Below are 49,754 nucleotides of genomic sequence, written 5' to 3'. Positions count from 1 at the left end.
CCTCTGGTGCAGGCTCAAGGACTGGCGGCGCATCGCAACCCGGTACGACAAGCTCGCCGCTAACTACATGGCTGGCGTCTTCCTCGCTGCCGTCATCACCTTCTGGTGCGATTGAGTCCTAACCCTAGGCGCCACACGGGGCCGGCTTCCCGGCCAGTCCGTTAAACCAGTTAGCGATCGGCCCGACGAGGATCATTCCGGCCGCGAGGGCGTTGGCCTCATCGAGGATCGCGATAGCATATCGCTGTCCGACCTTCTGTCCCAGCCAGCGAAGGAGAAGGCGATGCCGGACAGGAAGACGATCGAGAAAGCCCGCGAGGACGAACGCGAAGGCAAGTCGCCCGGGACGCAGGCCGGCGAATTCGTCAGCGCGGAAATCGACAAGATCCGCCACGGCGAACATGGCGCGCGCTCGACCAAACAGGCGATCGCCATCGGGCTGTCGGAAGCGCGCCGCGCCGGAGTCGATCTGCCGCCGCCCCGGAAGGGCACGGTCAAGGAAAGCACCCGCAAGAGCGCCGAATATGCCTATGAGGTCGGCCAGGGCGAACGCACCCCGAAGCGTCGCCCGAAAGTGTCGAAGGCGGTGACCGAGGTACTCGAGCACGAGCCGACATCAACCGCATCGCACGAGGCGCTGTCGCGGCAGGCCAAACAGGCGGCAGCGCGCCGGACCCCGGCGGAGCGATCGGCCGCCGCGAAGAAAGCCGCCGAGACCAAGGGCGCGGCGGGGCGGAAAGCGGCGGCGCAGAAAGCGGCGAGAACGCGCGCGCATCGCGCCGGCCGCGACGGATCGGCGCGCTGATCCCGCGACCTTTTCGGCCCGCCGGACGTTGTGTTGCGCACCGCAGACACAAAAGGAGGTCCGGTGAGCCAGCCACCCGAGCCCCGCAAAGGCATGCCCTCGCCGCGCCTCGGGGAGGCCGAGTTCAAACAGCGCTTCCGCGGCCAGTTCGTCGATCCGGCCTTCGACGCGCTGCAACCCGAGCTCGATCGCATCGCGGGCGCCGCCTGGGATGCCTATGCGCACCAGCGCAAGTCGCCGCGCACGCGCAAGGCGGGGCCGGGCTATGCCGATCCGGACTATGATCTCGCGATCGACTGGATCGAGGCCCGGGCGCGGATCGACGAGGCGCAGCGGGTTCATGACGATCCCGACGCGGTGCCGCGCATCCTGCTGATCAACGGCTCGTCACGCAGCGAACATAGCTGCCCCGGCGAGATGTCGAAGAGCTGGCGCCTCGTGGAGATCGCGCGCGCGATCTTCGAAGCGGATGGCCATGCGGTCGACCTCCTCGATCTTTCGCGGCTCGCCTCCGAATACGGGCGCCATATCCACCCGTGCAAGGCATGTTTCTCGACCGCCGCCGCGCTCTGCCATTGGCCCTGCTCCTGCTATCCGAACTATTCGCTCGGCGAGACGCAGGACTGGATGAACGACATCTACCCTTTATGGGTCGCCGCGCAGGGGGTGATGATCGTCACGCCGGTCAATTGGTACATGTGCTCCTCGCCGCTGAAGCTGATGATCGACCGCCTCGTCTGCGCCGACGGCGGCAATCCCGATCCGACCAGCACCCACGGCAAGGACGCCAAAAAGGCCAAGGCGCTCGAGCTCGATGGCTGGCCCTATCCGCGCCATCTCGCTGGCCGGCTGTTCGGGGTGGTGGTGCACGGCGATGTCGAGGGCGCCGAGAATGTTCGCCGCTCGCTGTCCGACTGGATGCGCTTCATGCAGATGCAGCCGGCCGGGGTGAAGGCCGAGCTCGATCGCTATATCGGCTATTATGAGCCCTATGCCACCAGCCACGCCGCACTCGACAGCGACGAGGCGATCCAGGAAGAGGTGCGCAACGCCGCGCGCACATTAAGCGAGGCGTGCAAGGCGAAGGGCAAGGGACGATTCCTGCAAGCCGGCGCGACGCTCGATCAGCCGCGCGCGAAGTGACGCCACCGGTTCCCGGCACGCACGGCTCACCCGCGAAAGCGCGCCTCGGCGAGATCGAGTTCGCGGGTCAGCTTCTGGACGGTCGCGCTTCCCACCTCGCGCCGCCGCGCCAGTTCCGCCAGCGTCCGGCGCTCGGCGGCCACCCCCGCCAGAAGAAAGTCCCCGAACAACCGTTCCTGCATCCGAAGATCGTCCGAACGTCCGTCGCTCAGCCCTTCGATGCGCTCGCGATAGAAGTCCATCACCCGCGCCGCGGTCGAGGTGTAGAGATCGGCGTCACCGCTTTCTTCGGCCAGCATATGCTGCCGCTGCTCGATCGCGGCGATCGCCGCCTTCGCGGTCGCGATGCGCGTCACGTCCTCCTCCGCCTGCCGCGAGGGTTCGGGCGGCATGCGCAGGTCCCTGAGGAGGATCGGCAGCGCGACGCTCGCGAGGACGAGCGAGACGATGATCACCCCGGCGGCGAGAAAGATCGCGAGGTCGCGCGCCGGAAACGGCGAGCCGTCGTCGAGCGCCAGCGGCAACGTGAGCACACCCGCCAATGTGATCGCCCCGCGTACCCCCGCGAACGACATCGCCGCGATCAGCCGCCAGTCCGGGCTTTGCAGGCTCTCGCCGCGATTGCGCTTGCGCAGGATCGTCAGCCTCAGCGACATCCATACCCATAGCGAGCGCAACAGCGCCAGCCCGGCGACGATGGCGAGGACGTAGACCGCGAGCCACCACGGCGCGCTGTGCCCGGTGACCGCCACGGTCTGCCTCGCGCCGGCGAGAATGCCGGGGAGCTGCTCGCCGAGCAGCACGAAGATAATGCCGTTGAGCGAGAATTGGATCGTGTCCCACACCGAGTTGCGCCGCATCCGCGTGACGGCGAGCGCCTGGCGCGAAATTTCCGCGAAGGTCATCGTCACCCCCGCGCCCACCGCCGCGAGGATGCCCGAGGCGTGGACCTGCTCGGCGAGCAGATAGGCGCCGAACGGGATCAGCAGGCTGACGAGGATCTGCGACCCGGTATCTTCGCCCCAGCGCCGCGTCACCCACGCCTTCGCCCGCGTGGCGGCGAGCGTCACCACCACCCCGATCGCGAGGCCGGCCCCGGCGACCCACAGGAAGTTGAGCGCCGCCGCCCCGACCGAAAAGGCGCCCGTCAGCGCCGCGGCGATCGCGAAACGCAGGCAGACGAGGCCCGACGCGTCGTTGAGCAGCGATTCGCCCTCGAGGATGTGCATCATCCGCTTCGGGATCGGCACCCGCGCGGCGATCGCCGACACCGCGATCGGATCGGTCGGCGAGACGACCGCCGCCAGCGCGAACGCCACCGCCAGCGGCATCGCCGGGATCATCCAGTGGATGAACAGCCCCATACCGATCACCGTCAGCAGCACGAGGCCCAGCGCAAGCTCCACGACGGTCGACACGTCCTTGAGTAATTCGTCCTTGGGGATGCGCCAGCCATCGAGGAACAGCAGCGGCGGCAGGAACAGCAGCAGGAACAGCTCGGGATCGAGCTCGACGCGATAGGAGGTGGAAAGCCCGATGACCGCACCGAGCATGATCTGGACCAGCGGGGTCGGCAGCGAGATCGGCAGCATCCTCGATATGGCACCGCTGACGACGACGGCGAGGAGAAGGAAGAGGACGACCGATACTGCTGCCAAAATCAATGCTCCGCGTGCTGGATGCGGGGTTACCTAGAACCTCACGATAGCAGGACAACCCCGCGACGCGTGCGGCAACATTTTGTTAAACGCGCCGGTCGGTGGCGGAAATGCCGCCGCTGCCGGGGCCGCGCGCGATCCCGGCGGCAGCGGCGGTTTCACCTGTTATCGGCCTGACCATTGAGCCAGCGCAGGCCCTGATAGGTGATCCGATAGGCCGCGCCCGATTTGCTCGCGATCAGGCGTTTGCGGCGGAGTGAATGGAAAATCGCCAGCGTACAATTGGAAAGCCGCCAGCCTTCCCTCGTGAAACAATCGACGTTCGTAATATCCCGCGTAATTTCATCGCGGCGATGAACAATCCGACCACCTTGCGCAAGCGCGTGAAGCACGCGCTGCTCGGCCTTCGATATATTCATTGAAAACAAGTCCCGCCTTCGCCTGCCGCGCCAGTGCAACGATTGGGCGTTGCGCGCCGCAGGCAAATCAACCGCGCGACGGAAGCGCATTCCATCGCGTGCTCGGGCGGCAATAGGGATCAGTCTATCCCGGGCCGCCTATTGGCGAGAGACAAGTTCAAACGAACACATAGAGGGTAGCGATAATATCGATCCGCCGCGATCGCAAGGACGCCGTTCGCGGGCTTGGGCGCTCAGCCGCTCGTCTCGCTGGCGGCGAACACCGCCAGTTGCGCGTCGAATGCGCGCCGATAGGCCGGCCGCGCCTCGCCGCGCGCGACATAAGCCGCGAGGTTCGGATAATGCGCCAACAGCCCCGATCGTTCGATCCGCCGCAGCACCGTGACCATCAGCAGGTCCCCCGCGCTGAACGCGCCCTCGAGCCAGTCGGCATCGCCGAGCGCGGCGGAAAGTTCGTCCAGCCGCGCGCGGACACGCGCCTCGAGCATCTGTTGGCGTTCCTCGTACCAGGATTTGTCCTGCTCGAAGAGCGTAGCCATGCCATATTCGACGATCGGCGGCTCGACCGTGTTGAGCGCGGCGAACATCCACGCGACCGCGCGGGCGCGCGCATCCGTATCGTCGGGCAACAGCCCCCCGTGCCGCTCGGCGATATGGAGCACGATCGCGCCCGATTCGAACAGCACGAGATCGCCGTTCCGATAGGTCGGGATCTGCCCGAACGGATGGTCCGCGAGATGCGCCGGATCCTTCATCGCCGCAAACGACAGCAGGCGGACGTCATAGGGCTGCCCGACTTCCTCGAACGCCCAGCGCACCCGCATATCGCGCGCAAGCCCCCGGCCGCGATCGGGCGAAGCGGCAAAGGCGGTGATCGTCGGCTTCATGCGGCGCTCCAGGCGTGAGGGGATGCGTAGCTCGTTGTTCGGGCACGGGTTTGCCACGGCTACGCTTCGCGATCCACCCTCGCGCGCGACGGGTCCCGCGATGCCGACGACGCCGCTATTCCGTCGCTTGCGCCAGCGGAATCGCCTCGATGACCTCGCTCGCCGCGCCGAAAGCCTTGAGCAACGGCATCAGCCGGTCGCGCTTCTCCACCAGCACCCGCGCGATGCCCGGCGCCAGGCTTTCGCCGGTGCCGACATGGCCGAGCAGCCGCTCGATCTCGACATAAAGCGCCGCTTCCTTGGTCGGGTAGAGGTGGCCCTTGCTGTCGACCCACGCCTGCACCGCCTTGATCGGCAGCAGATCGGCCTCGTCATTGTTACGCATGAACACGCCCTTTCTTTCACCCCGCAATGCGTAACGAACGTAATCCTATCGCTTTCCCATTCGGTTACCGGGGCGTATTTTTGGCGAGAGAGAGCGACAAAATAGGCACAGCGGGCAATCGGAGCGCCGCCGCTCGACGCGTCAGAGCCGATGCGGCCCGAAGAAGATTACCGCAGCGCCGGCGAGGCACAATGAAGCCCCGCCCAGATCCCAGCGGTCGGGCCGAACCCCCTCCGCCAGCCACAGCCAGAGCAGCGCCGCGGTGATGTAGATGCCGCCATAGGCCGCATAGGCCCGCCCCGCATCTGCGGTATCGACGCGGGTCAGCAGATAGGCGAAGGCGACGAGCAACGCGCAGCCCGGAATGAGCCACAAGGGGGACCTCGCCATGCGCAGCCACGCCCAAAAGGCGAAGCACCCGGCGATCTCCGCCAGCGCCGCGCCGATATAGATGATCACCGATGGCATGCGCCGCCGGTAGCATCCCGGCGCGCTCGACGCATCCAAATTACCGGGCGGGCGTTGACACGGTGGCGCAACGAAGCGGGCTATTGATCTGGATGTACGACGAAGACCTGTGCGAAGTCTTTCCCGGCAATTCCGAAATGGCGCATATCATGCGCCGCCACGACTGGACGGCAACCTCGCTCGGCGATCCGCGCGGCTGGCCCGACGCGCTGAAAATCCCGCTGCGGATGCTGCTCACCTCGCGGTTCGAGATGTGGCTCGGCTGGGGCGACGACCTGCATTTCTTCTACAACGACGCCTATATCCCGACGCTCGGGATCAAGCATCCCGGGATGCTCGGCCGGCCGTTTCGCGAGGTCTGGTCCGAGGTCTATGACGAGGTCGCCGATCAGGTCGATCGCGTCCGCGCCGGCGAAGCGACCTGGAACAAGGCGCTGTTGCTGCTGCTCGAACGCAGCGGTTATCCCGAGGAAACCTATCACAGTTTTTCCTACAGCCCGCTCCACACCGCCGACGGCGACGTCGGAGGGCTGTTGTGCATCGTCAGCGAAGAGACCGAACGCGTCATCGGCGAACGGCGCCTCGAAACGATACGCCAGCTCGGCGCGGCGCTGGTCGGCGCGACCGACAGATCGGCGATCCACGATGCGGTGCGCTCGACCTTCGCGACCAATCGCCGCGATTTCCCGTTCGCCAGCCTACAGCTGACGGGCGACGCCGCGCATCCCGCGCCATCGTCGTTCGAAGCGGCGATCACGCGCCTCTCGCGAGGGGACGGCGAAAACGGCCGGATCGTCGCGCTTCCCGCCGACATCGACTGGCCCACGGGCGATTGGGACCGACCCCCGCGCGAGGCGATCTCAATCGCGATCCCCGGGCCGGGCGAGAGTGCCGGCCGGCTCGTCCTCGGGCTGAGCCCCTATCGCAGCAAGGATGCCGGCATCCTCGACATCGCGCGGCTGATCGCCGCGCAGATCGGCGGCGCGCTCGCCAATGTCGCCGCGCTCCAGAGCGAGCGGCTCCGCGCCGACCGCATGTGGACCTTTTCGCGCGATCTGATGGTCGTCATCGACGGCGAGGGCGTGCTGCGCTCGGTCAGCCCGTCCTGGGCGCAGATGCTCGGGCATCCGCTCGATCAGGTGGTGGGGCATCATTTCAGCGCGTTCGTTCATCCCGACGATGCCGGTGCCAACGACGATGCGCTCGCCCGCGCCCGCGACGACGAACAGCTCACCAATTACGAAAGCCGCCTGCTGACCGCCGACGGCGGTTTCCGCTGGATCGAGTGGCATAGCTCGACCGAAAACGGCATGATCTTCGCCTATGGCCGCGATATCACCCAACGCCGCCGCGCCGAAGAGGCGCTCAACGAAAGCCAGGCGCAGTTCCGCCATCTCGTTCAGGGCGTGACCGATTACGCGATCTACATGCTCGACCTCGACGGGCATGTTTCGAGCTGGAACGAGGGTGCGCGGCGGATCAAGGGGTACGAGCCCGACGAGATCATTGGCGAGCATTTCTCACGCTTCTATACCGAGGAGGATCGCGCCAACGGCGAACCGCAACGCGCGCTCGAAACCGCGCGTACCGAGGGACGCTTCCTCGCCGAAAGCTGGCGGGTCCGCAAGGACGGCGAGCGTTTCCGCGCCAGCGTGGTGATCGACGCCATTCGCGACGATGCGGGGGTGCCGATCGGCTTCGCCAAGATCACCCGCGACATCACCGAGCGCGAAAAGGCGCAACGCGAGCTGGAACAGGCACGGGAAGTGTTGTTCCAATCGCAGAAAATGGAGGCGATCGGGCAGCTCACCGGTGGTATTGCCCATGATTTCAATAATCTGCTGATGGCGGTCCTCAGCAGCCTCGATCTGTTGCGCAAGCGCGTTCCCGATGATCCGCTGAGCAAAAGGCTGCTCGACAATGCGATCGAGGGCGCGCAGCGCGGTGCGACGCTGACCCAGCGGATGCTCGCCTTTGCGCGCCGCCAGGATCTCAAGGTCGATCGGGTCAATCTGCCGCAGCTGCTCGCGGGGATGAGCGACCTCGTCCAGCGGTCGATCGGCCCGGAATGGCCGATTTCGACCAATTTCCCGCTTCGCCTGCCGTTCATTCGCGCCGACGCCAACCAGCTCGAAATGGCGCTGCTCAACCTGATCGTCAACGCGCGCGACGCGACCCCGGGCGGCGGGCCGATCCTGATTTCGGCGTCGAAGGAGGTGCTGGCCGACGATCCCGCGACCAAGCTGCCAGCGGGACATTATGTCCGGCTGGTCATCACCGATCGGGGGACCGGGATGGACGAGGAAACCGTGCGCCGCGCGGCCGAACCCTTTTTCACGACCAAGGGTGTCGGCAAGGGCACCGGGCTCGGGCTCGCGATGGTCCACGGCATGGCGCAACAGATCGGCGGGATGTTCGAGCTGTTGAGCCGCCCTGGCGAGGGGACGAGCGCGGTCATCTGGCTGCCGGTCGCGCAGGATGACACGGTGTCGGCCGCCGCCGAGCCGGTCGCGGAGCCCGAACCGCAAATCCCGCGGCTGAAGATCCTTGCGGTCGACGACGACGCGCTCGTCCTGATCAACACCGCCGCCCTGCTCGAGGATCTCGGGCATGACGTGATCGAGGCCGATTCCGCCGCCGAGGCGCTGGAAACGTTCCGCGCGCGCGACGATATCGACCTTATCGTGACCGATCAGGCGATGCCCAATATGACCGGCAGCGAATTGATCGCGGCGGTCGACGAAATCCGGCCCGGCACGCCGATCATCCTTGCCAGCGGCTATGGCGAGGATGTCGCGGCACGCAGCAGCGCGATCCGCCTCGGCAAGCCGTTCAACCAGTCGCAACTCGCGATCGCCATCGCCAAGGCGGTCGAGCGCGACGTCGCGACCAGCGCGTAACCACGGCAATGCACGAAGGTTGCGCGCGCCGGGCAGTCGCGCAATGTCCCCGCAATCTCCGTCGGGGACAATCGCGCGAAAGGAAGATCGGCTATTGCGTATCCTGCTGCTGGAAGACGAGGCTGAGCTGGCGTCGGCGCTGCGCACGGTGCTGCGGCGATATGACGCGGTGGTCGATATCGTGGCGTGCCTCGCCGAGGCCGAAGAAGCGGCGGCGGGTGCTTCCTATGATGCGATCCTGCTCGATCGCCAATTGCCCGACGGCGACGGGCTTTCGCTCATTCCCTGGCTCCGCACCCGCGGGCTGGCCGCGCCGGTCATCGTGCTGACCGCGCGGCGCGAAATCGACGATCGCGTCGACGGGCTGGATGCCGGCGCGGACGATTATCTCTCCAAGCCATTTGCGATCGAGGAACTGCTCGCACGGCTCAGGGCGGTGATGCGCCGGCCGTCGGACATGCGCGCCGACGTCGAGACCTTCGGCGAGCTTTCGTTCGATTTCAACGGCCCGGAGGCGCGCGTCGGCGGCGAAAGGCTGGAACTGACCCGCCGCGAATTGCTCGTGCTGCAGGTGCTGCTGCGGCGGATCGGACGGACGGTGTCGCGCCAGGCACTCGAAGATGCGGTCTATGGCTTCGACGACGAGATCCAGTCCAACACGCTCGATGCGCATATCTCGCGGCTGCGCCGGAAGCTCGCCGCCGCCGGCGCCGGGCTGGAGGTGCATCCGGTCAGGGGAATCGGCTATCTGCTGAAGCAGGCATCGTGAGCGACACCCCCGCGTCGCTGCGCTGGAGCCTGACGTGGCGGCTGTCGGCGCTGCAGGCGGTATTGCTCACCGTGCTGGCGGTGCTCATCGTCGCGGCGCTGGCGGCGACCGGCAATTTCATGACGCTCGAGCCCGAGGACGAAACGATCGACGCGATCGCGAGCGCGGTCGTGCGCGGCGACAGCGGCTCGTTGAAGCTGCGCGAGACGCCGGCGTTCGCGGCACGCAGCGCCGAGACACCCGGCCTGTGGTTCGTGGTGCGCCGGCATGACGGCGCCACGCTCGCCTACGGCAAGGTGCCCGCTGCTTATGCCGAGATGGGCGCGGCGCTCGATCGCATCGGGCAGGCGCGGTTCGGCAGCATGCTCAACGGCGATTTCGTCCCCGCCGCGCGGCTCAAGACGGTGCATGCCGCTGCCGGCGATCTCCAGATCCTCACCGGCGCCAATGGCACGGTGTCGCCCGGACGACTGCTGGCGGCGGTCGGCCTGCTGTTCGCCTCGGTCGTCCTGCCGCTGATTGCGATCACCGCAATCGCGACGATCATCGCCGCGCCGCTGGTGGTTCGCCGCGCGCTCGCCTCGGCCGATGCGATCGCAGCGCGCGCGAAGCAGATCGACGTCGACCGGCGCGGGACGCGGCTGCCGTCGCACAATGTCCCGCAGGAAATCGTGCCGCTGGTCGAAGCCGTCAACGGCGCGCTCGCGCGGCTCGACGACGGCTATGAGCATCAGCGCAAATTCTTCGCCTATCTCGCGCACGAATGGCGCACCCCGATCGCGATCCTCCAGACCCGGCTCGACGCGCTGCCGGCGGGGCCGGAGAAGGTGCTGCTGCTGCAGGATCTCGCCCGGCTGGCCAATCTGACCGAGCAATTCCTCGATCTCCAGCGTTTCGGCCATCGTTTCGAGCCGGCGCGGATCAACCTCGTCGCGGTGACGCGGCAGGTCGTCTTCGATCTCGCACCGCTCGCGATCGCTGCCGGCTACGAACCCGTCTTCGAGGCTGACGAGGAAATGATCGACGTGCTCGGCGATGCCGCGGCGATCGAGCGGGCCATCACCAACCTGCTGCAGAATGCGATCCAGCACGGCGGCGGGCGCGGCCAGATCACGACGCAGATCAGCCGATCGAGCGGGATCACGATCAGCGACGAGGGCGAAGGCGTCCCCGCCGACGATCGCGAGCGCATCTTCGACCCCTTCTTCCGCGTCAACGGCCACGGCTTCGGGCTGGGGCTCAATCTCGTGCGGGAGATCGTCGGGCGGCACGGCGGCCGGATCTGGGTCACGGAGGCGCCATCGGGCGGCGCGTCATTCCGGTTGATCCTTCCGCTCCTGCCGGCGGGCTGACAGCGTTCTTCCGGCAGGATCGGGCCGATCCAAAAATAACCTGTCAACCGCGCAATGTTCTTGTAATCGCGGTCGAATATTTCGATCGATAAAGACCGATGAGGTATCGGTCGACGGACAAATGCGTGATGACGAAACGGTTTCTATTCCTTCGATCGTTCCTCAAAAATCCCGGCGTCATTGGCGCGGTGACGCCATCGGGGTCATCGCTGGCGGAATTGATCACGAGCGACCTTGGCCCGGCGACCGGCACGGTGCTCGAACTCGGCCCCGGCACCGGGATTTTCACGGAGGCGGCGTTGAAGCGCGGCGTGCCGGAAAAGGACCTGATCCTGATCGAATATGTCGTGGATTTCGCTCGCATCCTGCAGATGCGCTATCCCCAGGCACGCGTCCTGTGCATGGATGCCGAGCAGCTCGGCACCGCATTGCCGCCCGAAAAGCGCCTCGGCGCCGCGGTCAGCGGGTTGCCGTTGCTCAACATGCGCGGATCGAAGATCGAGACCATGTTGCGCAGCATCTTCTCGCATCTGCGCGAGGGCGGCGCGCTCTACCAATTCACCTACGGCATCACCTGCCCGATCCCGCGCCACATCCTCAAGCGCCTCGATCTGAAGGCCAGCCTCCATGGGCGCGTGCTGCGCAACATCCCGCCGGCGCGCGTGTACAAGATCACGCGCAGCAATCATCGCCCGTTGCGCGACCTCGCGCGGTGAGCAGCCTGCTCTCGACGGTCATCGCGCTGTTCGCGACGATGGGGCCGCTCGGGCTGGCGTTTTGCGCGCTGATCGAGAAGCTGATCCCGATCGTCCCGTCGAGCGGGCTGCTCATCATGCTGGGCCGTTTCGCGGTTGCCGATGCCGCCGCCTTGCCCGGCGCGGTCGTCGCCACGACGGTGGGATCGACGCTCGGATCGCTCGCCTGGTACGGCCTGGGCCGGTGGGTCGGCGCCGAGCGCGGCGCGCGGCTGCTGACGTTCGGATCGCTGCCCTCGCTCGGCCATGAGCGCCGCGAGCGGCTGCATCGCGCCTATCTGCGGCGGCGTTTCTGGATCACCTTTCTCAGCCAGACGATGCCGGTCGTCCGGGTCTATATCGCGGTGCCGGCCGGCGCGCTCGCCGTGCCGCTCACCGGCTTCGTCGTGGCGACCTTCGCCGGAGCGGTGGTGTGGAACACCGTGTTCCTCGCGACCGGCGTTATCCTGCGCAACAATCCGGTGGCCGGCGGCCACGGCGACATCGTCACCACGATCGTCGTCGCGCTTCTCGCCGCCGAAGCGATCATTGCGGGCGGCATCCGCCTGCTGCGCCGGCGCCGCGAGCCCGTTTAAAGCTGGGCGGCGCTGGTCGGCCCCTGAACCCTGACGCGCGGGAAAACCGCCTCGAGCGGCTTGGTATCGGGCAGCACGTAGACATAGCCGCCCTTCCTTTGGAAAAGCGGCCGCAGGCTTTTGCTGTAGAAAACCGAGGGCACGTTGATGCAGCCGAAGGTGATGCGATTGTCGTCGGGGGTCGGCGACAGCATCCGCTGGCGTCGCCGCTCCTTCTTGCTCGCGGTCGGCGGGATCGGGTGGAGCGCCACCGAATTGGCGTAATCGACCCACAGCACCTTCTGCTTGCCCGCGGCGAAGCCGTATCTGGCGAGGAAGCGTCCGGCTGGAGTGGTCTTTTCCGCCGGGCCGATCTCGGCGAGATTCTTGGTGCCGACCCCCGGGGTGGCCTCATCCCCCTCGGCGATGCCGATCAGCACCGGCACCCGCGCGAGCGGCTTGCCCTTGGCGTCAAACAGGAAGAGCGAGGCATCCTTCTTGTCGATGATCGCATAGGGCAGCGCGCCATTATCACGCGACGCCGTGATCCAATCGGCGACGCGCACCGCCGCCGCGGACGGCGGCGTCTCGACCTTGGCCTCAACCTTGGCTTCGGCCTTCTTCGCCGGCGCGACGCTGGCCGGCGCGCGCTTGGGCGCGGAAGCCGCCAGCGCAGGTCCGGCAAGCGCCAGAAGCATCATGATCATCGCTTGAGGCACTCGACATACGACCGCTGCCGCCCCGAAGGACGGCAGCGGAGAAATCACGATAATATCAGCAATTGCGCAATTGCGGCATCAGTTCCGCGGGCGCTTCCGGCGATTTTCATTCTCGCGCATGCGCTGCTCGATCCCGTCGACGCGCGCGTTGAGCTGATCGAGCCGCTGGCCATTGTTCTGCGCGGCCTGCCCTGCGGCCTGCGCTTCGGACAATGCCTGCTTCGCGGTGGCATCGGTATCGTGCAGTTTCGCCTCGAGCGCATCCATACGCTGGTTCAACGGCGCGATCTGATCGCGCACATATCCTTTGGTGGCGCAGCCGCCGAGGCCGAGCGCACCAACCATGATCACGACCGCAGGGGCGAGTTTTGTTACAGACGGCGACATGGCTTTTTCCATTCCTTTTTGAACCCGGATCAATCCAAACCGAGCGTTAAACGCGCAACAAACCGATTCTGTCCGACTGTGCATTTGCTCAGGTGAATCGATGATTTACCGGTCAGTTCGCGGCGGCGATCGCCACCAGTGCACGGTCGATCGCCCCGGTTGCGGCAGTGTCCTGCGGCATATCGTTGGCGAAGGCCGAGAAGGTGAAGGTCCGCCCGCTCGCCGCGACGAAGAAGCCCGACAGCGCATTGGCGGCGTTGAGCGTCCCCGTCTTGGCGAACAATTTGCCGGCCAGCGCCGTCCCGACAAAACGATGCTTGAGCGTGCCGTCCTCGCCCGCCACGGGAAGCGTCGTGCGCCACGCCGCGCCCCATGGCTGCGCCTGGGTCCAGCGCAGGAAGGTGACCGCGGCGCGCGGCGAGAGGCGATTGTAGCTCGACATGCCCGACCCGTCGGCGAAGTCATAAGCGGCGCGCGACACCCCCGCCCGCGCCAGCATCGCGCTCACCGCCGCACGCCCGTCCGCCACCGACCCGCTGCCCGAGACGCTGCCGACGCGCCGCAGCAACAGCTCGGCATGCAGGTTCTGGCTGACCTTGTTGGTGTGACGCAGATCGTCCGCCAGCGGCGACGGGTTGAGCCGGGCAAGCTCGGGCGGCGCGGGCGGGCGCGAGACGGGGGCGTCGCCGCGCGCCGCAGGATCGTCGCCCGGCGAAAGCAGCCGGTGGCGGGTGGCGATGTCGCCCGTCACCCGCACGCCCGCCGCGCGCAGCAATCCCGCGAAGCGCCACGCCGCACGATGCGCCGGATCATCGACCCCGACGCGCAGATTGGCCGCCGCGCCCCCGGCGGGGATCGTGCCCGCGATCCGCAGCATATCGCTCCCCGGCGTGCGGGTTACCTCCAGCGCGGTCTTGCCGCCGGCGATGGTGATCGCGCGATTGTCGATGCGGTAATAGCCTTCTCCGGCGATCGCCGGCGGCGCGCCCGGCCTGCCCGGCGTCACCGTCAGCACGACGACATTGTCGTCGAGTGTCAGCGCGGAGATCGCGGTGCCATATTGGCCGGCCATGTTGTTCCAGCTCATCCCCGCCGGCCAGCGCTCGTCGGGAAAGGCGCTGTCGTCGCCGATCACGTCGCGGACGACGCGGGTGCGCGCAGCCACCGCCTGCGCGAGATCGACGAGGCAATCGCTCTGGCAATCCGCCGCGCTCGACAGCCGCGCGTCGCCGTGCCCGGCGAGGATCACGTCGCGCCCCTCCAGCCGCACGCTCGCGCCGCCCGCGGTATCGGGCGACGCGGTATCGAGCAGCGCGAACGCCGCGGCGGTGGTGAACATCTTGGTATTGGAGGCCGGCACGAAGCGATCGTCGGGGCGGACCGCCACGATCTCGCGTCCCTGATCGTCGACCACCACCAGCCCGATACGGGTGCCCGCCCCCACGCTGGCGAGCGCCTCCTCCACCGCCGGCGCGGCTGGCGGCGCCGCGGCGAGCAGCAACGGCACCAGCGCGAGCATGCCGCGCATCACCGCCCCTCGATCACATCGGCGAGCAAGGCGAGGAATTGCGTCGCCAGCACGCTCGGCGGGCGATCGAGCAGATGGATCGCGTGGACGTCGAAGGCGAGCGACGGCTTGAGCGGCCGCATCTGCAGCCCCGGCGCCATACACGCCTCTGCGGTGAACGAATCGACCACCGTCACCCCCACTCCGCTGCGCACCAGCGCCGCGGCGATGTAGAAGGTGCGCGCCGAGACCACGACGTTGAGTTCGACCCCCAGCCGCTCGAGCTCGTCGGTGAAGATCCGGCCGAGCGGGCCGCTCGTCGCGACGGTAATGAACGGATGCCCGGCGAGTTGCGCCAGCTCCAGCCGCGGCGGCGCATCGGGCAGATCTTCTTCGCGATAGAGCACCACCAGCTCGCCCTCGCCGAGCCAGCTCTGCCCGAGCGGGACGCCGCGCGGCACCTTGTTGGCGATCGCGATATCGGTCTCGCGCTCGTAGAGTTTCCCCAGCAGATCATCGTGATGCACGGTCTGCAGATCGAAGCGGACGTCGGGGCGCTCCTTCATGAAGCGCGACACCGCGGTCGGCAGCGCGGCGAGCGCGAGGCTGGGCAGTGCGGAGATCCGCAAGGTCATCCCCGCGCCGGCGCGCAGATTGCGCCCCGCCTCGCGCAGGATCCGCACGCGATCCTGGATCTCGGCGACATCGGAGAATAACGCATGCGCATCCTCGGTCGGGACGAGCCGGCCGTTGGTGCGCTGGAACAATTCGAAGCCGAGCAGGCTTTCCGCGTGGCGCAGCGTCTTCGAGACCGACGGCTGCGAGATATTGAGTGCGCGCGCCGCCCCGCTGACCGTGCCGTTGACGTAGACCGCGTGGAAGATCTCGATATGCCGCAGGTTCATGAGGCCGATCCTAACGACGGTATCGCTTATTCGACAACGGCTTGACGAAAGCGCCCCTCGTCGAGCGCATTTTCGGCACGCGCGACGAGCGTGGTGACGGCGAGGTTGGCCGAGGCCGAGGGCACGGTGCGGGTCATGTCGAGCAGCCGGTCGAACGGCAATACCAGCCCGACCACCAGCGCAGTCTGCTCGGGATGCACCCCCACCGCCGCGAGCATCGCCGCGAGCATGAACAAGGACGCCGACGGGATCGGCGCGGTGCCGAATGCGGCGAGCGCGCCGGTCAGCAGCATCACCGCGAGCATCCACGGATCGGGTGCTATCCCCAGCGCCTGCAACGCGAATTGCCCAAGCAAGCCGACATACATTGCGGTGCCGTCCTTGCCGATGCTCGCCCCCAGCGGCAGCACCGTCGAGGCGATCGGGCGCGCGATGCCGAGATTGTCCTGCGCGACGCGCAGCGCCACCGGCAGTGTCGCCGACGAGGAAGCGGTCGAAAAGGCGATCGCCAGCGCATCGATGATCCCGCGGAAGAACCGCCCGACCGGGAGCCGCGCGACCAATGCGATCAGCCCGGCGTGGACGATCAGCATCTGCACCAGCGCGGCGAACAGCACGCACAAGGCGAGCCAGCCGATATTGACGAACACCGCCGCGCCGCTCGTCGCCACCGCATTGGCGATCAGCGCGCAGACCCCGAACGGCGTCACTTCCATCACGATCCGGACGATCTGGAGCAGCACCGCGGTGAGCCCCTGGAGCAATGCGACCACCGGCTTGCCCGCCTCGCCCGCGATGACGCTGCCGACGCCGAGCAGGATCGCGGTGAAGATGATCGCGAGCATGTCGCCGCGTGCCAGCGCATCGACGATATTCGCCGGGACGATGTTGAGCAGCTGATCGGCGGGCGAGACGGGGGTGCCCAATGCATGTGGCGCGGCTCCCGCCAGCGTGATCCCCGCGCCGGGGCGGACCACCAGCCCCACCGCCATGCCGATGACGACCGAGACCAACGTGGTCAGCGCGAACAGCCCGAGGGTACGTCCGCCGATCGGCCCGAGCCGGCGTGGATCGCCGAGCGCGGCGATCCCCGCCGCGATCGTCACCAGCACGACCGGCACGACGAGCATCTTGATCAGCCGGACGAACAGATCGCCAACCAATTTGATCGCCGCCGCGCCGTCCGGCGACAAGGCGCCGAGCAACGCACCGAGCACCAGCCCGGCCACGACCCGTTTCCATAACGGCACCGCGAACCAGCCGCGGAGCAGCCTCACGCGCGGGCGCCCCAGAAGCCCGGATGCGGCGGCAACAGCACCCCGCCTTCGTCACGCACCCCGCCGGGACGATCGTCGGCGAGCCACAACGGCCCGTCGAGGTCGGCAAAATCCGCCTCCCCCGCGAGCAGCATCGCCGGCGCGATGCCGAGCGACGAACAGAGCATGCATCCAATCATCAGGCCAAAGCCCCTTCCCCGCGCTGCATCGGCGAGCGCAAGGGCCTCGGTCAAGCCGCCGGCCTTGTCGAGCTTGATATTAACATGCGTGTAAAGACCGACGAGCGCATCGAGGTCGGCACGGGTATGCAGCGATTCATCGGCGCAGATCGGGATGCGCGATGCGATCCCGGCCAGCCCCGCATCTGCCGCCGCCGGCACCGGCTGCTCGAGCAGATCGACACGTTGCTCGACCAGGAAACCCTGCCATGCAACGACATCGGCGACCGTCCAGCTTTCATTGGGATCGACAATCAGCCGGGGCTTCGGGGCGACGCGGCGCACTGCGGCGATCTGCGCCTGCGCTTCCTCGCGCGCGACCTTCACCTTGAGTAACGGCACGTCGGCGATGCGCGCCGCGACGAGCGCCATCGCCTCGGGCGTGTCGATACCGATCGTGATCGCCGAGGCGAGCGGCGCCGGTTCGGGGCGGCCGGCAAGCGCTGCGACACTGGTGCCGGCAAGCCGCGCTTCGAGATCCCACAAGGCGTCGTCGACCGCATTGCGCGCCGCGCCCGCGGGCATCAGCGTCGCGAGATCGACGCGTGTCGCCCCCGCCTCGATCGCCGGCGCGATCCCGGCGATCGCCGCCAGCGATCCTTCGACCGTTTCGCCATAGCGCGGATAGGGCACGCCCTCGCCGCGTCCGACGAATCCGTCCTGCGCGACGGTGACGGTGATGACCTCCGCAACGGTCCGCACCCCGCGCGAGATACGGAACGGCGTCTTCAGTGCGAAACGGTCATGGGTGGCTTGGAGGGTTCGAAGCATTGCAGCATCCAGTCAGCGATCGGATCGGCGCCGAAGCGATAAGGGTCGGTGCACGGCAGGCCCAGCGCGTCCGCGGTCGCCGCGCACAGCCGCCGCGCCTCGGCATCGTCGAGCTTGGCAGTGTTGAGTGCGACGCCCACCGCGCGCACATCGGGGCTGGTCAGCCGCGCGACGCGGAGGTTTTCCTCCAGACAGGTGGCGAGATCGGGCAATTGGTAATGCGGCAGCCCGCGCATATGCGCCCGCGACGGATCGTGGCACAACAGCAGCGCACGCGGCTGCGCGCCGTGGAGCAGCCCGGTCGAGACCCCGGCGAACGAGGGGTGGAACAACGATCCCTGCCCTTCGATCAGATCCCAGCCGTCGTCGTCGCGCGCGGGGCTCAGCGTTTCGATCGCACCGGAGATGAAATCCGCCACCACCGCATCGAGCGGGACGCCCTCGCCGGCGATCAGGATACCGGTCTGCCCGGTTGCGCGGAAATCAGCGGTGACGCCGCGCGCGCGGAGCGCCTGTTGCAGCAGCAGGGTGGCGTACATCTTGCCGACCGAACAATCGGTGCCGACGGTGAGCAGGCGATTGCCCGCGCGCCGCTTGCCGGTGCCGACCGGCAGATGCGCCGGCGGATCGCGCACGTCGAACAGGGTCACCCCCGTCTCGGCCGCGGCGCGCACCAGCCGCGGCTCGTCGCGCAGCCGCTGGTGGAGCCCCGAGACGACGTTCATCCCCGTCGCGATCGCCGCCAGCGCATCCTCGATCAGCGCCTCGCAGAGCCGGCCGCCGGCATTGGCGATGCCGAGCACCAACGTCTGCGCCCCCGCGGCACGCGCCTCGGCCGCATTCATCCGCGGCAGGCCGAGCGTCAACGGGCTGCCGTCGTGGCGCCATTCGCCGACGCAATCCCGCGGGCGGAAGATCGCAAGACCGCGCGAGGTCTTGATGCCGACCTCGTCATCCGAATGGCCGAGATAGAGAAGAAAGGGTGCCGGAATCATCGCTCACCTAGCGGAAAAGACTGATGCTTTCCTTGGGCCGCGGCGCGCGGCTGCGCCAATCGCGCTTGCGCCGCGACCTATAACGCCCGGCTATGCGCACGGCGTCGGGCGCGGGCGCAGCAGGGCGCGGCCGGGCGCGGCGCCGGTCGTCGCGCCATTTTCCAGCACGACCTGGCCGTTGACCAGCAGCGCGACGACCCCGACGCTCGGCACCCGCGGGTTCACATAGGTCGCGCGCGGCGCGTAACCGACCGGATCGAACACCACGACATCGGCGAAATAGGACGGGCGTAGATAGCCGCGCCGGTCGAGCCGGTAGAGATCGGCGGTCAGCCCGGTCGAACGGCGGATGAAATCGCCGAGCGAGATCACCTTACGCTCGCGGACATAGACCTGATATTTCTGCGGGAAGGTGGCATATTGCCGCGGATGCCCGTCGGACCCGTCGGAGCTCGTCACCACCCATTTCTGCTGCATGATCAGATCGACGTCGCGATCGGCCATGTTGAAGCTCGCCACCCCGGCGCCGGCCGGCTCGGTGCCCTTGGCATCGGCGACGCGCAGGATGCGGATCGCGGCATCGATCGGATCGACCTGCCATTCGGCCGCGACCGCGCCGAGCGTCTTGCCGGTCCACGGCTGATCCGCGCTGGTCAACAGGATCGAGTCCTTGCCCCCGCGCCGGCGCAGATTGTCACGCATCTCGGCCTTGATCCGCGCCAAGGTCGCGGCATCGTCGAACCGCGCGATCATCTTGGCATAGCCGCCGTCGACCGCCCAGCGCGGGACGAGCGAGGCGTCGAGGCTCGTCCCCGAGGCGAGCCAGGGATATTGATCCGCGGTCACCTGCTGGCCTGCGGCGCGCGCGGCCTCGATCGTCGCGATCAGCTGCGGCGCCTGGCCCTGGAGGTCCACGCCCAGCGCCTTGAGGTGCGCGAAATGCACCGGCATCCCGGCGGCACGGCCGATCTCGATCGCCTCGCGGGTCGAGGCGAGGAGGCCGATCGTATAGCTCGATTCATCGCGCTGGTGGGTGTCGTACATCCCGCCGCGACGCCCCGCCTCGCGCGCGACCGCGATCACCTCTTCGGTCTTGGCATAGCTTTGCGGCGCGTAGAACAAGCCGGTCGAAAGGCCATAAGCCCCTTCGCACATCGCCTTTGCGGCGAGCGCTTTCTCCTGCCCCAGCTCGGCCGCGGTCGGCGCGCGATCGTCCGCGCCGAGCACGCGCGCGCGGATCGCGCCGAAGCCGACGAACGGCACGACATTGGTGCCGATCCGGCTCGCCTCCAGCTTGCGCGCGTCCGCCGCGACATCGGGGGTGCCCCCGCCGTCGACCCCAGTAACGATCGTCGACACGCCCTGCGCGAGCCACGGCAGGTTGAGACGCGCGGTCGCATCGGGCGAACGGATGTAGGTGTCGGGGTGGGTATGCGCGTCGATGAAGCCGGGGGCGACGATCTTGCCCGTGGCGTCGATCACCCGCGCCGCAGCGGTGCCCCTCGCCGGCCCGACATAGACGATGCGATCGCCCGCGATCTCGACATCGCCGGTGATCGGCGGCGCATCCGCACCCGAATAGATCGTCCCGCCGCGGATCACCACGTCCGCGCGCTGCGCCCACGCCGGCGCGGCGAGCGCGACCAGCGCGGTGAACACAGCGATCGACCGGACCTTCATGCGGATTTCCCCTTCGGATTGAGCATCGTACGGCTGACGGCATGTTTGTCGACCGCGGCGCGGCTGAACAGCATCGGCTGCATCGCGCCGGCGATCCACGGCCGGTAGAAGTCTCGATAATGCGGCGAGCGCGGGTCGTTCGACTGGCCGGGAAGGTTGAGCATCACCGAATTGTCCCACGCGCCGACGTCGATCACCTGCAGATAGCTCGCCCCGCCGCTGACCTGCCAGCCCGCGTTGCCGTGGAGCCAGCGCGCCATCACGGTATAGGAATCGCCACCCGACCCTTCGCCCTCGATCGGCGGGAAGGCCTTGGCGATCGCGGGGATGCGCGACAGCGGATGCGCGAGCCGAACCTGGTGCAAGGTTGCCCAGCGCCACGCCGCCGGATCGGGGCCGAGCTTCTCGCGCGCCCCATTCCAGGCGGCGGCGAGCGCGGCGTCGAACAATGCGTCGCGCGCCGCCTTGGGATCGGGACCGAGCCGCGCGTCGGGGTCGGCGAGCAGCCCGAGCAGCACCGAGGGCGCGATCTCGGTGACCAGCGCGCGCGCCCTTTCCGGGACGATCAGCGCGAGCATCCGGTTGCCGAGCTCGCGCCACAACAGCTCGAACAGCGCCGCCGCGCCGCTTTCGGCATCGACGCGCGCATCCCAGCCGCGCAACATCGCCAGCGCGGGCGCCGCCCCGGCCGAGCCGCGCGCCGGGAGCAGCGCGAGCAATTGCCGCGCCGGGGTCGACAGGGTGTCGTGCTGGAGCGCGATGCTGTCGGCGAGGCTGTGCTTGCGCTGCCCCGACAGAACGTCGGCGATCCGCTCGTAGCGATAGGGATCCTTGAACGAAAAGGCCGGGATGCGATCGCGCGGCCAATCGCGGGGCAGATTATTCTGGTTGGCCGAGGCGAACCAGCCCTTGGCCGGGTTATATTCGCTCGGCAGCGCGCGGAAATCGCGCCGGCCGGTCCAGTCGTAACGCCCATCGCCCGGCACCGGCAGCAACCCGTCGCCCTTGCGCCGCACGGGGACGAAGCCGATCACCTGCCAGCCGTGGTTGCCCTCGATATCGGCATAATGGAAATTGGTCGGCGAGGGGTGGAGCGGGAAAGCGTTGCGCAGATCCGCCCAGTCGCGCGCGAGGTTGATCGCGATCATCGCGAACGCGTCACTTCCCCCCGGCTGCAGGTCGATCACCGCGAGCGCGGTGGCGCGGCGCCGCGCCGGATCATGCGCGATCACCGGCCCCTGCGCGGCGAAGCGCAAGGTGAACGGCGCCGGCGCCCCGCCCTTCACCGGGATATGGATATCGACGCGGTCGAACTTCTTCCATTTCCCCTCGTGGCGATAGAGCTCGGGGTCGTCGGGGTTGAGCTCCAGCACGAACAGATCCTGCTGGTCGATGTGGAAATTGGTGCGGCCGAAGGCGAAGCGATCGGTGTGCCCCTGCATGATCCCCGGCTGCCCCGGCGACCCGCCGCCGATCACATCGAGCCCCGGCGCCGAAAGATGCGCGACATGCCGCGGATCGAACCCGCCGATCCCGAGATGCGGATCGTTGGCGAGGATCGCGCGGCCGGTCGTCGTCCGCGACGGCGCGACCGTCCAGGCGTTGCTGCCGCCGTTGGCGCGCTCGCCGACCGGATCGGGATCGTTCGGCTCCTGCGGAAGCACCATTGCCCCGAACGGCAGCGCGCCGAGCCGGAACACCCCGAGATCGGCGTCGGACACCGCCGCGACGTCGAGCCCCTCGGGAACGGTCATCTTCCACGCCGGGCGCAGCGGCGCGATCACCGCGTCGAGATCGAGCAACCCCAGTGCCGCGAGCCGCGCGCGGCGCACCTCCTCATCGGCGCTGTTGATCCGCTCGCCGCGCGCCAGCACGAGATCGCGGATATCCCATTTGAGTGGGCGGACCCCGAGAATGGCATATTCCAGCGGCAGCAGCGAGCGATCGGCCAGCACTTCGTCGATCCGCGCGTTGATCCCGGCGACATAGGCGCGCGCGCAGGCGAGCACCTTCTCCGGCACCGCGGCGAGCTCGGCATCGAGATCGCCGCGATAGTGGAACAGCCGCGCGCGTGCGTCATGCGCGGCGAAGTCGCGCCCGAACGCCTCGGCCATCAGCCCCATTTCGCGGCGGTGCGAGAAATCGATCTGGAACAGCCGGTCGCGCGCGACGACATAGCCCTGCCCGAAATAGGCATCGGGGATCGAGGCGGCGCGAATATGCGGCACGCCATAAGGATCGTCGATGATCTCGATCGGTGCAGTCAGCCCGGACACATCCACCCTCCCCGTCCGCGCGGCCGCGACAGGCACCAGCGCCAGCATCGCGGTCGAGCCGAGCAGAAACGAACGGCGATTCAACATCGGCATATCCCCCGGGCGTACCTGTCGGCACAGGCTAATGCCGTGTTGTTCGAAGGACATATGGCAAGCGCTTGGCGAGCCATAGGCGCAATCTATAGCCAGGCCATAGACGCAGATTATGGGCGCGCGAACAAAAGGAACCGCGCGCGCTCTTGACGCTGCTCGGCGGTGCCCGGCACCCTCACGCTTGATTATAGGGGTAATCCGCCACCGAAGATGGCGCCCCCCGATAACGACGAACATTTCGCGGAAGGCCGGCAGGGAAGCGGCCTTCGATCCGGGAAACCGGCAGGGACATAAGGGGGGATATATGACATTCGGACGGACGCTGGGCCAATTCAGGGCCGGATTCGCCGCCTTTTCGAGCCTCACCGCGCTGGCCATCGCCGGCACGGCGGCGGCGCAGACCGCACCCCCCGATGAAGCCGCCTCGGATGTCGTCGTCACCGGCTCGCGCATCATCCGCGACGGTTTCCAGGCGCCGACCCCGCTGACGGTGATGACGCTGGAGGATATCCAGAATTCCTCGCCGTCGAACAATGTCGCCGATTTCGTCAACCAATTGCCGTCGCTCGCCGGATCGACCCGCCCGGCCAATTCGCGGCTCAACCTGAGCAGCGGCCAGGCCGGGATCAACGCGCTCAACCTGCGCAATCTGGGCGAGATGCGCACGCTGGTGCTGCTCGACGGGCGCCGCTCGGTCGCGTCGACGATCAACGGGCTGGTCGACGTCAACACGATCCCGCAATCCCTGATCGAGCGGGTCGATGTCGTCACCGGCGGCGCCTCCGCGGCCTATGGCTCGGACGCGGTCGCGGGCGTGGTCAATTTCGTCCTCAACAAGAAGTTCCAGGGGCTCAAGGTCGCGGCGGATTCGGGCATCACCGGGCACGGCGACGGCGGCAATTATTCGATCAATGTCACCGGCGGCACCTCCTTCGCCGGCGGGCGCGGGCATATCATCCTCAACGGAGAGGTCGCGCATGCCGACGGCATCTTCAACGTCGATCGCGACTGGAACGCGACCGGCTATGTCCGCATCCAGGACCCCAATTGGACCACGAACAGCACCACCCCGCGCTATCTGATCCGCACCCAGGTCGGCGCGGCCAATTCGACCCCCGGGGGGCTGATCACCGGATCGAGCGGCGGCGTCGCCAACCGCCTGCGCGGGATCTATTTCGGCCAAGGCGGGTCGGTGAACCATTATCAATATGGCGCGCTGACCTTCCCCTCGCCGGGCGGATCGTCACCGCCGACGCTGACGCAGGGCGGCGACTGGCAGGTCAACGATTCGGGCCGCCGCATCGGCCTTGCCCCGCGTGACAATCGCTGGGGCGTGTTCGGGCGGCTGAGCTATGAGATCGCGCCGCGCGTCGAATTGTTCTTCGAAGGATCGTACAACCGGCAGGAAGTCTATTTCAACGCCGGCCCCAACCTGTCGACCGGGATCACGCTGCAGGCGAACAACGCCTTTCTGATCAACGCGCTCGGCGCCAGCCAATTGGCCGGCATCAACACCGTGACGCTGGCGACCACCGCCGCCGACCTGCCGTTCCGCGCGGTCGACAACAAGCGCGAGGTGCAGCGCTACGTGATCGGGGCGGAGGGCGAGTTCGAGGCGTTCGGGCGCAAGGCGCATTGGGACGTCTACGGCCAGTACGGCCGCGCCGATCTGCGCGAGCAATTGCGCAACATCATGAACATCGGCCGGATGAACAATGCCACCAACGCGGTCTTCGCGCAGGCGGGCAACCCCGGCGGCTATGCTCCCGGCACGATCGTCTGCTCGGTCAACGTCGACACCAATCCGGCCAATGACGATCGCGCCTGCGTGCCGCTCAACCGGCTCGGCATCGGGGTCGCCAATCCGGCGGCGATCTCCTACGTCCTCGGCAATCCCTATCGCGACGAGGTGATCGAGGAGAAGGTGGCGGGCGCCAACCTCGCGCTGGCGCCGTTCGCGACCTGGGCCGGCGACGTCAGCGTGTCGATCGGCGGCGAATATCGCGAGGAAAGCATCCGCGGCTCCGTCCCGACACAATATCAGCCGATCGTCAGCACCACCGGGACGACCAATCTGTGGTCGGTGGGCAATTATCTGCCCACCACCGGCAAATATAACGTCAAGGAAGCCTATCTCGAGACGGTCGTGCCGCTCGGGCTGGGGCTCGAATTCAACGGCGCGGTGCGCGCGACCGATTATTCGACCTCGGGCTATGTAACCACCTGGAAGGCGGGCGCGACCTGGCAACCGATCCCCGACATCCGGCTGCGCGTGACGCGATCGCGCGATATCCGCGCGCCCAACCTCTCCGAGCTCTATTCGGCCGGCACCGCGAACACCGATGCGGTCAACAATCCCTTCTACGACAAGAACGATTCATCGAAGGGGCCGGCGCGCTATTCCTATTCGGCGACCGTCGTCGGCAACCTCAACCTCAAGCCCGAAAAGGCCGATACGTTGAATATCGGCGCGGTCTTCTCGCCGCGCTTCGTGCCGGGCTTCAGCATCTCGGTCGATTATTTCCGCATCAAGATGAAGGATGCGATCGGGACGCTCAGCGCGCAGGAGATCATCAATCGCTGCTTCGACGGGCGGCAGGAATATTGCGCCGCTTATTCGGTCGCGCCACCGCCGCTGTCGCAGCCGGGCACGCCCTATCTGCTGTTCCGCGCGCAGCCGTTCAATTTCACCAGCCAGCTGGTGCGCGGGATCGATATAGACGCTTCTTATCGCGTGCCGATCGGCAAGGGCGACAGCTTCACGCTGCGCGGGATCGCGACGCGCTATATCGACAATATCATCGATCAGGGGATCCCCGGCACCGTGCCGCTCAACAGCGTCGGGGTGAACGGCACCCAGACCGGCACGCCGAAATGGATCTACCGCGTCAACGCGACCTATGACGCCTCGCTGTTCTCGATCACCGCGGTCGGGCGTGGGGTAAGCGCGGGACGCTACGATATCGGCGGGATCGAGTGCCAGGCCAATTGCCCGCTCTCGACCACGCAATTCCCCACCTATGACAACAATCGCGTCAAGGGGACGTTCTACGTCGATCTCAACCTGACCGCGAAGATCGCGATCCGGGAACCGGGCGACGGCGAAGTGTTCTTCAACATCACCAACCTGTTCGATGCCGGGCCGATGCTCCTCCCCGAAACCGGGCTGGCCGCCAATTCAACCTATAGCGACCTGCTCGGGCGCACCTTCCGCGTCGGCTTCCGCGTGCGGACCCGGTGAAGCGCGGTTCGACCGGGATCCTTCCCGGTCGGCGGTGACCAAAAGTTCGCCCTGCGCGCCGGACCATGTGGCGCGCAGGGCGACGAAGAAACAGGGTTTCCGCTTAGAATTTGAACCCGGCGCTGACCCGGAAGTACCGCCCCATGATCGCGTCGTAATAGCGGGACTGCCCGTAGTCCCCCAGAGAATAGGGGAATGGCACCGACCGATTCATGACGTTATTGACCATGAACCGGATATTGAACTGCTTATTGATGTCATAGCCGATCGAGGTGTTGAACAAGAAATAGCTCTTCAGCACAGGATATTGGTAGTTCGTATCCGGCAGGTTCACGTTGATGTGGGCGGGGCCATAATAAATGGTCTGCCACATGAAATTGAAGCCGCCATTGTCGTAATTCAAATTGGCGGTGAAGTTATCCCGAGGCTCCTGGATGCTCCCGACGGTATATTGGATATCACCGCTGCCGATCCGATAATAATGCTGAAGCGTATGAAGATAATTGACGGCGAGCGAGACGGTGCCTGCAGACTCCGACGCCCCCAGACGTGAAAGCGGCAGGTTGTAGTTGAACGCCACCTGGACGCCCTCGAACCGCTCGATACCGATATTATAGTATCCGGTGAAGAAGTTGGTGACCTGTCCGGCCGAATTACGGGTAAAGCTCGCGCAATAGGGATTGTTGGGATAATTTGACGAATCGTAGCAAGCGTTCATCACGTCGGTGAGCGAGAGCTGGGCGATCTCGTTCTTGACGTCGATATGCACATAGTCGGCCGACAATTGCAGGCCGGGGATGAACGTCGGCTGGAAGATACCGCCCGCCGTCCAGCTATTGGCGATTTCGTTCTGCAGGTTCTTGTTGCCGCCGCTCGCGCCGGGCGCCGTATAGTCGACGACGTTGGAAACGAAATTGGCGGGCAGGCCAGCGGCCGAGCAATTGGCCGCACGACGCGACGGGTCCGGGCCGCCGGTGATGTAGCGGGAATCGCACGGATCGTTGGCGGTATTGTAAACCTGGCCGACCGGCGCGAACAATTCGGTGATCGCCGGCGCCCGGAACGAACGGGTATAATTGCCGCGCAAAGTCAGGCCACGGACCGGCGCATATTTGCCGCCCCCGGTATAAGCCCAGAAACCGCCGGTCATGCTGTTCTTGACGTAGCGCCCGGCCCCCTGGAATTCGAGGCTGTGGACGAACGGCACATCCATGTCGGCCGACACGACCGGGATGTTCAACTCCCCGAAGACTTCGTTGGTGTGATACGAGCCGGCAACCGGGGTGATCGGGATCGAATTGCCGTATTGCGTGTAGGTACCGTCGCCATTCGCCTCGCCACGATAGAAAGCGCCCGGCCGGAAATTGGTCGATTCGTAGCGATGCTCATAACCGAGCACGAACTTCACCTCGCCCGCCGGCAACTTGGCGATCGAGCCCTTGATATCTGCCACTGCATCGAACTGGATGTTGCGCTGCTTCGGATTGGCGATCGCGGTGATATAGTCGAGCGCCGCGCGGCTCGCCTGCCCGTTGCCGAAGACGTTGAGCGGCGCGCAGGTCGAACTGACGGTCTGGATCGTGGCGTTGGTATAGCCGGGCGCGCAGACGATATTCCCGCTGCCGTCGGTCACCGCATTGAGCGCGTTGAAGAAGTTCTGGGTAACGACCTCACGCGTGGTGGTCGACGTGTCCGAGCGGCCGTAAATCGCTTTGGCTTCCCAGGTGAACTTGCGATCGCCGACGTTGAAATCGCCGTCGAACCCGCCCACGACCCGATAAAGATCGGTCTTGGTCCGGAAGCTGCCCGTCGACAGATCGGTATTGGCGCGCGCGAGCAGGAAGCTGCTCGTATCCATCCCGTTTGCGGCGAGGTTGTTGATGATCGTCTGACGATCCGCCGCGCTGAGGAACGGGTTGGCCGTGCTCATTATGAGATTGCCGTTGGTTTCGCCCGCCGCGCCGAACAAGGCGGTGTTGTAGAACGGCTGGGCGCGAAGGTTGGTCGCGATCACGCGGCCATACCAGGCCTCGCCCGAGAAGCGGATGCGATCGCTGAAATCGTAGTGGAACAGCGCCGTCGCCGAGAAGCGGCTGCTGTCGGTCAGGAAATTATCGTAATCGCGGATGCGGAAACCGTCTCCGCCTGCCTGGAGAAGCGCGTTCGCGGTCTGCTGGCCCGGGTTGAACGGCGTCAGGCGGCCGCTCGGGCTGAAGATCAGCGGGCGGCCCTGCGCGTCGGTAATCGCCGCAGCGGCGGCACCGCCGTAGATCGGCACGTCATCGGCGAACATCGGCATGCCGGTGTTGGTGAACACCTCATAGCGCTGCCCGCCGTAATAGAGCTGCTGGCGATAGGCCGAGCCCTTTGGCGCGGTGGTGAAGAAGGGGCCGTCGGCGCTGGTGTAGAAGCGATTGGAGGTCGGAATGCCGTTCTGCTTGTCGTATTGGACGCTCAGCGTGATGTTGCCGCGCCCTTCCGAGAAATTCTTACCCGCCAGCAGCGAAAGGTTATAGTTTCCGCCGTCGCCCTTCTGCGAGATGCCATTCTGCGCGTTGAACGCCAGCCCCTCGAAATTCTTCTTGAGGATGACGTTGACGGTGCCGGCGATCGCGTCCGAGCCGTAGATCGGCGCACCGCCGACGGAAACCGTTTCGATGCGGTCGACGAGATTGACCGGCAGCGCGGCGAAGTCGACCGGGCTGCCCGCGACGACGCCGAAAATCGACGACGTCGCCGAGGTGACGAAGCGGTTGCCGTTGACCAGCGTGAGGGTCCGCTGGGACCCGAGATTGTACATATTGACGAAGGTCTGCCCCGCGCCGAACGATCCCTGACTGCCGACCGGGCTGTTGCTGGGCGTGCTGAAAACGGGGAGTTCCTGCAGCGCGGTGCCGAGATTGGTGTAGCCGCGCTTGGAAATTTCCGATGCGGTGATCGCCTCGGTCGGCTGCGCGGCGATCGGCGAGCGCGAAATACGCGATGCGGTGACGATAACGTCGTCCGGCGACGGCGCGTTGTCGGCGAGCTGCGATGCGTCCGACTGAGCATTTTGCGTGGTCTGCGCAACGGCGGTGCTTGCCGCAACCATGCTTCCCGCCGCAATTCCCGCCAGCAGGAGGTGGCGCGCGGCGACGCTGCGCTCGAAAGATACGAACCCCATAACACGGTCCCCTTTTTTCTGCTGCGCGATGCTATGAGAGTCGAAGAAGCGCATGGTCAATCAAGTGCCGCAGGGGACGGATGATTTCGTCGCGCGACTGTGGTGTTTTCGCAACTAATTCAGGAGAATAGCGGCGTAGGCCGCCGCTACACCGCCCTCATCCACAGTTCACGCCACGCGCGCTTGCTTGAAGCCGAGCGCGACTTCGCCCGTATCCATCGGGCGGACCAGCATGATGAACGCGCTCCATTGATGATGCTCGAACCGCGCCTTGCGATCTTGCTCGGCGATGCGGTGAATGTCGCGGCGGAGATCTTCGAACAGGGCGTGGACCCGCGCGCGCGCCGCCTCGGTCAGCTTGACGACATCGGAAACATAACGCGCGTCGGGAGCGCTGAAGTCCATCGACAGGTAAAGCTGCTTGATATTGTTCTCGAACGCCGCCGCGAGCGGCCCGCCGCGGCGCCAGCGCACCGCGCGCGCGGTCAAGGCGCGCGCCCGGCCGCTCGCGCTGACGTCGACCAGCCCGAGCCGGACGAGCCGCGCCAGATGCGCCTCAACGCGCGCCGCGGGCAGGCCGAATTCGCGCATGAAATCCTCCTTCTGCCACCCGTTGAGGATCGAGAAGAACAGAAAGGCGAGCGCGCGATCGGCGGCGAGGATCCGTTCCTGCCGCAGCGTGAACTGCGCGGCGAGTTCCGCCTCGGCCGCCCCGATCAGATCGCGAATGTCGATCCCGGCAATGCCGCATAGCTGATCGAGCCGATCGAGCGTCAGCCCCTGCCCGTTGAGCCAGCGCCGCGCAGTCGCCTCCCCGACCCCGGCGCGTTTGGCCAACGCCGCGGCGCCGATCCGCTGGCGGCGCAACGCGATCCGCAATTGTTCGAGCAGCGCGACCGCGCCGGGGCGGCGCCGAGCAGATGCAGATTGGTTATCGATCATCTGGTGAGCGCTTTCCTATCATTTGACGATCGATCTCCGAATATCATCATTGCCGTTGCCGATGAAGCGGCCCAGTTACGCCTCAGCCAGAACGACGGAGAGGATGACCGTGGCAACGACCAAAGACTATCGGCTCGGCGAATTCACCTTCCCGCGCGGCTGGTTCATGGCCGCCACCACCGCGGAAATATCGCGCGCGCCGCGCGCGTTGCGCCTGCTCGGGCGGGATCTGGTCGCCTATCGCGGCGAATCCGGGCGCGCGATCGTGCTCGACGCTTATTGCCCGCACATGGGCGCGCATCTCGCCGCCGAGCAGAGTTCGGGCGAGGGCGCGCGGCGCGTCGAGGGCGATTCGATCCGCTGCCCCTATCATGCGTGGCGCTTCGGCCCCGACGGCCGCTGCAATCACGTGCCTTATTTCGACGGCCCGATCCCCGCCGCGGCCAAATTGCGCGCCTTTCCGGTCGAGGAACGCTATGGCTGCGTCTTCATCTGGCACGACCCGGAGGAAGGCGCGCCCGATTATGCGCTGCCCGATCTTCCCGAATGGGACGATCCGCATTGGGTGCAATGCGATTATGACGATCTCGGCACGATCGACGTCCATCCGCAGGAGGTGGTCGACAATATCGCCGACACCCGCCATTTCGGCCCGATCCACGGGATGAAGCTCGCTTATTTCGACGATACGTTCGACGGCGTCGTCGCGCGCCAGCGCTCGGGCGGCGGGCATGAGACGATGACCAGCGCCGACGGGCTGCTCGAAAGCGATGCGGTCTATACCGGCCCCGGCATCCTCGTCGCGCGCTTCGGCGGCGAGACCGATGCGGTGCAGATCATCCTCCACACCCCGATCGAGGACGGGCGCACGCACATCTGGCACGGGATCATCACCCGCGGCCAGGCCACCCCGCCGTCCGAGGCGGATCGCGCGATGCACGCGGCCTATCACGCGACCGGGCTGGCCGCCTTCTCGCAGGATTTCGCGATCTGGCGCACCAAGGCGCCCGCGATTGACATCCTGCGGCTGCCGACCGACGGGCCGTTCCACCGCGCACGCGCCTGGTATCGGCAATTCTACAATCCGCGCGCCGAGGCCGCGGTGTATCAGCAACGCGCCAACGGCTTTTATCCGACCAAGGGGATGCCGGCGCATATCACCGACGAAGCGGCGGAATGAGCGGACGCCGCCAGCGCCACGGCCCTATCGGGTCGCGGACGGCCGCTCCTGCGTCATCCTGTAATAGAAGCGGCTGAAATAGGAGGGGTCAGCGAAGCCGAGTTGCTCCGCGACCCCGGCGACCGTGTGGTTGCCGTAGATCAGCAGGCGCCGCGCCTCGAGCACCAGCCGGCGGTGGATATAATGCATCGGCGCGCAGCCGAAATGCGCGCGGACGAAGCGCGTCAGGCTCCGCTCGGTCATGCCCAGGCTGGCGGCATAGAAAGCGATCGTGCGATGATCGCGGAAATGATCGTCGACGAGCGTCCGGAAGCGCCGCGCGCGATCGTCGTTCCCGCTCAACGGCAGCGCCGAATCGCGGACCGCACGGGTCAGTTGCACCAATAGCAGGCCGACGAGCCACCCCGCGGCGGTGATCCGCCCCAGGTCGTGCCCCGAGCATTCCCGATAGAGTTCGCCGACCAAAGGACCGAAGCGTTCGGCCTGCGCGCGCGTCAGGCATTGCGCAACCGGGCGATCCGCGACGATCGCCAACCCCGATTGCCCCGCCGCGAGCAATGCGCGCAGATCGGTCGAAAAGGTGATGACCACGCCGTCGACGTCCTCGTCGAATAAGAAGCCGTGGATCGTCCCGGCGGGGACATGGATCACCACCGGGGCGTCGAACGACCTTTTCACCCCTTCGAAGGTGACCGCCACCGCGCCGGCCGCGATCACCAGCAGCTGATCGAGCGTATCGTGGCGGTGCGCACCGATCTCCCACCCGGTCAGGCGGCTGCGGCTCTCGATCGTTTCGATATGGACGAAGCCGGGGTCGGCGAAGCTCCCGCCCTCACCGTAAAGCTGGAAATGCGGCACGTCGGCGATCGTCATGTCTGGATAGTACCAGATATTTGACCGCTCCGTTACTGGAACCGCCGCCCGGCGCGTCGGATAAGTTCCTTGCGATAGCATCGTGCGCCAAATCGCTCTGCCCTCAACCCCGGCGAAGGCCCGGGTGGATCATGATTCCAGGCGCGATGCTCTAAAAGGAGAGGCTGGATGCGTGCCACCACCAAGGTTGCGATCATCGGCGCCGGCCCGGCCGGGCTATTGCTCGGTCATCTGCTGCGCGCCGAAGGGATCGATTGCCTGATCCTCGAACGCCAGACCCGCGCGCATGTCGAAAGCCGTATCCGTGCCGGGGTGCTCGAGACGGTGACCACCGATCTGCTCCACCGGCTCGGGATCGATGCGGGCCTCAACGCCCACGGGCTGAAGGAGGAAGGCTTCAACCTCGCCGACGGCGATCGCATCATCCGCATCGACCTCGCGCGGCTGATCGGGCGCCACGTCACGGTCTACGGCCAGACCGAGGTGACCCGCGACCTGATCGAGGCGGCGCCGGCGCGCGGGCTCGATATCGTGTTCGAGGCCAAGGATGTCGCGCTGCACGATATCGGCGCGTCACGCGCCCGCGTCACCTTCGGCAAAGACGGACGCGATCATTGCGTCGAGGCCGATTTCATCGCTGGCTGCGACGGCTTCCACGGCGTCGCGCGCCGGGCCATCCCGGCCGTGGTGCAGCGCGACTATGTGCATGAATATCCGTTCGGCTGGCTCGGCATCCTCGCCGACGTGCCGCCGTGCCACCCCGAGCTGATCTACGCCCGCACCCCTGCCGGCTTTGCGCTGGCCTCGATGCGATCGCCGACGCGCAGCCGTTATTATATCCAGGTCCCGCGGGACGAGCGCGTCGAGAACTGGCCCGAGGCGCGGCTATGGGATGAACTCGCCCGCCGCTTCGACCCCTTGTCCGCCCACGGCGTGACGCGCGGGCCGGCGCTGGAAATGTCGATCGCCCCGCTACGCTCCTTCGTCTCCGAGCCGATGGGCCACGGCCGGTTGTTCCTCGCCGGGGACGCCGCGCATATCGTCCCGCCGACCGGCGCCAAGGGGCTCAACCTGGCGGCGTCCGACGTCGCCTATCTCTCCGACGCGCTGATCGGCTATTATCGGCGCAGCGACGAAACCGGTTTGCAGAACTACGCCGCCAAAGCGGTGGCGCGGGTGTGGAAGGCGGAGCGGTTCAGCTGGTATCTGACCAAGCTGATGCACCATTTCCCCGAGGACGGCGCGTTCGCCCACCACATGCAAAGCAGTGAGCTTGATTATGTGGCGCAATCCGAGGCGATGCAGACCGCGATCGCGGAGAATTACGTCGGCCTGCCGCTCTGAGCGCACGGGGTCGCGGATGGCGTAAAATTCTCATTTGCGAATTTTTCATCTATACGAATCAAGCCGCGGCTTCTAATCCCCTCGCCAAACAGCGCCGACGCGCGTTTCGTGAGAGGACCGCTAATGACCGTTCCCGTCATCCACCCGGCCTGGTCTCGCGCGCCGCTGTCGATGACCGACGGTTACTCGCTCGAAATGACGGCGAAGGATCGCGCCGCGCTGGCCGAAGCGGCGCCGCTGATCGCGCCCGAGACCCCGGTGGCGATCACCTTCCTCCCCGGAGAGGCGATCGACGCGCGGATCGACGCCGCGCGCGACGTCCGCGCGCTCGGGTTCGAGCCGATGCCGCACCTTTCGGCGCGACGGATCGCGAGCCACGACGAGCTGGAACAGATCGTCCGCCGCACCGTCGCGGAGGCAGGCGCGAAACGCATGTTCCTCGTCGCGGGCGACCCGCCAATTCCCGCCGGCCCTTTCGCCGATACGATGGCGCTGCTCGCGACCGGGCTGTTCGAGGCGAACGGCATCACCGCGATCGGCATCGCCGGCCACCCCGAAGGCCATCCCGCGATGGACGAAGCGCAATGCTGGGCGGTGCTGGAGGAGAAACGCGCCGAGATCACGCAGCGCGGCATGGCGACGCTGATCGTCACCCAATTCGGCTTCGACGCCGATCCGTTCATTCGCTGGCTGGAGCAGCTGCGCGCGCGCGGGATCGATTGCCCGGTGCGGATCGGCGTCCCCGGGCCGGCCGGGATCAAGACCTTGCTGCGCTTCGCCGCGCATTGCGGGGTCGGTGCGTCGGCGGCGGTGATGACCAAATACGGCGTATCGCTGACCAAATTGCTCGGCACCGCCGGCCCCGACAAATTGGTCGATCGGCTCGCGGCGCGGCTGACCCCGGCGCACGGGCCGGTGCGGCTTCATTTCTACCCCTTCGGCGGCCTCGCCCGCACCGTCGAATGGATCAACGCTTACGAGGCGCGTCTATGACCGACAGCTATATCCTTCGCCTGTCCTGCGACGACCGGCCCGGCCTGGTGGCGCGGGTCGCCGGCTTCCTGGCCGAACAGGGCGGCAATATCACCGATGCGCAGCAATTCGACGACCGGCTCACCGGCCGCTTCTTCATGCGCGTCGTGTTCGAGCTGGAACGCGCCGACGCCGCCGACGCGCTGCGCGCCGCATTCGCCCCGATCGCGGGCGAGATGGGCGCCGAATGGACGCTGCGCGCGCCGGGCGAGCGGCTCAAGGTGCTGATGCTGGTCTCCAAATTCGATCATTGCCTCGGCGACCTGCTCTACCGCCAGCGTATCGGCGAAATGCCGATGGACGTGGTGGGGATCGTCTCCAACCACCCGCGCAGCGCGCTCAACATCTCGCTGATCGGCGACCTGCCCTTCCACCATCTGCCGATCACGCGCGACACCAAGCCGCAGCAGGAAGCGCAGATCCGCGCTTTGGTCGAAGAGACCGGCGCCGATCTGGTCGTGCTGGCGCGCTACATGCAGATCTTGTCGGACGAGATGGCGGCGTTCCTGTCGGGCCGGTGCATCAACATCCACCACAGCTTCCTGCCCGGCTTCAAGGGCGCCAAGCCCTATCATCAGGCCTATGACCGCGGGGTGAAGATGATCGGCGCGACCGCGCATTACGTCACCGCCGATCTCGACGAAGGCCCGATCATCGCGCAGGATGTCGAGCCGATCAGCCACGCCGACACGCCCGACGATCTGGTGCGCAAGGGCCGCGACATCGAGCGCCGCGTGCTCGCGGCGGCGGTGCGGTGGCATCTGCAGGATCGCGTGCTGCTCAACGGCCACCGCACGATCGTCTTCCGCTGACCGGCATGACACCGATCGACGGACGCGCGATGGCGCGCGCGCTGACCGACCGTATCGCCGCCGACGTCGCCGCGCTGGTCGGCGACGGAATCCGCCCCGGGCTGGCGGTGGTGCTGATCGGCAATCACGCGCCGAGCGAGGTCTATGTCGCGCGCAAGATCGCCGAGGCGGCGCGCGCCGGCATCGCCTCGTTCGAACATCGCCTGCCCGCCGATACCGACGAGGCCGCGCTGCTCGCGCTGATCGCCCGGCTCAATGCCGATCGCGCGGTCCATGGCATCCTCGTGCAATTGCCGCTGCCGCCGCAGATCGACGCCGCGCGCGTGCTCGATGCGATCGCGCCGGCGAAGGACGTCGACGGCTTCCACCCGGTCAATGTCGGGCGCCTCTCCACCGGCACCGGCGGGCTCGTCCCCTGCACCCCGCTCGGCTGCATGATGCTGCTCGACAGCGTGATCGACGATTATCGCGGCTTGAACGCGGTGGTGATCGGCAAGTCGAATATCGTCGGCAAGCCGGTCGCGATGCTGTTGCTCGAACGCGAATGCACGGTGACCGTCACGCATATCGCGACGCGCGGGCTGCCCGAGATCGTCCGCGCGGCGGATATCGTCGTGGCGGCGGCGGGCGCGCCGCGGCTGGTGCGCGGCGATTGGGTCAAGCCCGGCGCGGTGGTGATCGATGTCGGCATCACCCGCGTGACCGATACCGCGGGCAAGGCGCGGCTGGTCGGCGACACCGCGTTCGACGAGCTCGGCCACGCGCGCGCCGCGACCCCGGTGCCCGGCGGGGTGGGGCCGATGACGATCGCCTGTCTGCTCGCCAATACCGTGCGCGCGGCGGAGGCGGCGTGCCGTGGCTGACGCGCGCACCGTCACCGAGGTGCGCGTCGACGCGCTCACGCTTGACGCCGACATCGGGGTGCATGCGCATGAAATCGGCGCGCGGCAGCCGCTGGTGGTGAGTGTCGCGCTCACGCTGGGGGCGCCGCGCGTCGCGACGCTCGGGGAAACGGTCGATTATCGCCATATCGTCGCCGAGGCGACCGACCTCGCCGCGCGGCATGTGCCGCTGATCGAAAGCTTCGCGCAGATGCTCGCCGAACGCTGCCTCGCGCTCGGTGCGGTCACCAGGGCCGAGGTGACAGTCGCGAAGCCGCGCGCGCTCGCCGCCGCGCTGGCCAGCGTCCGCGTCGTCGCGCAATGACCGCGCCGCGCCCCCACCTCTCGCTCGTCGCGGCCGTCGAAAGTCCCGCGCACGCGCATCGCCTGCGCCGCTTCGCCTTCCGCGAGCCGCTCCCGCTCGGCGCGCAGCAGGCACTCGTCCGGCTGCATCTCGATCTCCAGCGCCAGTTGCGCGGCCTGGTGCGCTGCGCCGCGGGGTTCGACCCCGCGACCGGGGAATGGGTCGATCATAGCGTGTGGATCGCCGGCCACGCGCCGCCCGGCGAGAACGTCTCGGCCGAAACGAGCAAGGCGACGATGCGGCGGCTGCGCCACCGCGTCTGACGCAAACCGTCACCCGCCCAAGCCCGACCGAATACGCGCATCCGCGCCGCTGGACAGTGCCTCGATTGTATGCCAATGATACATATATCAGATCGCACGGAGGAGAGGTCATGAGCGAGAAGCAGGTCGTTACGTTTCGGGTCGAGGACCGCATCGCCTGGGTGAATTTCGCGCGCCCGGAAAAACGCAACGCGATGAGCCCCACACTCAACCGCCGCATGATGGAGGTGCTCGACGAGCTCGAATATCGTGACGACGTGGGCGTGCTGGTGCTGGGCGGCGAAGGCGCGGCCTGGTCGGCCGGCATGGATCTCAAGGAATATTTCCGCGAGACCGAGGCGCAGGGGCTGCGCGGCGTGCGCAAGTCGCAGCGCGAGAGCTATGGCTGGTTCCGCCGGCTGCGCTGGTATCAGAAGCCGACGATCGCCATGGTCAACGGCTGGTGCTTCGGCGGCGGCTTCGGTCCCTTGTTCTCCTGCGATCTGGCGATCTGCGCCGACGAAGCGAAATTCGGCCTGTCGGAAATCAATTGGGGCATCCTCCCCGGCGGCGGGGTGACCAAGGTGGTGGTCGACCTGCTGCCGATGCGCGACGCGATGTGGCTGACATTGACGGGCGAGCTGATCGACGGCCAGCAGGCGGCGGCGATGCGTCTCGTCAACGAGAGCGTGCCGCTCGAACGGCTCGAAGCGCGCGTGCGCGAGGTCGCGGCGATCCTGCTCCAGAAGAATCCGGTCGCGCTCAAATTCGCCAAGGATGCGGTGCGCCGCGTCGGCGCGATGACCTATGACGAAGCCGAGGATTATCTCGTGCGGATGCAGGAAGCGGCCAATTTCCACGACCCGTCGGAGGGCCGCAAGGAAGGCATCCGCCAGTTCATCGACGAAAAGAGCTACAAGCCCGGTCTCGGCGCCTACGACCAGTCGAAGGTCAGCGCCTGATTGCAGCCCCCGCGTGCCGTCATGCCGATCAGATCCGGCATGACGGCCTATGCTTATCAGGGCGAACGGATCATTTTTTACCCAGCGATCGCCACGATCACCACCGCGGATGCGGCGGCGATCGCGATCCCGGCGAGCATCTCCATATGAAAGGCGCGCCGGCACGACGCGCAGTGGCACGGCAGCGAGCCGCCCCCCGAAACATTGTCGTACCAGCAACTGCGCGCGCGATCGCAACGGCAAGCCGGGGCCGCGGGCGCGCCGCTTTCCGGCTGCCGCGTCATAGCGAGATCAGCGCGTCGAGCGCGATCGCGCCCTCGCCCTCGCCCTTAGGATAGACCACCACCGGGTTCAGATCGACTTCGCGGATCGCCGGATTGGCGTCGAGGACCGCGCCGAGCGCCGCGACGATTCGCGCCACCGCCGCAATGTCCGCCACCGGTGCGCCGCGAAACCCGTCGAGCAGCGGGGCAAGCTTCAGCCGGCGGATTTCCGCCGCGATCGCTTCCTCGGACAGCCCGGTCGGCACCAGCCGCGCGTCGTGCAGCAATTCCGCCACCACCCCGCCCGAACCGATCAGGATCACCGGTCCCCAGGCGGGATCGTTCCGCCCGCCGACGATCAATTCCACCCCGCGCGGCGCCATCGGTTCGACCAACACGCCTTCCAGCACCACATCGGGCCGCGCCGCGCCGACCTGCGCAAGCAGCCGATCCCAGCCGGCCGCGACCGCCGCGGCATCGGCCAGCCCGACGATCACCCCGCCGGCGTCGCTCTTGTGCGGCAACGCGGCGGCCTGCGCCTTGAGCACCACCGGATAACCCAGCCGCTCGGCCGCGGCGACCGCGCTGTCCTTGTCATGCGCCAGCGTGAAGGTCGGGAAGGCGATGCCGCGCGCGCCGAGCAATTGCTTGGCGCGATATTCGGGAATCGTCGCGCCGGCGGCGGGCAGATCGTCGAACGGCGCAGTCGTTTGCGCCTGTCCCGCCCGCGCCGCGCCCGCCGCATTGGTGAGCCGCGCCAATGCGCGCAATGCACGCTCGGCGGTGGGGAGATAGGTGACGCCCAGCGCGTGCAATGCGGCGATATCGCTCGGCTGCACCCCGCCGCCCTCGTCCACCCCGGCGACCACCACCGGCTTGACCCCGCCGCGCGCGGCAAGCGCCTCGGCCACCGCGGCGAACTTTACCGACGAGGTGCGGATATCGGTCTGGATCAGCGTGACGACGATCGTGTCGATCCGCGCATCCTCGGCGAGCGCGGCGATCACCCGACCGTACATCCCCGGATCGACGAGCCCCTGCGCGGTGACGTCGAGCGGGTTGGAGACGGGCACGAATGGCGGCAAGGCCGCGCGCAACGCCGGGCTGTCGGCGTCGCCGAGCGGCGGCAGGTTCAGCCCCACCTCCTCGGCGAGATCGAGCATCATCGCCTTGAACGCGCCCGATTCGGCGACGACGCCCGTCGCGCCGCCGGGCAACGCCGGGCAGCGCGTGGCGATCTCCACCACGTCGCCCAATTCCTCCAGCGATTCGACCAGGATCACCCCGGCATGTTCGACATGGGTGCGCATCACGGCATGATCGCCGGCCATCGCCCCGGTATGCGTCGCCGCGCTCGCCGCGCCCGCCGCGCTGCGGCCGGGGTGGAGCAGGACGACCGGCTTGCCGGCCGACCGCGCGGCGCGCGCCGCCGCGAGGAATGCACCCGGCCGCCGGAAATGCTCGACGATCATCGCGATCACCGCGATATCGGGATCGTCGACCAGCCGCGCGACGAAATCCTCGACCCCGGTCGCCGCCTCGTTCCCGGTCGAGACATAACAGCCCAGCGGCACCTCGCGCGCGATCATCGTCGTCGCGAGCACCGCCGCCATCGCGCCGGATTGCGAGACGATGCCGACCCGCCGCGCGCCTTCCGCGCGCGCCTCGGGCATATCGATAAACGTGAGTGGCAATTTGTCGCGGAAATTGACGAGGCCGAGACAATTGGGGCCTTCGACCACCATATCGGCCGCCGCGGCGATCCGCGCGATCTCGCGCTGATCAGCGAGCCCCTGCGCGCCATCCTCCGCGAAGCCGGCGGAAAAGATCACCGCCGCGCCGACGCCGCGCTCGGCCAGCCCGCGCATCGCATCGAGCACCCCGGCGCGCGGAATCGCCAGCACCGCGGCGTCGATCCCGCGCGGCAGATCGGCGACCGAGGCGACGCACGGACGGCCGCCGATCTCGGCGCGGTTGGGATTGACGAGATGGATCGCGCCATCGAACCCGGCGTGCTCAAGATTGGCGAGCACCGACGCGCCGAGCGCCCCCGGTCGATCCGATGCACCGACGATCGCCACCGAGCGCGCACGAAGCAGCCGGTCGAGCCGATCGCGAGATGGGGAAGCATCGGATTTGCGTTCGTCGATCAGGGCGGTGCTCATCGCCGGCCTGCCTGCATCTTGCGTTCCTCTCCATCCGAATCGGCCGCATTCAACGGCTCGGGCTGCGCATATTGTATCCCTGGCAAACGTTTTGCAAGGCAATGTCGCCCACGGAATCCGCTTGCCAAGATTGTATCCGTAGCACACAATATCCGGCAAATGCCGCGTGTCTTCCGCGCGGCGGGATTTTCGAGGAGAGCGATGATGAACCGCGATTTCCGCCTGCTGATCGATGGCGAAGCCATTGCCGGCGCTTCGACCTTCGATGTGGTCAATCCTGCGACCGGGGCGGCCTTTGCACAATGCCCCAAGGCCGATGCGGCGCTGGTCGATCGCGCGGTGGCGGCGGCGAAGCGCGCTTTCCCCGGCTGGGCCGCCACCCCGATCGAGGAACGCGCAGCGCTGGTCGCCAAGATCGCCGACGCGCTGGAGGCGCGCGCGGGCGAATTCGCCAGCCTGCTCACCGCCGAGCAGGGCAAGCCGCTCGACCAGGCGATGTATGAGGTGATGGGCAGCGTCTTCACGCTGCGCGCCTTCGCCGAGATGCGGATCGAGCCGAAGACGCTGCGCGACACCGGCGGCAATGTGGTGATCGAGCACCGCACCCCGCTGGGGGTCGTCGCGGCGATCACGCCGTGGAACTTCCCGGTCATCCTGGTGATGAACAAGCTCGGCCCGGCGCTCGTCACCGGCAATACGATCGTGATCAAGCCGGCGCCGACCACCCCGCTCACCACCTTGCTGCTCGGCGAGATCTGCCGCGAGCTGCTGCCGCCGGGCGTCGTCAATGTGATCTGCGACCAGAACGATCTCGGCGCGCGGCTGACCGGCCACCCCGATGTCGCCAAGGTCGCCTTCACCGGATCGACCGCGACCGGCAAGAAGGTGATGGCCGCCGCCGCCGAGGGCGTGAAGCGCGTGACGCTCGAGCTTGGCGGCAACGACGCCGCGATCGTGCTCGACGATGTGAACCCGCGCCAGGTGGCGCAGAAGGTCTATGGCGGCGCGATGGCCAATGCCGGCCAGATCTGCGTCGCGATCAAGCGCGCCTATGTGCCCGAGGCGATGTACGACGAATTCTGCGACGAGCTTGCGCGGCTCGCCAAGGAGGCGGTGGTCGACGACGGATCGAAGCAGGGCACCACCGTCGGCCCGCTGCAGAACCGGATGCAGTTCGAGAAGGTCAAGGCGCTGCTGGAGGATGCCAAGGCGCGCGGGACGGTGCTCGCCGGCGGCGAGCCGCTGGACCGGCCCGGCTATTTCATCCCGCCGACGATCGTGCGCGATCTCGACGACGACGCCCCGCTGGTGCGCGAGGAGCAGTTCGGCCCGGTGCTGCCGGTGCTCAAATATGCCGACATCGACGATGTCATCCGCCGCGCCAACGACACCGACATGGGGCTCGGCGGCACGGTGTGGGGCAAGGATCTGACCCGCGCGACCGAGGTCGCGAAGAAGATCGATACCGGCACCGTCTGGGTGAACCAATATCTCGCGATCGACGCCAACATCCCGTTCCGCGGCGCCAAGCAATCGGGGCTGGGCGGCGAATTGGGCGAGTCCGGGCTGCACGAATATACCCAGCCGCACATCATCAACGCGGTTGCGCTCGAAGAGGCGTAAGCGCGTCCAATAGCCCCTCCCCTTCAGGGGAGGGGCTAAGTAGAAACGAAAGGCTTCCGATGACGATCGCGACCACCCACGTCGGCAGCTTGCCGCGCGGCGACCGGCTGACCCCGCTGCTGCTCGCGCGCGATCACGGCGAGCCCTATGACGCGGCCGCGTTCGACACCGAGGTTCAGGCGGCGGTCGACGATGCGGTGGCGCGGCAGGTGGCGGCGGGCGTGTCGATCGTCAGCGACGGCGAACTCGGCAAGGTCGGCTATTCGACCTATATGATCGAGCGCTTGTCGGGGTTCGGCGGGCATACCGATCGCACCCCCGCGCTCGATCTCGCGCCGCTGCCCGATCTTCGTGCCAAGCTCGCGCATATCATGGGGTCGCAGGAATTCACCCGCGCCTCGTGCATCGATACCGTGCGGCTCGTCACGCTGGCGCCGCTCCACGACGATATCCGCCGTTTCCGCAGCGCACTCGATCGCCACGGCGAGGGCACCCGCGCGTTCATGAACGCGGCATCGCCGGGGCTGATCACCGCCTTCCAGAAAAACGCTTTCTACCCCAGTCACGAAGCCTATCTCGCCGATCTCGTCGCGGCGATGCGCCCGGAATATGAGGCGATCGTCGCCGCCGGCTTCGACCTGCAGCTCGATTGCCCCGATCTCGCGATGTCGCGCCACACCGGCTATCAGGAAATGGACGAGGCGACGTTTCTGCGGACGATCGCCGCCAATGTCGAAGCGCTCAACGCCGCCACCGCCAATATCCCGCCGGAACGGATGCGGATGCACGTCTGCTGGGGCAATTACGAAGGGCCGCACGATCACGACATCGAACTCGATCGGATCATCCATATCGTGCTCGGCGCGCGCCCGGCGACAATCCTGTTCGAGGCCGCCAATCCGCGCCACGAGCATGAATGGATCGTGTGGCGCGACGCGCGCGTGCCACAGGATAAATTGCTCGCGCCGGGGCTGATCGACACCTGCTCCAACTATCTCGAACATCCCGAGCTGATCGCGCAGCGGATCGAGCGGTTCGCCGCGATCGTCGGCAAGGACCGCGTGATCGCGAGCACCGATTGCGGATTCGGCACCTTCGCTGGCTATGGCAAGATCGACCCTGCGGTCACCTGGGCCAAGCTCGCCAATCTGCGCGCCGGCGCGGATCTCGCCGACGCGCGGCTATAGCCTAGCTCTCCCCCCGCGCCGCCGCGCGCGCCTCGGCATAGCGTTCGCGCCTGAACTTCTCGAACCCGGTGCGCTGCTGGAAGCCGGGGTCTTCGGGATAGTCGCGGAAGGCGGCCAATATATCGTCGAAAACTTCGCGCAATTCGTCGCGGAACTCGGGGTGCGAGAAGATATAATAACGATTGGCGCGGATCGCCTCGATCACCCGCGCCGCGATCACATCGGGCTCCATGCCGAACTCGTGGACTTCGCGCAGCCGCTCGACGCCCGCGCTGTCGACCGGCCGGGCGCCCGCCTTCAATTCGTCGGGGCGTATCTCGTCGCTGGCGTAGATATGGCTTTTGACCAGCCCCGGGCACAAGACCGACACCCCGATGCCGTGCGGCGCCAGGCTGTAGCGCAGCGATTCGCTCAAGCCCCGCACCGCGAATTTCGCGGTATTGTAGATCCCCGGCGCCGGCCCGCACAGAAAGCTCGCCATCGACGCGGTATTGACGACATGCCCGCCCGCGCCGCGCGCCTTCATCCGCGGCACGAACGTCATCACCCCGTTGATCACCCCGTTGAGGTTGACCCCCATTACCCAGTCCCAATCGTCGTAGGACGATTCGTCGATCGTCTGGAACAGGTTGATCCCGGCATTGTTGAACAGCAGGCTGACCGGGCCGAGCCGCGCCTCCACCTCGTCCGCCGCCGCCGCAAACCCCGCGCGCGACGCGACATCCAGCGGCACGCCGATCACGTCCTGATTGTCGAGCGTCTTAAGCGCGGCAGCGATCGAATCCTCGCGGATATCGGCGATCGCAACCTTGCATCCCTCGGCGAGCAATGCCCGCGCCAGCCCCAGCCCGATGCCGTTCGCCCCACCGGTGACGAACGCGGTGCGCCCCGCCAGATCTTTCATATCGCTCTCCGATTCTGTTTTTTCGGTTGCGCATAATTGTATTCAACGCATACAATTTGCCAAGCGCAAAACATGGCGCATTAGCGAGAGGATGACGGATGGCGATCGCCCCTGCGACTGCGACCGTGGAGATCGTGGCGGATGCCCCGCCGCGCGCCGACACGCGCGACTGGCCCTCCCCCGGCGCGGCTTATTGGGCGCTCGCGGTGATCGTGCTGGCGACCTTCCTCACCTTCTTCGACCAGGTCGTGTTCGGGATGCTTGCGCAGCGCATCAAGGCCGATTTCGGGCTGACCGACGCGCAACTGGGCTTCCTTGCCGGGCCGGCGAGCATCATCTGCTATCTGTTCGTCGGTATCCCGCTGGCGCGGCTGGCGGACATCTATCCGCGTAAATATGTGCTCGCGGCGGGCGTCTCGGTGATCGGGGTGATCACCGCGCTCGGCGGGCTGGCGCAAAGCTTCGCGCAATTCGTCGGGACGCGCGTGTTCCTCGCCGCGGGCGGATCGGCACATGCGCCGTCATCCTATTCGCTGCTGGCCGATGCCTTTCCGCCGCGCACGCTGACCCGCGCCTTCGCGCTGCTGCAATTCGGCTTCATCGGCGGGACGACACTCGGCCCGATCGTCGGCGGGATGCTGATCGGGATGACCGCGCATTGGGCGCCGAGCGAAATCGGCCCGCTGCGCATCTTCGGCTGGCAATGGATCATGATCTGGACCGGGCTGCCCGGGCTGCTGATCGCGCTGCTGTTCCTGACCGTGAAGGAGCCGCCCCGGCTCGCGCCCGCGCCCGATGCGCCGCAGCCGCCGCGCGACGCATCGCTCGGCCGCCGCATCCTCACCGCCACCGGGCTCGATGCGGCGCGCGCGATCCACGCGCAGCGCCGAGTCTATTATCCGTTGTTCGCCGGGCTGGCGCTGAGCGCGATCGAGACGTTCGGGCTGCAATTCTGGCGCGTGCCGTTCATGATCCGCAGCTACGGGTGGGACGAGGCACAGATCGGCGCGGTGATGGGGGGGATGATCCTTGTCGCCTCGCTCGCCGGGCTGGCGCTGGGCGGCGCGTTCGTCGAGTGGCTGGCAAAGCGCCATAAGGACGCCAATGTCCGCGCCGCGGCGATCCTGTTCGGCTGCGTTACCTGCTGCGCGATCGCGGCGCCGCTGATGCCCAACGGCCATGCCTCGCTTGCGGTGATGAGCCTTGGCGCGATGTTCGGCATCGCCGGCGCGGTGCCGCAAAATGCCGCGATCCAGCGCGTCGCGCCCAATGCGATGCGCGGGCAGGTGACGGCGATCTATCTGTTCATGTTCACCTTCTTCGGCGCGATGGGCAGCTTCGTCGTCGGGCTGGTGCAGGATTTCGTGATCGGGGTGGAAAAGGATCTGTGGAAGGCTTTGGTCTTCACCGCCGCCGTGCTGCTGCCGCTCGCCACCTTGTGCATGGTGCGCGCGATCCGCCCCTACCGCGAGGAAGTCGAGCGGCTCGAAGCGCTCGGCCGTTGACTCCGCCGCGAGGTCAGCGCAAATTGTACGTAAAGCATACAATCAGGAGAGTGAAGATGGCCGATGTCGCCCCCCGTGTCGCCGCGCTGGAACAGGCCGTTGCGGATCTGTCCCGCCGCCTCGCCCGGCGTGAAGATGAGCTCGATATCCGCAAGCTCCAGCACCTTTACGGCTATCTCATCGACAAATGCCTTTATCGCGAGACGGTCGACCTGTTCACCGACGATGGCGAAGTGCGCTTCTTCGGCGGGGTGTGGAAGGGCAAGGAAGGCATTCGCCGGCTCTATGTCGAGCGCTTCCAGAAGCGCTTCACCCACGGCACCAACGGTCCGATCGACGGCTTCCTGCTCGATCACCCGCAGCTGCAGGACATCATCACCGTCGCCCCGGGCGGCGAGATCGCGCATGGCCGCGCGCGCTCGATGATGCAGGCCGGGCGGCACAAGGATTATGCCGATCCCGCCAATCCGATGCTCGGCGCGCGCCAATGGTGGGAAGGCGGCATCTACGAGAACACCTATCGCAAGGTCGACGGCGTGTGGCGCATCGCCGTGCTCAATTATATGCCGCAATGGCATGCCGATTTCGACGCGGGCTGGGCCAATACGCCGCCCGAATATGTCCCCTTCCCGCGCCAGACCTTCCCCGAGGACCCGACCGGGCCGGACGAACTGATCGCCGATCACTGGCTGTGGCCGACGCATAAATTGGTGCCCTTCCACCTGAAGCATCCGGTCACCGGCGAGGAGATCGTCGCCGAACGCTGGGAGGGCGATGTCGCCCGCGAAAAAGCGAAGGCCGCGCAGTGAGCTACCCCGACCTTCACCTCGTCATCGGCGGGGAGCGGATCGCTGGCGGCGGACGGCGCACGAGCGCGGTGGTCAATCCCGCGACGGGCGAGCCGATCGCCGACCTGCCGATCGCCGACCCGGCCGATCTGGACCGCGCGCTCGATACCGCCGCGCGCGGCTTCCGGTCGTGGCGCGAGTCGACCCCGCAGCAGCGCGCCGCCGTCCTCAACGGCGCGGCGCGGCTGTTGCGCGAGCGGGCCGACGATCTCGCCCGCGTCGCGACGCTCGAACAAGGCAAGACGCTCGCCGAAGCGAAGGTCGAGGTGGCGATGAACGCCGCCTTGTTCGAATTCTATGCCGGCGAAGCCTTTCGCCTCTACGGGCGGACGTTGGTCCGCCCCGCCGGACAGCGTTCGACCGTCAGCCACGAGCCGGTCGGCCCGGTCGCCGCCTTCGCGCCGTGGAATTTCCCGCTCGGCAATCCGGGGCGCAAGCTCGGCGCGCCGATCGCGGCGGGCTGTTCGGTGATATTGAAGGCGGCGGAAGAAACCCCGGCCTCCGCGCTCGGCGTGCTGCAATGCCTGCTCGACGCGGGCCTTCCGCCCGATGTCGCGCAAGCGGTGTTCGGCGTGCCCGACGAGGTATCGCGCCATCTGCTCGCCTCCCCGGTAATCCGCAAATTGAGCTTCACCGGCTCCACTACCGTCGGCCGGCATCTCGCCCGGCTCGCGGCGGAGGATATGAAGCGCACCACGATGGAGCTCGGCGGCCACGGCCCGGTGCTGGTGTTCGACGATGCCGATATCGACCGCGCGCTCGATACGATGGCGGCCTCCAAATATCGCAACGCGGGGCAGGTCTGCGTCTCGCCGACGCGGTTCATCGTCCACGAGGCAGTGTTCGCGCGCTTCCGCGACGGCTTTGCCGAGCGCGCCGGGCGGATCGTCGTCGGTGACGGGCTCGATCCGGCGACCGGTATGGGGCCGATGGCCAACCCGCGCCGCCCCGAAGCGATGGAGCGATTGATCGCCGATGCCACCGCGCGCGGCGCGCGGCTGTGCACCGGAGGCGAGCGGATCGGCAACCGCGGCTACTTCTACCGGCCTACCGTTCTCGCCGACGTTCCGCTCGACGCCGCGGTGATGAACGAGGAGCCGTTTGGCCCGATCGCGCTGATCAACCCCTATCGCGACGAGGAAGCGATGATCGCCGAGGCGAACCGCCTGCCTTATGGCCTCGCCGCTTATGCCTGGACGCAGGACGCGCAGCGCCAGCGCCGCGTCTCGCGCGCGATCGAGAGCGGGATGGTCGGCATCAACACGACGATGATCGGCGGCGCGGATTCGCCGTTCGGCGGCGTCAAATGGTCCGGCCACGGCGCGGAAGATGGCCCGGAAGGCGTCGCCGCCTGCCTCGTCACCAAGGCGGTGCACGAGGGCTGAGCCTCGCGGAGACCGGCGCCTGTCGCATTGCCCCATCCCGACCCCTCCCCTGAGCGGGAGCGACCAAGAAGTTCGAGGAACCTCGCATTATGACCCACCAGCTCAACACCGGCGGCGATCGTGGCTATCGCCGCATCGCGACCGAAGAAGCCTTCGCCACCCGCCAGCAGATCGACGCCTTTCTGCGCATGGTACGCGACGGCACCGCCGACAAGGGCATGACCTCGCTCTGGGGCTTCTACGCGCAATCGCCGTCGGAGCGCGCGATGCAGATCATCGAGCGGCTGCTCGATCTGGACGAGCGGCGGATCGCCGATATGGACGCCACCGGGATCGACGTCGCGATCCTCTCGCTCACCTCGCCGGGTGTCCAGCCGCTCTTCGACGCGGACGAGGCGAAGGCGATGGTCACACGCGCCAACGACTATCTCGCCGAGCGTTGCGCGGCCCACCCCACCCGCTTCGTCGGCATGACCTCGATCGCGCCGCAGGATCCCGAATGGTCGGCAGCCGAGATCCGCCGCGGCGCGCGCGACCTCGGCTTCCGCGGGGTGATGGTCAACAGCCACACCCACGGCCATTATCTCGACGAACCGCAATTCGATCCGATCTTCCGCGCGCTCGCCGACACCGGCCAGCCGCTCTATATCCACCCCCAGACCCTGCCCGACGCGATGATCGGCGGGCTGGTGGAGGCCGGGCTCGACGGCGCGATCTTCGGCTTCGGGGTCGAAACCGGGATGCATCTGCTGCGGCTCATCACCACCGGTATCTTCGATCGCTACCCCGATCTCCAGATCGCGGTCGGCCACGGCGGCGAGGCGATTCCTTATTGGCTCTACCGCATCGATTTCATGCACAAGGCCGGGGTGCGATCGAACCGCTACGAACGGCTGAAGCCGCTCAAGAAGGATGTCGTCACCTGCCTGCGCGAGAATGTGCTCGCCACGACGAGCGGGCTGCCCTTCCCGCCCGCGATCCGGCTGATGCTCGAGGTGATGGGGGAAGATCGCGTGATGTATGCGATGGACTATCCCTATCAATATGTCCCCGACGAGGTGCGCGCGCACGATCTGCTCGACATCCCCGACGGCACCAAGCGCAAGCTGATGCAGACCAACGCCGAGCGCGTGTTCCGGCTATGACCGACGCGGCGAGGGCCAAGGCGCTGCCCGGCGCGGGCTATGCGCTGGCGCTGGTCGCCGCGACGCAATTGGTCAGCCTGCTCGATCGCAACATCCTCGCGATCCTCGCCCCCGCGATCAAACGCGATCTCCATATCGGCGACGCCGAGATGGGGTTGCTCTACGGCACGGTCTTCGCATTGTTCTACGCCTTGTTCTCGCTCCCCCTGGGGCGGCTGGCGGACGGCTGGCTGCGCACGCGCCTCTTGGCGATCACGATCTTCTTCTGGTCGGTTGCGACCGGCTTTGCGGCGTTCGCCAACGGCTTTGCGTTGCTCGCATTGAGCCGGCTCGGGGTCGGCATCGGCGAGGCCGCGTCGCAGCCCGCGGGCACCAGCCTCATCTACGATTATTTCCCGCGCCACCGGCGCGGAATGGTGATGGCGGTGCTGGCGGCGGCGATCGCGCTCGGGCTTGGCGGGTCGCTGATGATCGGCGGCGGCGCGGCGGACTGGTGGAACGGGCATCACGCCGGCGGCCGTCCGCCGCTCGGCCTCGCCGGCTGGCAGTTCGCCTTTCTCGTCGCCGCCGCGCCGGGCTTCGTCATCGCCGCGCTGATGTGGCGGCTGCACGAGCCGGTGCGCGGCGCAATCGATGGCGTCGACACGCCGCCCGATCCCGCGCCGTTCCGCGCCAGCCTCAACGTGTTCGGCGCGATCCTGCCGGGGACCAACTGGATCGCGCTCGGCCGGCGTGGGGGGGGGGCGCGCGGCGGGGGGGGGGGCTCCGAC

Annotated in this window: 43 protein-coding genes and 1 pseudogene; 24 read left to right on the top strand and 20 right to left on the bottom strand. The window is 67.2% G+C overall.

All coding sequences use genetic code 11. The annotated features are described in order from the left end of the window. The 3 genes and pseudogenes from NED98_RS22665 to NED98_RS22655 form a co-directional block, all read left to right on the top strand. A pseudogene (locus NED98_RS22665) lies at positions 1 to 115 on the top strand (IS5/IS1182 family transposase); the annotation flags it as partial. A gap of 168 nt (positions 116 to 283) precedes the next feature. Next, complete coding sequence (locus NED98_RS22660; protein ID WP_265314620.1) at positions 284 to 805, top strand: DUF6496 domain-containing protein; 522 nt, start codon at positions 284 to 286, stop codon at positions 803 to 805. A gap of 63 nt (positions 806 to 868) precedes the next feature. Continuing rightward, positions 869 to 1,948 (top strand): flavodoxin family protein, encoded by a 1,080-nt coding sequence (locus tag NED98_RS22655; protein ID WP_265314619.1) that lies wholly within the window; start codon positions 869 to 871, stop codon positions 1,946 to 1,948. 26 nt (positions 1,949 to 1,974) lie between these two features. On the opposite strand, the gene NED98_RS22650 is transcribed toward NED98_RS22655, so the two are convergent. The 5 genes from NED98_RS22650 to NED98_RS22630 form a co-directional block, all read right to left on the bottom strand. Then, the gene (locus NED98_RS22650) at positions 1,975 to 3,606 is read right to left on the bottom strand and encodes a Na+/H+ antiporter (protein ID WP_265314617.1); all 1,632 of its coding nucleotides are present in this window, start codon (positions 3,604 to 3,606) and stop codon (positions 1,975 to 1,977) included. A 158-nt stretch (positions 3,607 to 3,764) separates the two neighbouring features. Continuing rightward, the gene (locus tag NED98_RS22645; protein ID WP_265314616.1) at positions 3,765 to 4,115 is read right to left on the bottom strand and encodes a YjhX family toxin; all 351 of its coding nucleotides are present in this window, start codon (positions 4,113 to 4,115) and stop codon (positions 3,765 to 3,767) included. A gap of 143 nt (positions 4,116 to 4,258) precedes the next feature. Continuing rightward, a complete protein-coding gene (locus tag NED98_RS22640; RefSeq protein ID WP_265314614.1) occupies positions 4,259 to 4,912 on the bottom strand; it encodes a glutathione S-transferase family protein in 654 nt (217 codons plus the stop codon). Positions 4,913 to 5,027: 115 nt separating this feature from the next. After that, the gene (locus NED98_RS22635; protein ID WP_179514155.1) at positions 5,028 to 5,297 is read right to left on the bottom strand and encodes a hypothetical protein; all 270 of its coding nucleotides are present in this window, start codon (positions 5,295 to 5,297) and stop codon (positions 5,028 to 5,030) included. A gap of 141 nt (positions 5,298 to 5,438) precedes the next feature. After that, a complete protein-coding gene (locus NED98_RS22630; RefSeq protein ID WP_265314612.1) occupies positions 5,439 to 5,765 on the bottom strand; it encodes a YnfA family protein in 327 nt (108 codons plus the stop codon). Positions 5,766 to 5,827: 62 nt separating this feature from the next. Between NED98_RS22630 and NED98_RS22625 the strand changes: the two genes are divergently transcribed. The 5 genes from NED98_RS22625 to NED98_RS22605 all read left to right on the top strand — a co-directional run bounded on the left by NED98_RS22625 (position 5,828) and on the right by NED98_RS22605 (position 12,116). After that, complete coding sequence (locus tag NED98_RS22625; protein WP_265314611.1) at positions 5,828 to 8,665, top strand: PAS domain S-box protein; 2,838 nt, start codon at positions 5,828 to 5,830, stop codon at positions 8,663 to 8,665. Between the two features lie 94 nt (positions 8,666 to 8,759). After that, a complete protein-coding gene (locus NED98_RS22620; protein WP_265314609.1) occupies positions 8,760 to 9,434 on the top strand; it encodes a response regulator transcription factor in 675 nt (224 codons plus the stop codon). Further along, positions 9,431 to 10,786, top strand: a complete 1,356-nt coding sequence (locus NED98_RS23330; protein ID WP_265314608.1) for a sensor histidine kinase — start codon at positions 9,431 to 9,433, stop codon at positions 10,784 to 10,786. Before NED98_RS22620 ends, NED98_RS23330 begins: the two co-directional genes overlap by 4 nt. Positions 10,787 to 10,914: 128 nt before the next feature. After that, entirely contained in the window at positions 10,915 to 11,502 is a 588-nt protein-coding gene (locus NED98_RS22610) for a class I SAM-dependent methyltransferase (protein ID WP_265314606.1), read from the top strand. Continuing rightward, positions 11,499 to 12,116 (top strand): DedA family protein, encoded by a 618-nt coding sequence (locus NED98_RS22605; RefSeq protein ID WP_265314604.1) that lies wholly within the window; start codon positions 11,499 to 11,501, stop codon positions 12,114 to 12,116. The genes NED98_RS22610 and NED98_RS22605 overlap by 4 nt, the downstream gene beginning before the upstream one ends. Here NED98_RS22605 and NED98_RS22600 read toward each other — a convergent pair. From NED98_RS22600 to NED98_RS22560, 9 genes are all read right to left on the bottom strand, one after another. Then, positions 12,113 to 12,802 (bottom strand): hypothetical protein, encoded by a 690-nt coding sequence (locus NED98_RS22600; protein ID WP_265314603.1) that lies wholly within the window; start codon positions 12,800 to 12,802, stop codon positions 12,113 to 12,115. The two genes, NED98_RS22605 and NED98_RS22600, sit on opposite strands and share 4 nt — an antisense overlap. 90 nt (positions 12,803 to 12,892) lie before the next feature. Further along, positions 12,893 to 13,201: a hypothetical protein gene (locus tag NED98_RS22595; RefSeq protein ID WP_179514163.1), complete on the bottom strand. Its 309-nt coding sequence runs from the start codon at positions 13,199 to 13,201 to the stop codon at positions 12,893 to 12,895. 112 nt (positions 13,202 to 13,313) lie between these two features. After that, on the bottom strand, positions 13,314 to 14,729 hold the full coding sequence (gene dacB / locus NED98_RS22590; RefSeq protein ID WP_265314602.1) for a D-alanyl-D-alanine carboxypeptidase/D-alanyl-D-alanine endopeptidase: 1,416 nt from the start codon (positions 14,727 to 14,729) through the stop codon (positions 13,314 to 13,316). Then, complete coding sequence (locus NED98_RS22585; RefSeq protein WP_265314599.1) at positions 14,729 to 15,613, bottom strand: LysR family transcriptional regulator; 885 nt, start codon at positions 15,611 to 15,613, stop codon at positions 14,729 to 14,731. The genes dacB and NED98_RS22585 overlap by 1 nt, the downstream gene beginning before the upstream one ends. A gap of 26 nt (positions 15,614 to 15,639) precedes the next feature. Continuing rightward, positions 15,640 to 16,890 (bottom strand): dicarboxylate/amino acid:cation symporter, encoded by a 1,251-nt coding sequence (locus tag NED98_RS22580; protein WP_265314598.1) that lies wholly within the window; start codon positions 16,888 to 16,890, stop codon positions 15,640 to 15,642. Next, a complete protein-coding gene (gene dgcA / locus NED98_RS22575; RefSeq protein ID WP_265314597.1) occupies positions 16,887 to 17,879 on the bottom strand; it encodes an N-acetyl-D-Glu racemase DgcA in 993 nt (330 codons plus the stop codon). The genes NED98_RS22580 and dgcA overlap by 4 nt, the downstream gene beginning before the upstream one ends. Continuing rightward, positions 17,837 to 18,874, bottom strand: a complete 1,038-nt coding sequence (gene dgcN / locus NED98_RS22570) for an N-acetyltransferase DgcN (protein WP_265314596.1) — start codon at positions 18,872 to 18,874, stop codon at positions 17,837 to 17,839. Before dgcN ends, dgcA begins: the two co-directional genes overlap by 43 nt. 90 nt (positions 18,875 to 18,964) lie before the next feature. Beyond that, the gene (locus tag NED98_RS22565) at positions 18,965 to 20,554 is read right to left on the bottom strand and encodes an N-acyl-D-amino-acid deacylase family protein (RefSeq protein ID WP_265314595.1); all 1,590 of its coding nucleotides are present in this window, start codon (positions 20,552 to 20,554) and stop codon (positions 18,965 to 18,967) included. Then, positions 20,551 to 22,917: a penicillin acylase family protein gene (locus NED98_RS22560; protein WP_265314594.1), complete on the bottom strand. Its 2,367-nt coding sequence runs from the start codon at positions 22,915 to 22,917 to the stop codon at positions 20,551 to 20,553. Before NED98_RS22560 ends, NED98_RS22565 begins: the two co-directional genes overlap by 4 nt. Positions 22,918 to 23,227: 310 nt before the next feature. Between NED98_RS22560 and NED98_RS22555 the strand changes: the two genes are divergently transcribed. Beyond that, positions 23,228 to 26,164 (top strand): TonB-dependent receptor plug domain-containing protein, encoded by a 2,937-nt coding sequence (locus NED98_RS22555; protein ID WP_265314593.1) that lies wholly within the window; start codon positions 23,228 to 23,230, stop codon positions 26,162 to 26,164. A gap of 103 nt (positions 26,165 to 26,267) precedes the next feature. On the opposite strand, the gene NED98_RS22550 is transcribed toward NED98_RS22555, so the two are convergent. Then, complete coding sequence (locus NED98_RS22550) at positions 26,268 to 29,327, bottom strand: TonB-dependent receptor domain-containing protein (protein ID WP_265314592.1); 3,060 nt, start codon at positions 29,325 to 29,327, stop codon at positions 26,268 to 26,270. Between the two features lie 168 nt (positions 29,328 to 29,495). Continuing rightward, the gene (locus NED98_RS22545; protein WP_265314591.1) at positions 29,496 to 30,269 is read right to left on the bottom strand and encodes a helix-turn-helix domain-containing protein; all 774 of its coding nucleotides are present in this window, start codon (positions 30,267 to 30,269) and stop codon (positions 29,496 to 29,498) included. Between the two features lie 109 nt (positions 30,270 to 30,378). Here NED98_RS22545 and NED98_RS22540 point away from each other — a divergent pair, with 109 nt between their 5' ends. Further along, on the top strand, positions 30,379 to 31,449 hold the full coding sequence (locus NED98_RS22540) for an aromatic ring-hydroxylating dioxygenase subunit alpha (RefSeq protein WP_265314590.1): 1,071 nt from the start codon (positions 30,379 to 30,381) through the stop codon (positions 31,447 to 31,449). Between the two features lie 24 nt (positions 31,450 to 31,473). On the opposite strand, the gene NED98_RS22535 is transcribed toward NED98_RS22540, so the two are convergent. Further along, the gene (locus tag NED98_RS22535) at positions 31,474 to 32,322 is read right to left on the bottom strand and encodes a helix-turn-helix domain-containing protein (RefSeq protein ID WP_265314588.1); all 849 of its coding nucleotides are present in this window, start codon (positions 32,320 to 32,322) and stop codon (positions 31,474 to 31,476) included. A 168-nt stretch (positions 32,323 to 32,490) separates the two neighbouring features. Here NED98_RS22535 and pobA point away from each other — a divergent pair, with 168 nt between their 5' ends. The 7 genes from pobA (at position 32,491) to NED98_RS22500 (ending at position 37,959) form a co-directional block, all read left to right on the top strand. Then, on the top strand, positions 32,491 to 33,666 hold the full coding sequence (pobA, locus tag NED98_RS22530) for a 4-hydroxybenzoate 3-monooxygenase (RefSeq protein ID WP_265314587.1): 1,176 nt from the start codon (positions 32,491 to 32,493) through the stop codon (positions 33,664 to 33,666). 123 nt (positions 33,667 to 33,789) lie between these two features. Continuing rightward, positions 33,790 to 34,659: a methylenetetrahydrofolate reductase gene (locus NED98_RS22525; RefSeq protein ID WP_265314586.1), complete on the top strand. Its 870-nt coding sequence runs from the start codon at positions 33,790 to 33,792 to the stop codon at positions 34,657 to 34,659. After that, positions 34,656 to 35,510 (top strand): formyltetrahydrofolate deformylase, encoded by an 855-nt coding sequence (gene purU, locus NED98_RS22520; protein WP_265314584.1) that lies wholly within the window; start codon positions 34,656 to 34,658, stop codon positions 35,508 to 35,510. The genes NED98_RS22525 and purU overlap by 4 nt, the downstream gene beginning before the upstream one ends. A 5-nt stretch (positions 35,511 to 35,515) precedes the next feature. Beyond that, on the top strand, positions 35,516 to 36,373 hold the full coding sequence (locus NED98_RS22515) for a bifunctional 5,10-methylenetetrahydrofolate dehydrogenase/5,10-methenyltetrahydrofolate cyclohydrolase (protein WP_265314583.1): 858 nt from the start codon (positions 35,516 to 35,518) through the stop codon (positions 36,371 to 36,373). Next, entirely contained in the window at positions 36,366 to 36,716 is a 351-nt protein-coding gene (locus NED98_RS22510; RefSeq protein ID WP_265314581.1) for a dihydroneopterin aldolase, read from the top strand. The genes NED98_RS22515 and NED98_RS22510 overlap by 8 nt, the downstream gene beginning before the upstream one ends. Beyond that, on the top strand, positions 36,713 to 37,018 hold the full coding sequence (locus NED98_RS22505) for a hypothetical protein (protein ID WP_265314579.1): 306 nt from the start codon (positions 36,713 to 36,715) through the stop codon (positions 37,016 to 37,018). The genes NED98_RS22510 and NED98_RS22505 overlap by 4 nt, the downstream gene beginning before the upstream one ends. Positions 37,019 to 37,128: 110 nt before the next feature. Next, on the top strand, positions 37,129 to 37,959 hold the full coding sequence (locus NED98_RS22500) for a p-hydroxycinnamoyl CoA hydratase/lyase (RefSeq protein WP_179514181.1): 831 nt from the start codon (positions 37,129 to 37,131) through the stop codon (positions 37,957 to 37,959). A 77-nt stretch (positions 37,960 to 38,036) separates the two neighbouring features. Here NED98_RS22500 and NED98_RS22495 read toward each other — a convergent pair whose 3' ends face one another. Continuing rightward, complete coding sequence (locus tag NED98_RS22495; protein WP_265314577.1) at positions 38,037 to 38,243, bottom strand: hypothetical protein; 207 nt, start codon at positions 38,241 to 38,243, stop codon at positions 38,037 to 38,039. Beyond that, on the bottom strand, positions 38,240 to 40,387 hold the full coding sequence (locus NED98_RS22490; RefSeq protein WP_265314576.1) for an acetate--CoA ligase family protein: 2,148 nt from the start codon (positions 40,385 to 40,387) through the stop codon (positions 38,240 to 38,242). Before NED98_RS22490 ends, NED98_RS22495 begins: the two co-directional genes overlap by 4 nt. A 204-nt stretch (positions 40,388 to 40,591) precedes the next feature. Here NED98_RS22490 and NED98_RS22485 point away from each other — a divergent pair, with 204 nt between their 5' ends. Further along, positions 40,592 to 42,010 (top strand): aldehyde dehydrogenase family protein, encoded by a 1,419-nt coding sequence (locus tag NED98_RS22485; RefSeq protein WP_265314574.1) that lies wholly within the window; start codon positions 40,592 to 40,594, stop codon positions 42,008 to 42,010. 59 nt (positions 42,011 to 42,069) lie between these two features. Continuing rightward, on the top strand, positions 42,070 to 43,197 hold the full coding sequence (locus tag NED98_RS22480; RefSeq protein WP_265314573.1) for a cobalamin-independent methionine synthase II family protein: 1,128 nt from the start codon (positions 42,070 to 42,072) through the stop codon (positions 43,195 to 43,197). Between the two features lies 1 nt (position 43,198). On the opposite strand, the gene NED98_RS22475 is transcribed toward NED98_RS22480, so the two are convergent. Next, on the bottom strand, positions 43,199 to 44,101 hold the full coding sequence (locus NED98_RS22475; RefSeq protein WP_265314571.1) for an SDR family NAD(P)-dependent oxidoreductase: 903 nt from the start codon (positions 44,099 to 44,101) through the stop codon (positions 43,199 to 43,201). Positions 44,102 to 44,199: 98 nt separating this feature from the next. Between NED98_RS22475 and NED98_RS22470 the strand changes: the two genes are divergently transcribed. From NED98_RS22470 to NED98_RS22450, 5 genes are all read left to right on the top strand, one after another. Continuing rightward, the gene (locus NED98_RS22470) at positions 44,200 to 45,606 is read left to right on the top strand and encodes an MFS transporter (RefSeq protein ID WP_265314569.1); all 1,407 of its coding nucleotides are present in this window, start codon (positions 44,200 to 44,202) and stop codon (positions 45,604 to 45,606) included. A 56-nt stretch (positions 45,607 to 45,662) separates the two neighbouring features. Beyond that, complete coding sequence (locus NED98_RS22465; protein WP_265314567.1) at positions 45,663 to 46,415, top strand: nuclear transport factor 2 family protein; 753 nt, start codon at positions 45,663 to 45,665, stop codon at positions 46,413 to 46,415. Next, positions 46,412 to 47,839 (top strand): NAD-dependent succinate-semialdehyde dehydrogenase, encoded by a 1,428-nt coding sequence (locus NED98_RS22460; protein WP_265314565.1) that lies wholly within the window; start codon positions 46,412 to 46,414, stop codon positions 47,837 to 47,839. The genes NED98_RS22465 and NED98_RS22460 overlap by 4 nt, the downstream gene beginning before the upstream one ends. A gap of 89 nt (positions 47,840 to 47,928) precedes the next feature. Continuing rightward, positions 47,929 to 48,984, top strand: coding sequence for an amidohydrolase family protein (locus NED98_RS22455; protein WP_265314564.1), 1,056 nt, complete (start codon positions 47,929 to 47,931; stop codon positions 48,982 to 48,984). Next, positions 48,981 to 49,754 (top strand): MFS transporter (locus tag NED98_RS22450; RefSeq protein ID WP_265314562.1); only part of this gene is annotated, 774 nt, incomplete at its 3' end. The genes NED98_RS22455 and NED98_RS22450, both read left to right, overlap by 4 nt.

The organism is Sphingomonas lycopersici (genome assembly GCF_026130605.1).
Classification (GTDB): domain Bacteria; phylum Pseudomonadota; class Alphaproteobacteria; order Sphingomonadales; family Sphingomonadaceae; genus Sphingomonas; species Sphingomonas lycopersici.
This window is presented reverse-complemented; position numbering and strand designations above follow the sequence as displayed.

Coding starts and splice junctions, on each gene's coding strand:
- NED98_RS22660 (WP_265314620.1), top strand. CDS start 284: ATGCCGGACAGGAAGACGATCGAGAAAGCCCGCGAGGACGAACGCGAA.
- NED98_RS22645 (WP_265314616.1), bottom strand. CDS start 4,115: ATGCGCTTCCGTCGCGCGGTTGATTTGCCTGCGGCGCGCAACGCCCAA.
- NED98_RS22640 (WP_265314614.1), bottom strand. CDS start 4,912: ATGAAGCCGACGATCACCGCCTTTGCCGCTTCGCCCGATCGCGGCCGG.
- NED98_RS22635 (WP_179514155.1), bottom strand. CDS start 5,297: ATGCGTAACAATGACGAGGCCGATCTGCTGCCGATCAAGGCGGTGCAG.
- NED98_RS22630 (WP_265314612.1), bottom strand. CDS start 5,765: ATGCCATCGGTGATCATCTATATCGGCGCGGCGCTGGCGGAGATCGCC.
- NED98_RS22610 (WP_265314606.1), top strand. CDS start 10,915: ATGACGAAACGGTTTCTATTCCTTCGATCGTTCCTCAAAAATCCCGGC.
- NED98_RS22600 (WP_265314603.1), bottom strand. CDS start 12,802: ATGATCATGATGCTTCTGGCGCTTGCCGGACCTGCGCTGGCGGCTTCC.
- NED98_RS22595 (WP_179514163.1), bottom strand. CDS start 13,201: ATGTCGCCGTCTGTAACAAAACTCGCCCCTGCGGTCGTGATCATGGTT.
- dacB (WP_265314602.1), bottom strand. CDS start 14,729: ATGCGCGGCATGCTCGCGCTGGTGCCGTTGCTGCTCGCCGCGGCGCCG.
- NED98_RS22585 (WP_265314599.1), bottom strand. CDS start 15,613: ATGAACCTGCGGCATATCGAGATCTTCCACGCGGTCTACGTCAACGGC.
- dgcA (WP_265314597.1), bottom strand. CDS start 17,879: ATGCTTCGAACCCTCCAAGCCACCCATGACCGTTTCGCACTGAAGACG.
- dgcN (WP_265314596.1), bottom strand. CDS start 18,874: ATGATTCCGGCACCCTTTCTTCTCTATCTCGGCCATTCGGATGACGAG.
- NED98_RS22565 (WP_265314595.1), bottom strand. CDS start 20,554: ATGAAGGTCCGGTCGATCGCTGTGTTCACCGCGCTGGTCGCGCTCGCC.
- NED98_RS22560 (WP_265314594.1), bottom strand. CDS start 22,917: ATGTTGAATCGCCGTTCGTTTCTGCTCGGCTCGACCGCGATGCTGGCG.
- NED98_RS22555 (WP_265314593.1), top strand. CDS start 23,228: ATGACATTCGGACGGACGCTGGGCCAATTCAGGGCCGGATTCGCCGCC.
- NED98_RS22550 (WP_265314592.1), bottom strand. CDS start 29,327: ATGGGGTTCGTATCTTTCGAGCGCAGCGTCGCCGCGCGCCACCTCCTG.
- NED98_RS22545 (WP_265314591.1), bottom strand. CDS start 30,269: ATGATCGATAACCAATCTGCATCTGCTCGGCGCCGCCCCGGCGCGGTC.
- NED98_RS22535 (WP_265314588.1), bottom strand. CDS start 32,322: ATGACGATCGCCGACGTGCCGCATTTCCAGCTTTACGGTGAGGGCGGG.
- pobA (WP_265314587.1), top strand. CDS start 32,491: ATGCGTGCCACCACCAAGGTTGCGATCATCGGCGCCGGCCCGGCCGGG.
- NED98_RS22525 (WP_265314586.1), top strand. CDS start 33,790: ATGACCGTTCCCGTCATCCACCCGGCCTGGTCTCGCGCGCCGCTGTCG.
- purU (WP_265314584.1), top strand. CDS start 34,656: ATGACCGACAGCTATATCCTTCGCCTGTCCTGCGACGACCGGCCCGGC.
- NED98_RS22515 (WP_265314583.1), top strand. CDS start 35,516: ATGACACCGATCGACGGACGCGCGATGGCGCGCGCGCTGACCGACCGT.
- NED98_RS22505 (WP_265314579.1), top strand. CDS start 36,713: ATGACCGCGCCGCGCCCCCACCTCTCGCTCGTCGCGGCCGTCGAAAGT.
- NED98_RS22500 (WP_179514181.1), top strand. CDS start 37,129: ATGAGCGAGAAGCAGGTCGTTACGTTTCGGGTCGAGGACCGCATCGCC.
- NED98_RS22495 (WP_265314577.1), bottom strand. CDS start 38,243: ATGACGCGGCAGCCGGAAAGCGGCGCGCCCGCGGCCCCGGCTTGCCGT.
- NED98_RS22490 (WP_265314576.1), bottom strand. CDS start 40,387: ATGAGCACCGCCCTGATCGACGAACGCAAATCCGATGCTTCCCCATCT.
- NED98_RS22485 (WP_265314574.1), top strand. CDS start 40,592: ATGAACCGCGATTTCCGCCTGCTGATCGATGGCGAAGCCATTGCCGGC.
- NED98_RS22480 (WP_265314573.1), top strand. CDS start 42,070: ATGACGATCGCGACCACCCACGTCGGCAGCTTGCCGCGCGGCGACCGG.
- NED98_RS22475 (WP_265314571.1), bottom strand. CDS start 44,101: ATGAAAGATCTGGCGGGGCGCACCGCGTTCGTCACCGGTGGGGCGAAC.
- NED98_RS22470 (WP_265314569.1), top strand. CDS start 44,200: ATGGCGATCGCCCCTGCGACTGCGACCGTGGAGATCGTGGCGGATGCC.
- NED98_RS22465 (WP_265314567.1), top strand. CDS start 45,663: ATGGCCGATGTCGCCCCCCGTGTCGCCGCGCTGGAACAGGCCGTTGCG.
- NED98_RS22455 (WP_265314564.1), top strand. CDS start 47,929: ATGACCCACCAGCTCAACACCGGCGGCGATCGTGGCTATCGCCGCATC.